Source organism: Janthinobacterium psychrotolerans (assembly GCF_001677885.1).
In the GTDB taxonomy this organism is placed as follows: domain Bacteria; phylum Pseudomonadota; class Gammaproteobacteria; order Burkholderiales; family Burkholderiaceae_D; genus Janthinobacterium; species Janthinobacterium psychrotolerans.
The window spans coordinates 1-57,671 of sequence record NZ_LOCQ01000041.1 but is presented as its reverse complement, the minus strand read 5'-3'; the positions used below and the strand labels follow the sequence as shown (position 1 = coordinate 57,671).

Sequence of the window (57,671 nt, the reverse complement as noted above, 5' to 3'; positions counted from 1 at the left end):
TGTGTGATGCCCGCAGTTTAGCGCAAATGCGCGGGGCGCTTACGATGGCCATGCAAAGACAAATGCACCACATGGCGCGGTTGCAACTGCTCGGCATCTGCTCATATTGCGTTTCCGCTGTTAAAATGCTTGTTTATCCATCCCAAAAGTGCATCAATCATGACTCGCAAGCTGTTCGTCACCACTGCCCTGCCTTACGCAAACGCCGCTTTTCACATTGGCCACATCATGGAATATATCCAGGCCGATATCTGGGTACGTTTTCAGCGAATGCAACGCGATGGCGACGCCGGCCGTGAAGTGCACTTCGTGGGCGCCGACGATACGCACGGCACGCCCATCATGATCGCCGCCGAAAAGGAAGGCATCACGCCGCAGCAGTTCGTCGCCAATATCGCCGCCGGCCGCGCCCAGTACCTGGACGGCTTTCATATCGCCTTTGACAACTGGTACTCAACCGATTCGCCCGAAAACGTCGACCTGTCGCAGTCGCTGTACCGCAAGCTGCGCGATACCGGCCTGATCGTCACCAAGACCGTCGACCGTTTCTTCGACCCGGTCAAGGGCATGTTCCTGGCCGACCGCAATATCAAGGGCGAATGCCCGAAATGCGGCGCCAAAAACCAGTACGGCGACAACTGCGAAGTGTGCGGCGCGGCCTACCAGCCGACCGACCTGGTCAACCCGTTCTCGGTATTTACCAACGCCACGCCGGTGATGAAGCCGTCGGAACAGTATTTCTTCAAATTGTCCGACCCGCGCTGCTTTGAATTTCTGAAAGACTGGCTCAACACGCCGGGACGCTTGCAGCCGGAAATGGTCAACAAGGTCAGCGAATGGCTGGGCGAAGCCGGTGAAAAGCTGGCCGACTGGGATATCTCGCGCGACGCGCCCTACTTCGGCATCCCGATTCCCGATGCACCGGGCAAGTTCTTCTATGTGTGGATGGACGCGCCGGTTGGCTACCTGGCCAGCCTGAAAAACTATTGCGACAAGCAGGGCATCGATTTCGAGGCCTTTTTGAATGACCCGGGCACCGAACAGATTCACTTTATCGGCAAGGACATCGTTTCCTTCCATCTGCTGTTCTGGCCCGCCATGCTGAAATTTGCCGATCACCCGGTGATCGACAAACTGAAAGTCAATGTGCACGGCTTCCTGACGGTCAACAACGAAAAAATGTCGAAGTCGCGCGGCACCGGCATCTCGCCGCTGCGCTACCTGGACCTGGGCATGAACCCGGAGTGGCTGCGCTACTACATAGCGTTCAAACTGAATTCGAAGGTCGAAGACCTGGACTTCAACGGCGAAGATTTCGTCGCCCGCGTCAATAGCGATTTGATCGGCAAATACGTCAATATCGCCAGCCGCTGCGCCGGCTTTATCGCCAAGCGTTTCGACGGCAAGCTGGCCCCCGCCCTGTCCGAAGGCGCACAGACCTGGATCAACCGCGCGCTGACGCAGGACGTCAACGGCGTCGTCATCGAGCGCCAGGACAGCATCGCCAGACACTTTGAAAACCGCGAATTCGGCAAGGCCCTGCGCGAGATCATGGAAATTGCCGACATCACCAACCAGTATGTCGACGAAAACAAGCCGTGGATACTGGCCAAGGACGCGGAAAAGACGGCCGAGCTGCACGATGTGTGCACCACCGCGCTGATCCTGTTCCGCCAGCTGACGATTTTGCTGTCGCCGGTATTGCCGGGCGTGGCGAAGAACGTGGCTGCTTTCCTCAACGACGCCGAATTCACCTGGGCCGACACGCAGGTGTTCGGCGACGCCGTCTCGCACAGCATGCTGGGCCGCACCATCGGCGCCTACAGCCACCTGATGACGCGCATGGACGCCAAGATGATCGAAGCGCTGTTCGATGCGCCACAGGCTGCCGCAATGGCTACTGCCGCTGACGCCGCCAACGATGCAGCTCCTGCGGCCCCGGCCCTGGTGGCCAGCACGCCAGCGTCCGCCATCGAGGAACTGGCGCCCGAGATCAAGATCGACGACTTCCTGAAGGTCGACCTGCGCATCGCCAAAATCGTCAACTGCGAACTGGTCGACGGCTCCGACAAGCTGCTGCGCCTGACCCTGGACGCCGGCGAAGGCCGTTTGCGCAATGTGTTCTCGGGCATCCGTTCGGCTTACAAGCCGGAAGAGCTGGTCGGCAAGCTGACGGTGCTGGTGGCCAACCTGGCGCCGCGCAAGATGAAGTTTGGCGTGTCCGAAGGCATGGTGATGGCCGCCTCCGCCGCCGATGAAAAGGCCAATCCGGGCATTTACATTTTGAACCCGTGGCCGGGCGCCGAACCTGGCATGCGCATCCGTTAAGGCCTCCTCATGAATATCGTGGTGCGTGAAGCGGGCGATGACGATGCGGCCCTGATTGCCGGGCTGACCCGCGCGGCCTGGGCCGGCAAGGTGGCCGCGTCGTCCAGCGGCCACCTTGAAACGCCCGAACAGGTGGCGCGCACCCTGCGCAGCGGTGGCGGCTTTATTTTGCTGATCGACGACATGCCGGCCGGTTCGCTGCGCTTCATGCCGCTCGACAGCGAACCGTCCATCTGGGAAATCTCGCGCATGGGCATCTTGCCGGCCTGGCGCGGCAACCATTGCTCGCAGCACTTGCTCGAAGCGGTGATCCACCATGCGCTGTCGTGCCAGGCCGAGGAACTGCGGCTGGCCGTGCGACTGGATCAAGGCAAGCTGATCGATTTTTATGCCGCCTTCGGTTTTGAACTGGCAGAAGAACTCGAATATTCGCATGCCAACCCGGCGGAACCACCGCCTTCGGTCATGCGGCGCATGCTGCGTTATTGATTTTTAGAAAACCCCTTCAAGCCGGCCGCCAGAATACCCCGCCACGCCGCCTGGCGCGGTAAAATGCGGCTTGCTGATTTAACTCGGAAGTGACCATGAAACTGCCTGCAAAACACATGAACTACGTCTCGGACCACACCCTGTTCATCGCCGAACTGAAAGCGAAGAACCCGGCCATGGAAGAAGGCCAGCGCGCCGGCCGCGCCTTGCTGTGGGACAAGCCGCCCGTCAGCCTTGACGAGCAGGACCGCCAGATGGCCTCGGCCGTCAAGCAGCAAGCTTACGTGTACCAGAACAAGAACTAACAGCCACCGCTGGAACCGGCACGATGTTGCCTGAAGAACCGGCGGACGCGCCAGGCACCACCGTGCCTGACGTGGCCGAGGTCATCGCGCCGCCCGCGCCCGATCCGCTGGCCATCGCCCGCCTGTATGGCGAGCCGATGCTGCGCATGCCGACGGATCTGTATATTCCGCCGGACGCGCTGGAAATCTTCCTCGAAGCGTTCGAAGGCCCGCTCGACTTGCTGCTCTACCTGATCCGCAAGCAGAACTTCAATATTCTCGATATTCCGATGGCGCAGGTCACCCTGCAATACCTGAAATACGTCGACCAGATCCGCGTGCGCAACCTGGAACTGGCGGCCGAGTATCTGCTGATGGCGGCCATGCTGATCGAGATCAAGTCGCGCATGCTGCTGCCCTCGCGCAAGAGCGACGTGGAAGAGGACGGCGGCGACCCGCGCGCCGAACTGGTGCGCCGCCTGCTCGAATACGAGCAGATCAAGCTGGCCGCGTACGACCTGAACACCATCCCGCAGTTCGAGCGCGACTTCGTGCGCACCCAGATCTTCATCGAGCAAAGCTTGAGCCCAAGCTGGCCCGAAGTCGAGCCGGTGGACCTGCAGCAAGCCTGGCTCGATGTGCTCAAACGCGCCAAGCTGACCCAGCATCACCGCATCAGCCGCCAGGAACTGTCGGTGCGCGAGCACATGACAGCCATCCTGCGCCGCTTGCAAAGCGCGCGTTTCGTCGAGTTTGGCGAGCTGTTCGATGTCAAAGGCGGCGTGCCGGTGGTGGTGGTCAACTTCGTGGCCCTGCTGGAACTGGCCAAGGAAACCCTGATCGAAATTACGCAAGCCGAACCGTTTGCGCCCATTTACGTCCGGCTGGCCTATTCGCCGGCCTGATATCATCACCCCTTGTCACTGACCACCGTACAACGGGGTTTTAGCGAAAGCATGCAATGAAAATTATTTCCGACATCGATGAATTGCGCGACCAGCTCAGCGGACAGCTGCGCACGGCCTTCGTGCCGACCATGGGCAATCTGCACGAAGGCCATCTGTCGCTGATGCGCCTGGCGCGCAAGCACGGCGACCCGGTGGTGGCCTCGATTTTCGTCAACCGCCTGCAGTTCGGCCCGAACGAAGACTTCGAAAAATATCCGCGCACCATGGCCGCCGATGTCGCCAAGCTGGAAAAGGAAGGCGTCTACGTGCTGTTTGCGCCGACCGAAAAGGAACTGTATCCGGAACCGCAGGAATACCGCGTGCGCCCGCCTGACGGCCTGGGCAACACCCTGGAAGGCGAATTCCGTCCCGGCTTCTTCGAAGGCGTGTGCACGGTGGTCACCAAACTGTTTTCCTGCGTGCAGCCACGCGCGGCCGTGTTCGGCAAAAAGGATTATCAGCAGCTGATGATCATCCGCAATATGGCGCGCCAGATGGCCATGCCGACCGAAATCATCGCCGCCGAAACCTACCGCGCCGACGACGGCCTGGCGCTGTCGTCGCGCAATATGTATCTGTCCGACAGCGAACGGGCCGAGGCGCCCGAGCTGTACAAGGGCCTGAACTTTGTGGCAGAGGAAGTGCGCAAGGGCAACCTGTCCGTGACGGAGCTGGAACAGGCCGCCATGCGCCTGCTCGACGGCCGTGGCTGGAAGTCCGACTATATCTCGGTGCGCAAGCGCGCCAACCTGCAGGCGCCCGATGCGGCCGAACTGGCGGCGGGCGAACCGCTGGTGGTGCTGGCGGCGGCCAGGCTGGGACAGACGCGCCTGATCGACAACCTGGAAATCTGAGCCGCAGCTCCACGCATCACCTCGACGGGGCCATTCGGCCCCGTTTCTTTTCTTTACTTCTCCATTCCCACCAGCCTGAGTTCCGCATACAGCGTGTTGCCCTTGCCGCGGGCCGCCTGCAGCATGTCATAGCTGGCCGTATCGAGCACGATTTCTTCTCCACCCCACAGCTTGCGCTGATGCGCGGGCAACCTCAGGCTGCGCAGCATGGCGCGTGCCTGCGCCGGGTCGGCGGCCAGCAGGCGGATGGCGCGCACGTGGCGCTGCGCCCCCGTCCGGATGGGCAAACCACCCTGCGGTCCGCTCCGGTTCAGGCTGACATAATCGTGGCCACCCACGCGGTGCAGATAGGCATGCCTGCCATCACCCTCGTCCTCGGTGGCCGGCTGCACGGCGGCCTCCTGGGTGTCGGACGGCGGCGCCTCCGTGATGACAGCGACAGGCGCAACCACGGCCTGCTCAACGCTCACGCCGCAAGCGGCCAGCAGGGCCGTGGCAAGGGCAAGGGCAAGGGCAAGGAATAATACGGGGGCTCGGCGCATGCTGCGCTCCTTCTTGTCGGGGTCGGGGACAAAGGGGAAATAGTGCATCGATCATGGGCCAAATTATTTGACGTGTAAAGTTAACTTTGGGAAATATTTAATTCCTTTGCGCAATGATTAGCAATCAGCGCAATCTCATGGATACAACATATGAAAATACCGGACCCAGGCGCTGAGGGCACAGCGGCTGACAGGTCAAAAGCAGGTGACGGGGCGATATGACAGATGAAAAAAAAGCTGCCAGTTCACACTGGCAGCTTTTTTATTGGAGCAAACAGACCTGATCAGGCGCCGGCTTTTTCCAGTTTTTCGAAAATCTTGTTCAGCTTTTCATCGAGCGTCGCGGCCGTGAATGGCTTGACGACATAGCCGCTGGCGCCCGCTTGCGCGGCCGCGATGATGTTTTCCTTCTTGGCTTCAGCGGTCACCATCAGCACCGGCAGCTTGGCCAGTGCCGGATCGGCGCGGATATGCTGGAGCATGGTCAGGCCGTCCATATTCGGCATGTTCCAGTCCGAGACGACGAAATCGAACGATTCCGCGCGCAGCTTGGCCAGGCCCATCACGCCGTCTTCCGCCTCGTCGACGTTGGCATAACCGAGTTCCTTCAACAGATTCCGCACAATGCGGCGCATCGTCGAAAAATCGTCGACGACTAAAAATTTCATCTTTGGATCAGCCATGAATAACTCCGTTGTTTCTGTAGCGGTTTGTTAATAATATCGACATGAATGCCGACATTATGGTCGACACTACGGCAGCAAGTTGTAGGATAGCATTTTCGTTGCTTTTAAGCGAAAAAACTTGCCATCCATTATAGGAAACGTGGCTTACACGCGCAAAGCGCGCATGCCATGGGCCGCCAGGTATCCGAGCACCATCCCGGGCAGCGCCGTCAGGGCGCCGACCTCATGCGTGGCGCCGACGGCGATCGCTTCGCGCGGCATGCCGAACACCACGCAACTGGCTTCGTCCTGAGCGAAATTATACGCTCCCGCGGCCTTCATCTCCAGCATCCCTTGCGCGCCATCCTTGCCCATGCCGGTCAGGATCACGCCGACCGCATTCTTGCCGGCGAACTGGGCGGCGGAGCGGAACAGCACGTCCACCGACGGACGGTGGCGGTTGACCGGTTCGCCCTGGTCGATCTTGGTCATGTAGTTCGCGCCGCTGCGGGTCAAGGTCAGGTGCGAGTGGCCGGGGGCGATATACGCGTGGCCAGGCAGCACCCGCTCGCCGCCGGCCGCTTCCTGCACCGAGATCTTGCACAGCGAATCGAGGCGGCGCGCAAACGAGCGCGTAAAGCCTTCCGGCATATGCTGGGTGATCAGGATGCCGGGGCAGTCCGACGGCATCTGCATCAGGAACTCGCGGATCGCTTCGGTGCCGCCGGTCGAGGCGCCGACGATGATCAGTTTTTCCGACGACAGCAGCGGATTGCGCAAGACCGGCAACGGCGCCGTGCCAGGCGCAGCCGGCGCGCCATGCGGTGCTATCGTGCGGGCGCGGATACGCGCCTTGGAGGCGGCGCGGATTTTATCGGCGATCATCTCGCTGTATTCGCGCATGCCGCTCTGGATCGAGATCTTCGGCTTGGTGACGAAATCGACCGCGCCCAGTTCCAGCGCGCGCATGGTGATTTCCGAACCGCGCTCGGTCAGCGACGACACCATCAGCACCGGCATCGGGCGCAGGCGCATCAGCTTTTCCAGGAAGTCCAGACCGTCCATCTTCGGCATCTCGACATCCAGCGTCAGCACGTCCGGGTTGGTCTGCTTGATCAGCTCGCGCGCCACCAGCGGATCCGGCGCCGTGCCCACCACTTCCATATCGGGCTGGCTGTTGACGATTTCCGACATCACGCTGCGGATCAGCGCCGAATCGTCCACGATCAGTACCTTGGTCTTCATTTATTCCCCTTCCAGGCCATACCGGCCTCTACTCATGATCTTTGTCAGAACAAATCTACCGATCCGCCCACGGGAGCGACCTTCAGGCGGCTGGCGTAATCGAGCTCGCGGCGCGCCAGGGTGTCGTTATGCGACTGCATCAGCTTTTTCACCAGCACCTTGCCGCTGCGCGGGAAGAAGTACACCTTGCGCGGGTGGATGTCGTTGAGGTCTTCGGCCACCACGCGCATCTTTTCGGCCTTCAGGTAGTTGATGACGAAGGCCGCATTGCGCTCGCCGACGTTAATCGCCGTAAAGCCGCGCAGCACGGCGCCGCCGCCGAACACTTTCGCTTCCATGTTCTCGCGCCTGGCGCCCGCTTTCAGCAGGTCGTTGATCAGGATCTCCATGGCGTAGGTGCCATAGCGCATCGAGGCCGAGATCGGGCTGCTGGTGTCGCTGCCGCCGTCGGGCAGCATGAAATGGTTCATGCCGCCCAGGCCCGTGACGCGGTCGCGGATGCAGGCCGACACGCAGGAGCCGAGCACTGTGACGATCAGCATGTCCTTGTTGGTAAAGTAGTACTCGCCAGGCAGGATCTTGGCGGCGTCGCAGTTGAACGTCCGGTCGAAATAGACGTTGGTGGCGAATTGTTCATTGGGTGCGAGGCTCATGGCTAATCTCAGGTACGTTGCGACGATGCTTTGGGTGCGGTGCTGCGCGACAGATCGAGTTCATACACTGTTTTGCCGCGCAGTTTCAAGGACTCCGAAACGTACAGGAAATTTTCCGAGTGGCCCGCGAACAGCAGCGCGTCGGGCTTCATCAGCGGCACGAAGCGCGACAGGATCTTGCGCTGGGTCGCCTTGTCGAAATAGATCATCACGTTGCGGCAGAAGATCACGTCGAACTGGCCGCTGACGGGCCAGCCGTCGGCCAGCAGGTTCAATGGCTTGAAGGTGATCAACTGGCGCAATTCCGGACGCACCCGCACCTGGCCTTCGCGGTCGCCTTTGCCACGCAAGAAAAAGCGGCGCGCGCGGTCGGCCTCCATCTTGTCGAGCCGGTCGAGGTTGTAGACGCCATTGGCGGCCGTGGCCAGCACATTGGTGTCGATGTCGGTGGCGATGATGGTCACCGGCGGCGTGAGCGTATTGAAGGCCTCGCACACCGTCATGGCGATCGAATACGGCTCCTCGCCAGTGGAGGCGGCCGAACACCAGATGGTGATCGGGCCCTTGAGCTTTTTCACATGCTCGGCCAGCAGCGGAAAATGATGGGCCTCGCGGAAGAACGACGTCAGGTTGGTCGTCAGCGCGTTGGTAAACGCCTCCCACTCGTCGGCCATGCGGCCCGCTTCCAGGTCGTCCAGGTAGCGCACGAACGACGAGATGCCGGTCGCGCGCAAGCGGCGCGCCAGGCGGCTGTAGACCATCTCCTGCTTGCTGTCGGCCAGCGCGATGCCGGCCCGCTTGTAGATCATGGCGCGGACGCGCTCGAAATCCTTGCCGGTAAAGTCAAATTCCTTGACCGAATCCGTTTTAGTTTGCGGCATTTTTTGATTACCTCTTCTATGACTGCTTTGAGCACAATGCCTTTGCAAGTATTACCAGCGGGACCGGGCGCCTGTCGGAACGATCAGAACTCTTCCCAATCATCGCCGCTGGCCGCCGCCAGCTTTTTCGCCGCCGGCGGCGTCACCGCCCTGGCCGCCGGCGCCTGCGCCACCACTTTCGTTTTTGCCGCCTGCACCTGGCGCGGCGGCGCCGCGGTCACGGCCACCGCTGGCGCCGGCGCCTTTGCCACCACCGCCGGCGCGTCGCCTTCGCCGCCCAGCTTGAAGATGCTGACCGCATCGGCCAGGCGCTGTGCCTGGTCCTGCATGCTTTCGGCCGCCGCAGCCGCTTCCTCGACCAGCGCCGCGTTCTGCTGCGTCATCTCGTCCATCTGCGCGATGGCCTGGTTCACTTCCTCGATGCCATGGCTCTGCTCCTGCGTCGCCGCCGTGATCTCGCCCATGATATCGGCCACCTGCCGGATCGAGGTGACGATCAGGCCCATGGTCTGCCCCGCTTCATCGACCAGCCGGCTGCCCGCATCGACCTTGTCGACCGAGTCGCCGATCAGGCCCTTGATCTCTTTCGCCGCGCCCGCCGAGCGCTGCGCCAGGTTGCGCACTTCCGACGCCACCACCGCAAAGCCGCGGCCCTGCTCGCCGGCCCGCGCCGCTTCGACCGCCGCGTTCAAGGCCAGAATATTGGTCTGGAACGCGATACCGTCGATGACACCGATGATGTCGACGATCTTGCGCGAGCTGTCCTTGATCGAGCCCATGGTGTCGACCACCTGCGCCACCACGCTGCCGCCCTGCTGCGCCACCGACGAGGCCGACACGGCCAGCTGGTTGGCCTGGCGCGCATTGTCGGCGTTCTGTTTCACCGTCGACGTCAGTTCCTCCATCGACGACGCCGTCTCTTCGAGCGAACTGGCCTGCGTTTCCGTGCGCGCCGACAGGTCGGCATTGCCGCTGGCGATCTCGCGCGAAGCGATCGTGATCGTCTGCGTGCCCTGGCGCACGTCGCTGACCGTGCGCACCAGGCTGTCGTTCATGTCCTTCAGGGCCTGCTGCAAGGCGCTGGTCTCATCGCGCCCTTCCACCACCACGCGCGAGGTCAGCTCACCGGACGCCACCTTCTGCGCCACCACCACCGCGCTCGACAAGGGCAGCGTGATCGAGCGCGTGATAAACACCGCGCACCATGCGCCCAGCGCCACGGCGGCGCCGCCCAGCACCAGCAGCACCAGCATCAGCTGCTTGTCATCGGCCAGCGAACCGGCCATGAAACGCTGCTGGCTCGCCTGCTGCAACTGCAGCAGCCGGTTGATATCGGCCAGCATCTTGCGGTTCAGCGGATCGATGCGGTTGGCGATCACCTTGGCGCCGCCCTCGCTGTTAAACGCCAGCACCTGCCCCATCGCCTCCTTGAAAGCGCTGTCGACTTCACGGTCCAGCGCCGAGATATTGGCCAGCAGCGCCTTTTCGGCGTCCGACAAGCCCGCTTTACCGAGCTTGTCGCGCGCGCCATCGTACTGCTTGCGCTGCTCGCGCACCTTGCCTTCTTCGGCCTGCATCATGCCGACGTCGCCCTGCAAGCCGATATTGCGCATGGCGATGCCCATTTCCAGCATCGCGCTCTTCATGGTCGACGCCTGCGTGTTCTTCTCGCTGGCCAGCTCCAGCCCCGACAGCAGCTGGGCCTTGTTGCGGTAATTGAGCGCCGTGGCCGCCATCACCACGATTACCAGGATCGCCAGGATGCTGCCAAAACCCAGTCCTAACCGCGTACCTATCTTGAAATTGCGCAAACCCATGACAGTCTCCCCCTATGTTTGATGACGGTACGCACGATAGTCGTGGCGCGCCGTGCCCTGGCCTGGTCTCTATGAACCTTGTGGCCGCCGGCGCGCCTCTGCCCGCGCCGGGTCATGCATTGCTGTAGTGATTCTGGTGCTGGTGCTAATACTGGTGCCAATTTTGTCGCGGGTGGTGTCGGGTTACGCTGCGCTAACCCGACCTGCCCCGACCTGCGGCCTTGCTTATGCTGCCAGTTTGTCGATCAGGCCCATCTCGCTGCTGGACATCAGCTTGTCGATGTCGACCAGGATCAGCATGCGCTCGTCGATGGTGCCCAGGCCGATCATGTAATCGGTGGAGAACGCGGTGCCCATTTCCGGCGCCGGTTTCACCTGTTCAGGCGTCAGGGTGGTCACGTCGGAGACGCTGTCGACCACCATGCCGACGATGCGGCCACCGATGTTCAGGATGATCACCACCGTGAACTGGTCGTACACGGGGGTGCCCAGCTTGAACTTGATGCGCATGTCGACCACCGGGATGATGATGCCGCGCAGGTTGATCACGCCCTTGATGAATTCGGGTGCGTTGGCGATGCGGGTGACCGCTTCGTAGCCGCGGATTTCCTGCACTTTCAGGATGTCGATGCCGTACTCTTCCGAGCCCAGGGTAAAAGCCAGGAATTCACGGCCGGCGATGTCCTTGCCGTCGCTGGTCTTGCTGGCGGATAGTTGTTGAGTATCTGACATGGTGGTTTTCCTATCTGTTATCGAGCGGTGTTACGAAAAAATATGGGACTCGTCGGCCAGCTGGCGCGACGAGCGGATCAGGGCGGCGACGTCGAGAATCAGCGAGACGCCGCCATCTCCCAGGATGGTGGCGCCGGAGATGCCCACCACTTTGCGGTAATTCGATTCGAGGTTTTTCACCACCACCTGCTGCTGGCCGACCAGGTCGTCGACGAACAGCGCCGCCTTGCGCCCTTCCGTTTCCAGGATCACGCAGATGCCTTCGGACGGACTGGTAAAGCGCGGCGCGATGTCGAACATCTGATACAAGGGAATCAGCGGCAGGTATTCACCGCGTACCTTGACCACCTGGCCCTTGCCACTGATATCCTTGATGTCCTCGACGGCCGGCTGCAGCGATTCGATCACGAAGCCCAGCGGCAGGATATACACTTCCTCGCCAACCCGGATCGACATGCCGTCGAGGATGGCCAGGGTCAGTGGCAGCGAAATCGAGATGGTGGTGCCGAAGCCCTTGGCCGAGCGGATGTCGACCACGCCGCCCATGGCGCTGATATTGCGCTTGACCACGTCCATGCCCACGCCGCGGCCCGACACGTCGGTGACCGCTTCGGCGGTGGAAAAGCCGGGCGCGAAAATCAGCTGCCACACTTCGGGGTCCGTCATCGTGTCGGACACGTCCATGCCCTGCTGCCGCGCCTTGGCCAGGATGCGTTCGCGATTGAGGCCGGCGCCATCATCGGATACTTCGATGATGATATTGCCGCCCTGGTGGCTGGCCGACAGGAACAAACGGCCCGCTTCGGACTTGCCGGCGGCCACGCGGGCGGCCGGCATTTCCACGCCATGGTCGATGCTGTTGCGCACCAGGTGCGTGAGCGGATCGACGATGCGCTCGATCAGGCCCTTGTCCAGTTCCGTCGCCGCGCCGTTGGTGATGAAATCGACCTTCTTGCCCAACTTGCCGGCCAGGTCGCGCACCATGCGCGGAAAGCGCGAGAACACGAAATCCATCGGCATCATGCGGATCGACATCACCGCTTCCTGCAGGTCGCGCGTATTGCGCGTCAGGTGGCCGACGCTGTCGAGCAGCTTTTCATGCAGCATCGGGTCGAGCGCGCCGGCGCGCTGTTCGATCATCGCCTGCGTGATCACCAGTTCGCCCACCAGGTTGATCAGCTGGTCGACCTTTTCGATCGACACGCGGATCGACGAGGACTCGGCGCCGGCCTTGTCGGCCTCTTTCTTGGCCGGTTTCTTCTCGACTTCGGCGTCGGCCGCCACCACCACCGGGGCGGTGGCGACGGTCGCCACGCTGGCAGCGTTGGCGCGGATCTGTTCGAGCGGCTGGAAGAAACCGTAGCCGCGCTCGGCATCGGTCTGCACACCGGCGGCGGCGCGGATCTCCTCGATCGGCTGGAAGAAGCCGTAGCCCTGCTCGGCCTCGGTCTTCAGCGCGCCGGGCGCGCCTGGCAGCGGGTCGAAAAAGCCGTAGCCCTGCGCCGCTTCCCGGGCCGCGCGCGCCGCTTCGGCGGTACTCGCCTCGCCCGGCGCCAGCGGCGGCGCCTGGGTGATCACCATGTCGTCCGGGTTCAGCACGAACGAGCAGATGGCCAGGATATCGTCCAGGCTTTCGTGGGTCGTCACTTCCAGCGCACTGCGTCCATCGGGCAGCACCGTCACGGCGACGTCGCCCAGCAGGCCCAGTTCGGCCGCCAGCGCATCGACTTCGCGCTGCTCCATCTGCGGCAACTCAAGCCGGAAGCGTTGGCCGCCGGCGTGGCTGACCGCGGCTTTTTCAGCCGTATGGAAGGCTGGCGCGACGGGCGTCAGGGCCGCCACCGGCACGTCCTGCGCGAACGACTGCAGCATCATGCGCACGTTGGCGACGGCGTCCTGGTCCACTTCCGAACCGAGACGATGGCCGTCGAGCTGCATCTTGAGAATGTCCTTGGCCGCCAGGAAGGCGTCGACGTGTTCGGCCGTCAGGGCCATCTGGCCCTGGCGGATACGGTCGAGCAGGGACTCGAGGATGTGCGTCACCTCGCTCATGTCAGACAGGCCGAACGTCGACGCGCCGCCCTTGACCGAGTGGGCGGTACGGAACACCGCATTGAGGTCCTCGGCGTCGGGCGCCGCAATATCGACGGCCAGCAGCAGCCGTTCCATTTCAGCCAGCAGTTCCTCGGCCTCATCGAAAAAGACCTGGAAAAACTGGCTAATATCGATGGTCATAGGGTGACTCCGTCAATTGCATCGTTGTGCTGCGCGGCTGGCATCAGCCGATCACCTTCTTGACCACTTCGATCAGGCGCTGCGGATCGAAGGGTTTGACCAGCCAGCCGTTGGCGCCGGCGGCGCGTCCTTTCGATTTCATTTCGTCGGACGACTCGGTCGTCAGCATCAGGATGGGCACCTTCTGGTAAGCCGGCAGCTCGCGCAGCAGCTTGATCAGCTCCAGGCCATCCATGCGCGGCATGTTCTGGTCCGTCAGTACCAGGTCCACGGTTTGCAGCTTGGCTTTTTCCAGTCCGTCCTGGCCGTCCACGGCCTCCACCACCTGATAGCCGGCGGCTTTCAGGCTGAACGCCACCATCTGGCGCAATGAGCTCGAATCGTCCACTGCAAGTATCGTCTTGGCCATCTTTGCTCCCACTAGTTCCGGGCGTCGTGCCCGGGTTATTTATTGAATTGATCCATGCAACCGCAAGTATTCCGCACTGGGCTAGAACAGCTCGATGTCGCCACTTTCCAGATGCTGCTGGCTGACAGCCTTGCGCAGCACGCTGCGCAGTTCCAGGCTCTGTATCGCCAGCGCCATGCTGACGCGCCCCAGCAAGGCCACGATTTCCTCGTTATCGCTCTCCGGCAGCATTTCGGCGCCGTGCTCGCCCAGGGTGCCGAGAAACTCGCGCAGGCCCGTCACCCGTTTCAGGGTGCGGTCGATCAGCTGGCTGGTCATGTCCTGGAACTGCATGCTGGTGATGGCGGCGTTGACATAGCCGCCCACCTCGTCCTGCAGCGCCAGCAGTTTTTCACGCTGTTCGGCCGGCGGCACGCCCCCGTCGAGCAGCAGGGCGATCGTGTCCTGCTGGGCGGACACGGCCGCATGGATGGCCATGAAGTTGAAGGAGAGGTTCTCGATCGCCTCTTCCAGCAAGATGCCCGTCTGCATCAGGTCGGTTTCCACCTCCGTCAGGTGCTTGCGGCCATGGTCCGACACACCGGACAACAGGCGCTTCACATGCGAGCCGAGTATTTTCTTTCTTGTCATAGAGATCTCATTGTTTTGCTTCGATGCGCACGCTGGCCATGCATGTCTATTTCTTTGCCGCCGCACCCGCCGCCAGCCCCGAGGAGATGGCGGCGGCCGCGTCGTTCACCGGCAGTTCGATCGCGGCGCCGTCGCGCAGCACGTTTTCTTCCGTGCGCTTGTTCATCACGATGATGCTGATGCGGCGGTTGATCGGATTGAAGGGGTCGAGCTTGTCAAGGTTGGCCGCCGAACCGAGGCCCACCACGCGCAGCACTTTTTCCTCCTTCATGCCGCCAATGACCAGTTCGCGCCGCGAAGCGTTGGCGCGGTCGGCCGACAATTCCCAGTTGCTGTAGCCGGCGTCGCTCATGTAGGGCGTCGAATCGGTGTGGCCCGACAGGCCGACCCGGTTCGGCACTTCGTTGAGCACGAAGCCGATGGCGTGCAGGATTTCCTTGGTATAGGGCTGCAGATTGGCGTTCGCCAGCGCAAACATCGGACGGTTCTGCTCGTCGACGATCTGGATGCGCAGGCCTTCACTGGTGATATCGAGCAGCAATTGGTTCTTGTATTTTTTCAGCAGCGGATTGGCGTCGATGGTGGCCTCGATGCGCGCCTTCAAGGCTTGCAGGCGCTTGCCCTCTTCGCGCTCGAGCGCGGCCTTGGCCGAATTGAGGTCGAACGACTTGCGCTGCTGTTCTTCCTGCGCCTTGCGCACCTGCCCGTCCTGGCGTGACAGATCCTGGCCGCCGCCCTGGATCACGGAATCGCTCTCGCCGCTACCCGAGCCGCCGGCCATCGCCACCTTCAGCGGCGTCTTGAAGAATTCGGAAATGCCGTTCAGGTCGCCCTTCGAGGTGGAGCCGAGCAGCCACATCAGCAGGAAGAAGGCCATCATGGCCGTCACGAAGTCGGCGTAGGCGATCTTCCACGCGCCGCCATGGTGGCCGCCGGCCACCTTCTTGATACGCTTGACGATAATCGGGCGCATGCCTTCATCGGCCATGGCGTCCCCCTTCTCTGTGCGGCGATAAACTCATGATGTGCAAACGTGACCTCACTGCTTACTTCGTTTTCGATTTCTTGATATGGTCTTCGAGTTCGTTGAAGGTCGGACGCTCGGTCGAGAACAGCACCTTGCGGCCAAATTCCACGGCCAGCGCCGGCGCATAGCCGTTCAGGCTGGCGAGCAGGGTCACTTTCACGCACTGGAACATCTTGCTCGACTCTTCCAGCTTCTGTTCGAGCAGGCTGGCCAGCGGCCCCACGAAGCCGTAGGCCAGCAGGATGCCGAGGAAGGTACCGACCAGCGCGTGCGCAATCAGCATGCCCAGTTCGGCCGGCGGCAGGCCCACCGATTCCATCGTGTGCACCACGCCCATCACGGCGGCGACGATACCGAAGGCCGGCAAGCCGTCGCCCACCTTGGCGATCACATGGGCCGGTACGGCGCCCTCGTGGTGGTGGGTTTCGATCTCGTTATCCATCAGGTTTTCGATCTGGAAGGCGTCCATATTGCCCGACACCATCAGGCGCAGGTAATCGGTCATGAATTCGACGATATGGTGGTCGGCCAGCACCGCCGGATACTTGGAAAACAGCGGGCTTTCCTGCGGGCTGTCGATATCGCCTTCGATCGACATCAGACCTTCCTTGCGCACCTTGCTGAGCACCTCGAACAGCAGCGACATCAGCTCCATGTACAGGTCCTTGGTGTAGCGCGAACCCTTGAACAGGCTGGGCAAGGCGGCGATGGTGGCCTTGATGGCCTTGTTGTTGTTGCCCACCAGGAAGGCGCCCGCCGCCGCACCGCCGATCATCAGCAGCTCCAGCGGCTGGAACAGGGCGGCAAGGTGACCGCCCGCCATCGCGAAGCCGCCAAATACCGAGGCGCAAACGATGATGTATCCGATTATGACTAACAAGTGCTGTGACTCCCAATGGTAGTATTCTGGCAAGCTTGCATGAAGACTAGCTACCATGGCACGCTGCGGCGGCGGTAACCGGAAGTAGATAGAAACGGCCACCATTTCAAGTCACATCCAGCAAAGTGCCGTGTGGAACTACAATAACGTGAGATTGTGCTGTCGGCAAGCAAATAACGCAGACAATTGCCTAAAAGCACCATACGTAAAGTAAAGGGCCACACTCTGTGGCGGCAATGGTCTTGTCGGGCGCGCGCGCGGCGATCCTGAATTCGTAACTAAGAAGCATACTCCCCGGCAACATTTGCTTTTCTGCCTGCAACCACAGCGCCGTCATCACGGCCGGCGACAGATAGGCGAACACCACATCGTAGCTTGCAAAGTCCAGCGCCACGTAGTCGCCGCGCACGAACCGCGCGCCGCTGGCGGACAGGCGCGCGCGCAGCCTGCTTGCCAGCCACGGCAGCGGCGCCAGTTCGATGCCCGTGAAGTGGCCATCGGGCCGGCGCCGCGCCAGGTCCAGCACCAGCCCGCCCAAACCGCTGCCGATATCGACCAGCCGCACGCCGGGGCGATCCACGATCAACTGCGCCACTTCGCGCCAGACGGCCGGCCCCGAAGGATAAAACGGCACCTGGGTGCGGAAGGTGGACCAGTACAGGCCCAGCAAAAAAACGAACACCAGCAGGAACAGCACCGGCGGCAAGTCCAGCGCGCCGGCCGCCAGCAGCGCCGGCGCGAACAACAGGGCGATCGCCCACCACCAGCGCGCCAGTCCGGCGCGCCAGCTGAGCAGCGCGGCAAGCACGCCCTGCAGCACGGCCACCGCCAGCCAGCTCATGCCGACGCCCGCGCGCGCCAGCAAATACACCAGGCCCAGCATCAGGGGAAAGGCCAGCGCCTGGATCAGGACGGCCTTGAGCGCGGGTGCGCGCAGGATTTGTTGCAGCATGGCGCCAGCGTTATTGGAAACAATGGTGGAAACGGCAGTATTGGCGGCGCAACACTATCCCGACTTTGCCTGACACGGCGGCCTCAGCCGGCATTGCCTGTCGGCGCCGCAATCGCTTCGTCGCGCGCTTTCCTGGTCTTGCCGGCACGCGAAGGCATGTGGCACAGGCCGCAGACATAATCGGCGTTCAGGTCGAGACAGTTGACGACAAACTTGCCGCCGCATTTGCCGCAGGTGGCCATGGCCAGCATCTTGCTGCTGAAAAAGCGTACGAGTGTCCAGGCGCGCGTCAGGGACAGCAGCGGTTCTTCGCCCGGTTCGGGAGGCATTTGTTCGAGATAGAGCTTGTAAGCCTTCATGACGGCTTCGATGCCGGTGGCGCCGGCGTGTTCCACGAGGAAGTGGTGGATATTGATGAACAGCGAGGAGTGGATGTTCGGTTGCCAGGTGATAAACCAGTCGGTGGAGAACGGCAGCATGCCTTTCGGTGGCGACACTCCTTTCAATTCCTTGTACAGGTTGAGCAGGCGTTCGCGCGACAGCGATACTTCGGTTTCCAGCAACTGCAGGCGGGCGCCCAGCTGTATCAACTCGATCGCAAGCTGTATTTCCTGTGCTTCCGAGACGACACTTTTCTTGGCCATGCGACTGCTCCCGTCTGATTGACTACGGGGTACAGTTTACACGATTTCTTCAACGCCCTGTCCGGCCATCAGGATGGCGGCGTGCGACTGCGCCAGCGAGCGGTCCTTGTTGTAGTTCGTCAGCATGCCCAGGATGGCGCTGTCATCGAAGCGGAAACGGGCCAGCATCATGTTGCCGCCAGCCAGTTTCAGGATCTGGGCATTGCTCATGCCCTCGATCAGTTCAGCGATTTCCGCCGATACGCCAAGACGGAAGATGGCCGTTACCTTGTCCGCGCGGATCATCTGCTGGGCCAGCATCAAGTAGCTCAGGTTAGCGTCGCGAATCTCGGCCATCATGTCGTTAGCAGTCATTTCCATCTCCTCAAACCGTTAAATTCTTCAACTGGAGCACTTCGTGTTTCCAGTGAGATACATTTTGCAGGAGCAACACGAAACAGCATAGAGGTGGGGCGCTGTATTTTTGGCCGGACAATAGAGGATGAGACCGTAGGTGTTTGTCTTACAAACACGGTACGATCATGGTCGCACGCCTGTAAAAGCGTGGAAGAGAGAGCGCTGAACAATCAAGTGTGATGACCTTCTGCAAGGAGGTGGCTATCGCTTTTTTACAACGGCTTGACTTGTATCAAAATACCTACACTGACTATTACGGCAGCGGCGGCGAGAACTTGAGGACTTTTTTAGAAATTTTCTGAAAAAGCCTTTATCTCTTCTTATGTAGTCTTTAACGACGCTTGCCATGGAAACTTTAGGGACTTTTGAACATTTTTTGAAAAAAGATGAAATTTCTGCGCCACGCCCGGCAAACCCCCTCTTTTGCTACTCCCGTGCGGCAGGAAAAAAGTCCAGGCCCGCCAGGACTTGCTACACTGCCGTTCCCGTTTGGCCTGCACGGCCAAGCCGATATCATGCAACGGAGACCAGTATCGACATGAAAGCCACCATGATTTCCCGACAAGATTGCCTTGCACGCGACCAAGACGACGCACTGGCGCCGCTGCGCGCCCAGTTCGACCTGCCGGCCGGCGTGATCTACCTCGACGGCAACTCGCTGGGCGCCCGTCCGAAAGCTGCCATGGCCCGCGCGCAGCAGGTGATCGCAGCCGAATGGGGCACGGACCTGATCCGCAGCTGGAACAGCAACGGCTGGTTTGACCTGCCCAAGCGGTTGGGCAACCTTTTGTCTCCGCTGCTCGGCGCGCTTGACGGCGAAGTCGTCATTACCGACACCACCTCCGTCAACCTGTTCAAGGCGCTGGCCGCCGCGCTGCGGATGCAGGCGGCGCACGCGGACCCGGCACGCGCGGCGCGGCGCATCATCGTCAGCGAGCGCAGCAACTTCCCGACCGACCTGTACATGGCGCAAGGCCTGGCGCAGTGGCTCGACCGCGGCTACCAGCTGCGCCTGGTCGAGGACCCCGCCGACCTGGCGCAGGCGATCGATGGCGACTGCGCCGTGGCCATGCTGACCCACGTGAACTACCGCAGCGGCTACCAGCACGACATGGCCGCCGTCAGCGCCCGCTGCCACGCGCAGGGCGCGCTGGCGCTGTGGGACCTGGCCCATTCGGCCGGCGCCGTGCCGCTGGACCTGAACGGCGATGGCGCCGACCTGGCTGTCGGCTGCACCTACAAATACCTGAACGGCGGCCCCGGCGCGCCGGCCTTTATCTGGGTGCCGAAACAGCACCAGGCGGCCTTCCGCCAGCCACTGTCGGGCTGGTGGGGCCATGGCGCGCCATTCGCCATGGAGCCGTCGTTCGTGCCGGCCGACGGCATCGCGCGCGCCCTGTGCGGCACCCAGCCCATCGTTTCGCTGGCGCTGGTCGAATGCGGCCTCGATATTTTTGCGCAGACCTCGATGGCCGCCATCCGCGCCAAGTCGCTGGCCCTGACCGACCTGTTCATCGCGCTGGTCGAGCAGCGCTGCGCCAGCCATCCACTCGGGCTGGTCACGCCACGCGAACATGCGCGGCGCGGCAGCCAGGCCAGCTTCACGCATCCGCATGGCTATGCCGTGATGCAGGCGCTGATCGCGCGCGGCGTGATCGGCGACTACCGCGAGCCGGCCATCATGCGCTTCGGCTTCACGCCGCTGTACACCAGCTTTGCCGATGTATGGGACGCGGTCGAGATCCTGCGCGAGATTCTCGACACGCAAGCCTACGATGTCGACGCCCGCCGCGACGCGGTGACCTGATTTTTGCAAAACGAGACCAGCACATGAACGATCAACCAATCACCAGCGGCTGCCCCATGCACGCTGGCGCCCGGGACGCGCAGTGGCACGGCGCGCAGATGGACTTCAGCGAGTCGATGAGCTATGGCGACTACCTGGCGCTGGACCGCATCCTGACGGCCCAGCATCCGCTGTCGCCGAACCACAATGAAATGCTGTTCATCGTGCAGCACCAGACCAGCGAACTGTGGATGAAGCTGATGCTGCACGAAATGCACGCCGTGCGCGCCAACCTGCAAAGCGGCGATTTGCCGCCGGCCTTCAAGATGCTGGCCAGGGTCGCACGCATCATGGACCAGCTGGTGCATGCCTGGGACGTGCTGGCCACCATGACGCCGCCCGAGTACACGGCGATCCGGCCGTATCTGGGCGCCTCGTCGGGCTTCCAGTCCTACCAGTACCGCGAGATCGAATTCATTTTGGGGAACAAGAACGCGGCCCTGCTGAATGTCCACACCACCGCGCCCGAACCGTACGCCGTGCTCGACGCGGCCCTGCGCGCGCCCTCGGTCTACGACGAATCGGTGCTGCTGCTGGCGCGCAGCGGCCTGCCGATTGCGGCCAGCCGCCTGAACGCCGACTGGACCTTGCCCACAGTCAGCGACGACTCGGTGAAGGCGGCCTGGCTGGCCGTGTACCGCGACCCGTCGAAATACTGGGCGCTGTACGAGCTGGCCGAAAAGCTGGTCGACCTGGAAACGGCCTTCCGCTTCTGGCGCTTCCGCCATGTCACCACGGTCGAGCGCATCATCGGCTTCAAGACCGGCACCGGCGGCACGGCCGGCGTGAGCTACCTGCGCAAGATGCTTGACGTGGTGCTGTTCCCGGAATTGTTCGCGCTGCGCACCGAACTGTGATCGGCACAGGGGCGCGCACGATAGGCGCGCATTTGCCCTATGGGAAGAAGTTAGGCAGTATCGATGCCTTTCCACCGTGTCAAACGCGCCTGTCATGCCGATCAACCACCTGCTATTGCCCTTGCTGCTCTGCTCCGCCCTCGCCCACGCACACTCCTCCGCCGCCTTCTACGCCGGCAAGGCCCTGGCCCACCCGGCCATCGCCGCTTCGCAGGACAGCGGCGCCGATCTCGCCTTTTTGAAAGAGAAGGACGGCGTCAACGGCTACTACTGCGAATGCGCGGGCCCGCGTCCGAAAACCTGGTTGCTCGACCAGTTCGGCCATGCCGTGATCCGCTCCGTGTTCTATGCGCCGCTGGACCGCGACGCCAGCCGGCAGACCATGCTGGTGCTGTTCCGCCGCTACGGCAAGAACGGCCTGCGCGCCTACCGCTACGACAAAAGCTCGGGCAAATACGAACGCCTGGGCGAACTGCAGCCGGCGCTCGACCGCATCGCCGCCAGCGGCTCGCCCAATGCCGGCACGGTCAAGGCGGCGCTGGGCCAGCTGGCGCCGCGCGACTACAGCGTCAAGCGGGGAAAAAGCGGCAATGCCGACTTCGACGCCGTCGACCACACGCAAGGCACGCTCGTCGGCTACTACAGCGGGGATGGCAGGCCGGTGGCGGCCGGCGACAAGGACGCCATCAGCTACAAGAAAACCTTCCGGCAAAAAGGCACGCTGTTCCTCACCGCCAGCTATACCCTGTACAGCGACGCCGGCGCCGGCGAGCTGCCCAATTACAGGCTGTGGCGCATGGCGTGGGAAAGCGCGCCGCAGCAGTTCACGGGCAGCGAGGACGGCGCCGCCATCGTCTACAGCCTGGCCTGGGACGACGGCTCGGTGGTCGAGCGCGGCCAGTATCTGCAAGGCCGGCGCGAGGGCTTGTGGGTGCGCGAAGGCATGCATGAAGGCATGGAGAAAGGCCGCTATGCGAACGGCTTGCGCGAGGGCGTCTGGCACCTGGAAAGCCCGAAACAGGTCGCGGACGGCCAGTACCGCGCCGGCCAGCGCGAAGGCCGCTGGACGATCATCAATTATGCCGATGCAGAGGAAGTGACGGGCTTTGATACCTATGCGGGGGACCGGCTTGAGGGCCCGTCCGAACGCCTGATCGGTGGCAAAGGCGGCACGGTGCAGGCGCGCGGCAATTACGTCAACGACATGCGCCAGGGGCCATGGATACTGGCGGACGAGGAAGGCAGTTTCGTCGATGGCCTGCGCGACGGGCCGTGGATCTTGAAGCGCAAGGCGGGCGCCACCCTGCGCGTCAGTTTCGTGAAGGGCAAGAAGCATGGCGAAGCCAGGGAGACCGACGCCAACGGCGCGCTGCGCCTGCGCGAACACTATGCGATGGATGTGCTCGAAGGCGAACGCACGCGCTACCTGCCGGACGGCGCGATGGTCTACCAGGCGGCATTTCGCGCCGGACAGCTCGACGGGCGTGAACGCGCCTGGGACGACAACCAGGTGCTGCGCCTCGACACCCAGTGGGACAACGGCAGGAAACACGGCATGGATGCGCGCTACTACCCCAGCGGCAAGCCGGAACGCCTGACCGTGGTCGAAGGCGGCCGGCTGGCGGCGCACCTGCGCGAGTACGCCGAAGACGGCACCCTGATCAACGATATCCACCGCTGCAGCTTTAGCGAATACGGCCAGCAGCGCGATGATGTGTGCGACTACCACCGCCTGAACTTCGCCAGCGGCAAGCCGCAATACGATTACCAGTTCCAGTTCGGCCAGCGCCAGGAGGGCCGCTCCTGGTATGCCAGCGGCCAGGTGATGGACGAACTGCTGGTCGACCGCGCCAAGGACACCTCGGTGTACAACACGTATTTTGAAAGCGGCCAGCTCAAGTGCACGGAGCCGCGCCGTGGCCACAGCAAGCGCACCGTCAACGGCAAGGTGGTGCTCAGCTACGCCTCGGCCGACCGCGACGGCGACGCCATCTGCTATCACCCGAACGGCAAGATGGCCAGCATCCGCAGCTATCGCCAGCGCATCGCCGTCGATTGCGGCAAACAGTTCGACGATACGGGCAAGCAGATTTCGCCGGGGCCGGAAGGCTGCCCGGCGCCCAGAAAAGTCCCTTTCGTATTTGGAGCATAACGATGGAACAGACCAGCTTGACGATACACAATCCGGACCGGATCGACGCGTCCACCATCAATGCGGCCGTCGCCGCCGGCCGGCAGGTGCTGGTGCAGTTCGACACCCTGGGCGAGCCGGAACCGCTGCTGCCGGCGCTCGACCGTCTCGCCGCCACCCATGGCACGGCCCTGACGATCCGCATCTACGGCTACGATCCCCGGGTTTTTGACGCCCGCATGCTGCGCGCGCTGCCGCATGTGGCCAGCCTGGCCATCGACTGCCACCGCAATGCGCTGCACCTGGAAACGCTGGGCGAGCTGCGCCACCTGAGGCGTTTGGACCTGGGCGTGTACGAGCTGGCGCAAACCGACATCCTGCAGCTGGACAAGCTGCATGACCTGGAATACCTGCACCTGGGCGAGAGCGCCAAAAACAATGTCGACCTGGCGCCGCTGCGTCATTACACGCAGCTCTCCGCCCTGGCGATCGAGGGCCATGCCACGCGGATCGACACGCTGGCCAGCCTGCCGGCGCTGACGCGATTGTCGCTGTACCGGATGAAAAACAAGGTGGCGCTCGATTTCGTGTCCGGCATCGCGCAGCTGGAACACCTGCTGCTGCAACTGGGCGGGCGCGTATCGATCAGCGAAGTCGATGCGCCACAGCTGACGAAACTGGAAGTGCTGCGCGTGCGCGGGCTGGAAGACCTGGGCGACCTGGCCCGCTTTCCGCTGCTGCGCCAGCTGTGGGTGGAAGACCAGGTCAAGCTGACGCAGCTTGACCTGCGTGGCAACGGGCGGCTGGAACGGCTGCATCTGCTGACCTGCAAGGCATTGGCGCAGCTGACCGGCCTGGCGTCGCTGGCGGCGCTGCGGCAGTTGTCGGTGTCCGAAACCGGACTCGATATCGAGGCGCTGCTGGCGCAGGGGCTGCCGGCGGCGCTGACCGAGGTGCGCCTGCGAACCGGCAAGGTCAAGCGCGATGCGGAGATTGCGGCGCTGCTGGCACTGGCTGGCCATGGTGGCGTCGGGTTACGCGCGCAGCGCTAACCCGACCTACCGGCGGTCGGCTACCAGTTTTTTTTCCCACAGCGCGACGTCGATCATCACGCCGTCAAACCCGGTATTGCGGATATACACGCGGTAGCTGCCTTGCCCCAGGTCGCCGTGCAGGTAGGCGGTGCGCTCGTTGCGCTGCAAACGGGCGCCCTTGATGGTCTTGCGGTACAGCTCGACCACGCTGTCGAAACTGGCATAGCTGCGCAGCGCCACTTCCAGGTCGCGCGGCGGGCGGCCTTCCGCTTCGTCCAGCAGATTGTGCTGCTTCTTGCCCCTCAATGCCGGCGGGAAGGCGAACACGCCGGCGCCCGACGAGGTGAGCACGGTCGATTTATCGAGCAGCAAGGGCAGCAGCGCGGACGGAAAGCCCGACGGCAATTGCGCGCGGTTCCAGCCCGGCAGCACCGGCTGCGACAGCACATATTCGACGCTGGCGATCTTTTGCCCGTCGCTGCCCGCTTCGTCGTCGGCGGCGATCAGCGCCAGCATCGGCGGCAATTTCCTGGCCCAGGCCAGCAGTGGCGCGGCCTCGCCTACCAGCATGCCCTTGCGGTGAAACACCGTCAGCACGGCTTGCGGATCGGGCTTGCAGACTTTGGCCAGGGGCTGGCCCTGCAGGCGGCAATGGCCATTGACCAGGCCAAAGGCAATGATGACGCCGCGTTTGTCGAGCAGCATGGCGCCCCGTTCACGGCCCTGCTTGCGGTCGTTCATGGAGGCGAGCAGCACGCGCCCGTCGGCCAGCACGGTGCGCGTCACCTCGCGCCGTTCGCTGAGCGCTTCGATGGCCTGCTCGAGCAGCAGGCCATCGTCGTCGGTATAGCTGCCGCGCGCATAGCCGAAGAAATCGAACAGCGCGGCGCGCACCTGCGGCTCGTCGCTCAGGCGCGGCAAGGGACCGGCCGGCAGCACAATGGCCGGCGCCGCAGGCACCCTGCTTGCCGGCGCCGTGTTCTTCGCCAGCGAGATGGCCGGCATGGCCGCGCAGGCGGTCCATAACAGCAGGCCGCCAAGGCGGCGATAAGTCGATAAAGTGTTCATGATTCTGTTTGCCCAGGGTCTACCCGTGAATGCGGCCACGCTTGGCACGTCGGCGATTCTAGCATGGTGGCGTCAACCGGCCCGGCGCGCGCCGCTGCGCCGCTCCAGCACACGCCCGCCCAGCACGCCCAGCCAGCTGGCGCCGGCCGCCGCCGCGCTGTAATACAGTGCCCGCCACGGATGCTCGGGCAGGAAGCACGCCAGTATCGCCAGCGCCAGCGCCACGCACAGCAGCGGCTTGATGCGCCCGTGCGGCAGCAGCACCAGCAACAGGTTGGCGCCCGCCACCGCATAAAACAGCAGCGCCAGGGTCAAGGCGCCCACCACGCCGCTGGCCGGCAGCGCACCCCACCAGTGTTCACGCACGGCAAAGCCCAGCCACAGCAGCAGCAGGAACAGCACGCAGGCCAGGGCGTGAGCGGCCAGGCTGGCCAGCAGGCGCTGTTTCATTGCGGCCCCGGCACCGGCTGCAGCACTGCCCGCACGGCGCGCAACAGGCGCGGCAACAGCGCCGCCGCATCGGTTTCGCCACGCAGCGCCGCCGCGTCGATCATGCCGCGGCACAGCGCGACCAGGTCGGCGGCAAGCGTGGCGCTGCCGGCCACGCCATGGCGCGCCAGCACGGCCGCCAGTTGCCGGTCCAACGCCTGGCGCAGCACCGTATCTTCCTGGTGCATGGCCAGCGACGCTGGCACGTATTCGAGCGCCAGCGCCAGCGCGGGCCGGCCGAACTGGTGCCGCAATCCTGCGGCGATGCACTGCTCGATCGCCGGCGCCAGGCTGGCTGCCGTCTCGGTGGCCTGCCGCACCTCGCGCAGCAGCTGCGCGCGCTCGCGGCGCAGCAGTTCGGCCAGCAATGCTTCTTTCGACGGAAAATACTGGTACAGCGAGCCGATGCTGAAGCCGGCCCGCTCGGCCACATGGTTGGTGGTCAGCGCGGCCCAGCCGCGCGTTTCGATAATGCGAGCAGCCGCCTCGACCATCGCCGCCACGGCGGCAATCGATCGGGCCTGCGACGGGCGCTTGCGCGGTTCTGCGTGGCTTGCGGCGGCGATGGAAGGGACCATGAATGCGAGTAGTGGGCAAGTGAGCTTGCCCGTATTCTAAACGCTTCCGGGGCCTGCCTCCCCGCCACCACGAGAACACCATGACCAGCTACCAGTTGCTGTTGATAATCCACGTCGCCGCCGCCATCGCCTTTGTCGGCCCCCTGCTGCTGGCGCCACGCCTGCTGCACCTGCTGCGCAATGACGCCGGCCGCGCCACCTTGCACATCCTGCACCGGCAGATCGGCATTGCGGGCTGGATCTTGCTGCTGGGCGGCGTGGTGCTGCTGCACCAGCTGCACTGGGCCTGGCTGCAGACCGGCTGGATGCGGCTGTCGCTGGCGCTGTTCGTCGGCGTGCAGGCCATCGATCACCTGTGGGCCGACCGCGAAGAAAAACAACTTGAAAATGAGCTCGCGCGCTCGCCCACGCGGCTGAAGAGCTGGCTGGTGATCAAGGTGACGGTGTTCCTGATCATCTGCGCGCTGATGGTGAGCAAGCCAGCCTTCGTTGCCTGAACGGCGAGAACGCCTGCCTGAAAAAAAAGCCGGCCCTTTCATCACAAAAGGACCGGCTTGGCCACATGCACCGCGGCGTGGCGGCGCGTGCTTATTTCGCTGAATTGAGCAGCAATTCGTTCAGGCGCTTGACGAAACTGGCCGGGTCGGCCAGCGAACCGCCTTCGGCCAGCAAGGCCTGGTCGAACAGGATATTGGCCCAGTCGCCGAACTTGCCGCCTTCGGCATCTTCATATTTCAGACGCGTTACCAGCGGGTGGTTCGGGTTGATCTCCAGAATCGGCTTCGATTCCGGCGCGCTCTGGCCGGCCGCTTTCAGCATGCGCAGCAGGTTGCCCGACAGTTCATTCTCGTCGGCCACCAGGCAGGCTGGCGAATCGGTCAGGCGGAACGTCACGCGCACATCCTTGGCCTTGTCAGCGAGCGCCGTCTTCATCTTGCCAACCAGCTCGGCGTACGAGGTTTCGGTTTCTTCGTGCTCTTTCTTTTCCGCTTCGTCTTCCAGCGCGCCCAGGTCCAGGCCGCCCTTGGCCACCGACACCAGTTCCTTGCCTTCGAAGTCCTGGATAAACGACAGCATCCATTCATCGACGCGGTCGGTCAGCAGCAGCACTTCGACGCCTTTTTTACGGAAGATTTCCAGGTGCGGGCTGTTTTTCGCGGCGGCGTAGTTGTCGGCCGTGACGTAATAAATCTTGTCCTGGCCTTCCTTCATGCGCGCCACGTAGTCGGCGAACGAGGTGACCTGCTCGTCGCTGTCGTTGGCGGTCGAAGCAAAGCGCAGCAGCTTGGCCAGGCGTTCCTTGTTGGCCGCGTCTTCGCCGATGCCCTCTTTCAGGACCTGGCCAAATTCCTTCCAGAACGTGACGTACTTGTCCTTCTTTTCCTGCTCGTCGGCGTTGGCCAGTTCTTCCAGCATGCCCAGCACGCGCTTGGTCGAGCCTTCGCGGATCACCTTCACGTCGCGCGACTCCTGCAGGATTTCACGCGACACGTTCAGCGGCAGGTCGGACGAATCGATCACGCCTTTGACGAAGCGCAAATAGGTCGGCATCAGCTGCTCGGCGTCGTCCATGATGAAGACGCGCTTGACGTACAGCTTGATGCCGCCGCGCTTGTTGCGGTCCCACATGTCGAACGGCGCCTTGGCCGGGATGTACAGCAGCTGCGTGTATTCGCTGCGCCCTTCGACGCGGTTGTGCGTGTGCGTCAGTGGCGCCTGGAAGTCGTGCGAGACGTGCTTGTAGAATTCCTCGTACTGTTCCGGCGTGATCTCGGACTTGCTGCGAGCCCACAGCGCGCTGGCCTGGTTGACCGTTTCCAGGTCGTCCTTGACCACGGTTTCCTTCTTCTCGTCGTCCCATTCCTCTTTCCGCATCACGATCGGCAGCGAGATATGGTCCGAGTATTTGCGGATGATGGACTTGATCTTCCAGCTCGACAGCAGTTCGTCTTCGCCTTCGCGCAGGTGCAGGATGATGTCGGTGCCGCGACCGTTTTTTTCGATCGTCTCGATGCTGTAGTCGCCTTCGCCGGCCGACTCCCAGCGCACGCCTTCGGACGCATCGGCGCCGGCGCGGCGGGTGTCGACGGTGATCTTGTCGGCCACGATAAAGCCCGAATAGAAGCCCACGCCGAACTGGCCGATCAGGGCCGCGTCCTGCTGCTGGTCGCCCGACAATTTGCCGAAGAATTCCTTGGTACCCGACTTGGCGATGGTGCCCAGGTGCGAGATCGCCTCGTCACGGGTCATGCCGATGCCGTTGTCGGAAATGGTGATGGTGCGCGCTTCCTTGTCGAAGCTGACCTTGATTTTCAGTTCATGATCGTTGCCATACAGCGCGTCATTGTCGATCGCTTCGAAGCGCAATTTATCAGCCGCGTCGGAGGCGTTCGAGATCAGTTCGCGCAGGAAGATTTCCTTGTTCGAGTACAGCGAATGGATCATCAGATGCAGCATCTGCTTGACTTCGGTCTGGAAACCCAGTGTTTGCTTTTCGGAGACAGCCATGTTTACCTCATAGTCTTGTGAATGGGACGAGTGTCAGAGAATTGGGGATGGCGGCGGCGATTTCAAGATGCCAACATGCAAATATTCTCGGTACCCAGCTGTCAGGGCCTGAATTTGAAACAGCTCTGACCGGCATGCCTGATTCATCTGGATCGGCGTTGATGCCGGAATGTGGCCCAATACACAGGCGACCCTAATGCCGTTCGGTTAGTGTCAATAGGCTCCCGGTAAAGCTGCAAAACGGATTAAAACCCCAGTCGCCCGCACAGGAACCCCGGGCCAAGCGAGCCTGAAAAATGTCGAGGGCAAGGCGCAGCGACGAAGACAGTACGCATCTACGGCGAGGAGCTGCAACGCCGCCATCGGCATTTTCTCAGGCTCGCGTTTCCGGCCCGCCATTTTTACGTTGGTAAGCCTTCGCATTTACATGCGTCAGACAGCTTAACTGAACGAGAGTACATATTTATTCATTTCCAGCAGCTGCTCGAAGGTAAAGGTCGCATCCGAGATGCCAACGGTAGAAAAACCCAGGTTGCCCATCGAAACGCTGGCCGACACGAAGCTGCTATGCCTCGGCACCCAGCGCGCGATCGAAAAAATCCCACACCCGCTCTTCCTGCACCGTTGCCAGGTTCAGCCGCATATGGGTCGACGGCAGCTGGCGCGGCGAAAACAGGCTGCCGGGGCCCAATACCAGCCCTTCGGCCAGCGCCTGTTCGGCCAGCACACTGGTGTCGCGGCCCGTATCGGCCCAGACAAACATACCCGCCTGGGCCGGTTCGAAGCGCAGGCCGGCGCGTTCCATGCGCCGATACGTCGGCTCGCGCACCTGGTCGAGGCGCGCGCGCAGGCGTTCGGCATGCTTGCGGTACAGGCCCTGCGACAGAATCTTGTAGACCACGCGCTCGCCGATATCGCTGCTGGTGAGCGTGGCCAGCATCTTGCGGTCGGCCAGGCGCTGCGCCCGTTCCGGCGAGGTCGCGATAAAACCCACGCGCAGGTTGGCCGCCAGGCTTTTTGAAAAACCGCCGAGGTAGATCACGCGGCGCAGCTGGTCCAGCGCGGCCAGGCGCGTGGCCGGCTGCGTCGTGCTGGCGGCGCCGGGGTGCATGTCGCAATAAATATCGTCTTCGACCACCAGGAAGTCATGCTGTTCGGCCAGGCGCAGCACCTGGTAAGCCTTGGCGGCCGACAAGGAGGTCGAGCTGGGATTATGCAGCACCGAATTGATCACATACAGCTTCGGGCGGTGCACGGCCGCCAGCCGTTCCAGCACGGCGATATCGGGACCGTCCTTCAAGCGCGGGATGCCGATCACCTGCATGCCCATGGCGGCAAAGGCGCCGAACATCAGCCAGTAGGCGGGATCGTCGACAAAGATGGTATCGCCGGGACGGGCGAACTCGCGCGCCACCAGGTCCAGCGCCTGCATCACGCCCACGGTGGTGACGATCTGCTCGGGCGGGCAGGCGATTTCCAGGCCGGCCAGCTTGATCTGCAGTTGCTGGCGCAGCGGCAGGAAGCCCTGCGGCAGGCCATAGCTGATCATCGATGCGCCGCTCTGGCGGCTGACATCGCGCAGCGCGCGCGCCACCAGATCGCCATCGAGCCATTCGGGCGGCAGCATGCCCGAGCCGGGCGCGGCCTGGCCGGGCGCCTGGCGGAACATATTGCGGATCAGCCAGACCACGTCCATCGGCTGCGGCGCGCCGGGCGCCGCGGTGGCTGGCGGCAGCGGCGTGTGCAGCGCCGCGCGTTCGCGCACGTAAAAGCCGGCGCCGCGCCGCGATTCGAGGTAGTCGCGCGCCACCAGCTTGTCGTAGCTGGCGACGATGGTGGCGCAGGAGACCTGCAGGCTGGCCGCGCACTGGCGGATCGACGGCATGCGCGCGCCGCCGCGCAGCAGCTTGTCGTCGATCCGCGCGGCCAGCGAGCGCACGATCTGGTCGATCAGGGTTTCGCCCGCGCCGCGCGCGAGCAAATGGAGCAAGGCAGCCGGTGTATTGTTCATGCGACCATTACAGTATTAAAAAGTATGCAGCAAAGTGTATTTGTACTGTACTGCTACCACGCCTAGCATAGCACTGACTTCCACTTCATGAGCAGGAAAACCCATGCCGACCACCACCTCCCTCGCCACCACCCTGCCCCGCCTCGGCGACGACCGCAAGGGCCTGCTGCTGGGCTTGATCGCCGTGACAATGTTCAGCCTGACCCTGCCGTTCACGCGGCTGGCGGTGGCGGAACTGCCGGCCATCTTCGTGGCGCTGGGCCGCGCACTGGTGGCGGCCGGCCTGGCGGCGCTGTGGCTGTGGCATCAGCGGGCCGCACCGCCCCATCGCGGCCAGTGGCTGCCGCTGGCGCTGGTGGCGGCCGGCTGCGTGATCGGTTTTCCACTGCTGACTTCGCTCGCCATGCGCAGCCTGCCGGCCGCGCACGGCGCCGTGCTGGTCGGCATCCTGCCACTGGCCACGGCCGTCTTTGCCGTCTTGCGCGGCAAGGAGCGCCCCTCGCCGGCCTTCTGGCTGATGGCCGTGACGGGTACGGCGCTGGTGGTGGCCTTCGCGCTGCGCCAGGGTGGCGGCAGCTTTCATGCGGCCGACTGGCTGATGTTCGCCGCCGTGCTGCTGGGTGCGCTTGGCTATGCCGAAGGCGGGCGCCTGGCGCAAGCCATGCCAGGCCAGCAGGTGATCTGCTGGGCGCTGGTGCTGGCCGCGCCGTTCGTGCTGCCGGTGGTGCTATGGCATGCCTGGCCGCAGCGCACGCTGCTGGCCCAGGCCAGCGTGCAGGCCTGGGGCGGCTTTGCCTATATCTCGGTGTTTTCCATGCTGATCGGCTTTTTCTTCTGGTACCGCGGCATGGCCCTCGGTGGCGTGGCGCGGGTGGGCCAGACGCAGCTGCTGCAGCCGTTTCTGACCCTGCTGGGCGCGGCCGTGCTGCTCGGCGAGCCGCTGGCGAGCGACAGCCTGCTGTTTGCCGGCGCCGTGATCGCGGTGGTGGCGGCCGGGCGCAAGCTGAAATAAGGCGAGGCTGGGCAGCGGCCCGCAGCAACCGCGCTGGCTGGAGCGGGGTGAAACATCTGATCAGGCGACCAGGGCTGCCTTGAAGATCTCCACCACCTGCTCCTGCGTGGCGGTGCGCGGGTTGGTGGCCTGGCAGGCGTCCTTCCTGGCATTGACGGCCATGGCTTCAAGATCCTTTTCCAGCACGCCCAAGGCGGTGAGATTTTGGGGGATGCCCACATCGCGCGCCAGCCGCCGGATGGCGTCGATGGCTTTCTCGGCGGCGGCAATGGTGGACAAGCCGCTGGTGTTTTCCCCCAGAGCTTGCGCAATGTCGGCATAGCGCTGTGGGCAGGCAATCAGATTGAAGGCGCACACCTCGGGCAGAAGCACGGCATTACAAACACCATGGGGCAGGTTGTAGAAGCCGCCCAGCTGGTGCGCCATGGCGTGCACGTAGCCCAGGCTGGCGCTGTTGAAGGCCATTCCCGCCAGGTACTCGGCGTAGGCCATCTTGTCGCGCGCTTGCACATTGGTGCCGCGGGCCACGGCCGGTCGCAGCCACTCGGCGATCAGGACGATGGCTTGCAGGGCGCAGGCGTCGGTGATGGGCGTGGCAATCGTGGACACATATGCTTCGATGGCATGCGTCAGGGCGTCCATGCCGGTTGCGGCGGTCAGGCTGGCCGGCATGTCGACCATCAGCAGCGGATCGTTGATGGCGATATCGGGCGTGCAGCGCCAGTCCACCAGCGCCATCTTCACATGCGTATCGGTGTTGGTAATGATGCAAAAGCGCGTCATCTCCGCGGCGGTGCCTGCCGTGGTGTTGACGGCCAGGAACGGCGGCATGGGTTTGGTCGTCTTGTCCAGGCCTTCGTAGTCGCGGATGTGGCCGCCATTGCCGATCACCATGCCGATGCCCTTGCCGCAGTCGTGCGCACTGCCGCCGCCCAGCGTCACGATGGCGTCGCAGGCGTGGGCCTGGTATAGCGCCACGCCGTCGTGCACGTTGCGGTCGGTGGGGTTGGGCTCGGCCCCGCCAAATACCGTCACCTTGATGCCTGCCGCTTCCAGCATGTGCGTAACTTTTTCCGCCAGGCCCAGGCGCACCATGCCTGCGTCGGTGCACAGGAAGGCGTGACGGGCCCCCAGCGACCTGGCTTGCGGGCCGATTTCCTTGGCGCAGCCCACCCCCATCAACGCCACGGTCGGCGTAAAGAATCCAAATGTTTGTTCAACAACTGACATAGTCGTCTCCAGTGCGATAGTTTTAAATCCCGTGAGGGGCGGTTGCACTTTAGGATCGCTCCCCGTTTGTTTCAATGACCTGGATCAATAAACGACGGCTCTGTCGTGATAAGGCGGCGCCCGGGCGCAAGCTGAGACAAGACGCGCCAGCGGCCACCATGGGCATGCGGGCAAGTCCGTCGTACAATAGCCGGGCAGTTTGGGCGGTGCCTATCCGGTGGCGCCCGTACAAGGCCGCCACAAGCGGACCATACAACCAGCCGGCGCAGCTCGGCATCTTCCGTGAGACACGCATGAAAATTGAGAACCCGAATCCGATCCAGTGGCGCTTTGCCGAACGCGCGGAACAGCTGCAAAGCTCGTTCATCCGCGAAATCCTGAAAATCACGCAGCGCCCCGAGATCATCTCCTTTGCCGGCGGCCTGCCGTCGCCCGCCACCTTCCCGGTCGGCGAAATGAAGGCGGCCTTCGACAAGGTGCTGTCGAACAACGGCAAGGTGGCGCTGCAATACGGCCCGACCGACGGCTACCTGCCGCTGCGCCAGTGGATCGCCGATTCCCTGTCGACCGCCAGCAGCGTGATCGCGCCGGAACAGGTCTTGATGACGTCGGGTTCGCAGCAGGCGCTGGACTTGCTGGGCAAGGTGCTGATCGACGAAGGCAGCCGCGTGCTGGTCGAAACCCCGAGCTACCTGGGCGCGCTGCAGGCGTTTTCCGTGTACCGTCCGCAGTTCATGTCGGTCGACACCGATGACGAAGGCCTGGTGCCGTCGTCGGTCGATCCGGTCGCCGACGGCGCGCGCCTGCTGTATGCGCTGCCGAACTTCCAGAACCCGACCGGCCGCAGCCTGTCGGTGGCGCGCCGCATGGAACTGGTGGAAACCTGCGCCCGCCACGGCCTGCCGCTGATCGAAGACGATCCTTACGGGGCCCTGAGCTACAGCGGCGAGCCGTATCCGAAGATGCTGAACATGAATCCGGACGGCGTGATCTACATGGGCTCGTTCTCGAAAGTGCTCACGCCCGGCATCCGCCTGGGCTACGTGGTGGCGCCGCCGCCACTGGTGCGCCGCCTGGAACTGGCCAAGCAGGCGGCCGACCTGCACACCTCGCAACTGACACAGATGGTGGTGCATGAGGTGATCAAGGACGGCTTTCTGGAGCAGCATATTCCGAAAATCCGCACCCTGTACGGCGACCAGTGCCAGGCCATGCTGCAGGCGCTGCAAGAACACTTCCCGGCCGGCGTGACGTGGACCCGGCCCGAAGGCGGCATGTTTATCTGGGTCACCCTGCCCGGGCATATCGACGCCATGGCCCTGCTCGACGAAGCAATCGCCCAGCAGGTCGCCTTCGTTCCCGGCGCGCCGTTCTACGCCAACGCGCCCGAAACCAATACCCTGCGCCTGTCGTTCGTGACGGTGCCGCCAGAGCGTATCCGTGAGGGCATCGCCATCCTGGGCAAACTCATCGCCGCCAAGCTGTAAGCGACTTGCAACATGCCCGCCGCCCTGTCCGGGCTGCGGGCATAGCATTATTACAATGATTTCCGCAACACAAAGCTTAGATTTTTCACCAAACAAATTGCCGAAGCGGTATGATCTGTATCAAAGTGTAACTTTAATATCAGGTCAGATTCCTGTGGCATCGCTGGCCTGTGCTACCCATCAGATAGAGGCCGGCAGCAATGAGTCCAGGCAGCATGGCATATGCGCAACGTCGCGTAGCCGCGATATTGATCGTTGATGATGCGCCGGCCAACCTGGAGCTGCTGCGCAAATTGATGAGCGAACAAGGCTACCAGGTCTACGTGGCCCTATCTGGAGAGCGAGCGCTCGCTATTGCCGAGCGCGCCCAGCCCGACCTGATCCTGCTCGATGTGGTGATGCCCGACATGGACGGTTTCGAAACCTGCCACCAGCTCAAGCAAAATCCGCTGACGCGGCGCATCCCCGTCATCTTCATGAGCGCCAGGACCGGCACCGACGACGTGGTGGCCGGCTTCGACATCGGCGCCGTCGACTATATCGGCAAGCCGCTGCGCATGCCCGAAGTGTGCGCCCGCGTGCGCGCGCAGCTGCAAATGCGCAGCAACAGCAACACCCAGGAAGAACAGGCCGAACGCCTGCGCACCATCGTCAACCACATGGCCGAAGGCTTGCTGATCATCGAGGCCGACGGCCGCATCCAGTACACCAATCCCGCCTGCGACCACTATCTGGGCTACCGCGAAAACGAGCTGGCCGGCCGCTCGATCGCCGAGCTGCTCAGCCCCATCGTGGCGCAGGAATATCTCGATTATTTCACCATGCATGCGGCCAACCCCGATACCGCGCACCAGCACGGCACGCGCGAAGTGGCGATCCGCCACCGCGACGGCAAGATGCTGAGCATGGACCTGGCGCTGACGCCCATGTATTTGCGCCAGCCGCTGTTTATCGGCCTGCTGCACGATATCACCCACCACAAGCAGTCCGAAGACGCGCTGCAGCGCGCCGCCTACCTGGACCCGCTGACAAAAATCGCCAACCGCCGCCATTTCGACAATTTCCTGGACAAAGAATGGCAGCGCGCCGTGCGCAATGGCGGCGTGCTGTCGCTGGTGGTGCTCGACGTCGACCATTTCAAGCTGTACAACGACAGCCTGGGCCACCCTGCCGGCGACACTTGCCTGCAGCAAGTGGCGCAAGCAATCGACAGCCACGCCTGCCGCGCCGGCGACCTGGCGGCCCGCTACGGCGGCGAGGAATTCGTGATGCTTTTTTCGGAAACCGAAGCGGCAAGCGCGATGCTGCTCGCCGAAACCATCCGCACCCATATCGAAGCGCTGCACCTGCCCCACCCGCGCTCCAGCACCTCCCCCTGGATCACCGTCAGCATCGGCGTCGCCACCATCCGCCCCCACCAGCTCGACAGCCGCGAAACCCTGTTCGTCGCCGCCGACCGGGCGCTGTATGTCGCCAAGGAAGAAGGCCGCAACCGGGTCCGCGCGACCCATTCGGGCAGTACGGCGTGGGAGACGGTCAAGGCGCTGGTGCTGCGCTAGAAGAAGAAGAAGAAGAAGAAGAAGAAGAAGAGCACAAACACAGGACGCGCACCCAAGACCCATGAAAAAGGCCAAGGCCGCCAGCAAAGGCTCTCCGGTCCGCTGTTCTTAAAACTTCCGCGACACGCTCAATTTCGCATTGCGTCCAACGCCAGTGACCGCCTCGCTCAGATACGGCATGTAATTGTGGTTAAACACATTATCCACCGTCAGCCTCACCTCCGTCCCCCGCCAGAATCCACCCGTCCCATTCCACGACGCAAACAAGGTATGCAGCGCATACCCCTTCGACGGCGGCAAGCGATAGACATTCCCCACCGGCAGCACCCGGTCCTGTTTGGCGACAAACCGCCCCTGCCACCCGACCGTCGCGCCAAGATCAGCAAACCGCCAGCCCAGCCCCGCCATCAGCTTGTCCGGCGCCACCGTCGATACCGGTTCATTGCGTCCCCAGGGATCACGCTGCGAGCCCCGCCGCGAGCCGAACTGCGACGACAGCGACGCACTGGCAAACAGGCGCGGCGAGTTGTAATACGATTCGATCTCGACCCCCTCGGTACGCAAGCCGGCCAGATTGCGGTAGGAAGACAGGCCCGCCGGTAGCCCGGCGCCACTGCCCGGCACATAGCCTTCGACCAGTATCCCCAGGCGCGGACCGATATTGTCGTCCACCCGGTTCCGGTAGGCCGTCACGCGCAATTGCGCATCGTCGCGCTCCTGGAACACGCCCTGGCGGTGCAGCATCACGCCGATGCGGGCCGCCGTCACGCGCTCAACAAGCAAATCACGGCTGGTGCCCGGCGTATTCGAACCCAGGCGGGCCGAGACATAATATTCATTCGAATACATCTCGTCGATGGTCGGCGCACGCCAGCTGCGGCTCAAGTCGCCAAACAGCGCCAGCGCGCTGCTGGCCTTCCAGAACAGGCCCAGGCGCGGCGACCAGTCGGCATGGGTTTTTTCGCTGAAATCGTGGCCGGCGGCCGGCAAGGCGCTGTTGTAGCGCGACGCCACGTTCGGCACGCCAGCGGACACCACGCGGTCGTGGCGCAGCGCCGCCGTCAGGGTCACGTCGCCATAGGTGATCGCGTCCTGCACATACAGGCCGCGCGTTTCCTGGCGTCCGGACGGCATATAGTAGGGCTGGAAATAGCCGTAGTTGTAGCCGGGGTCCTTCAGCGCCGTCGACGACGGGTAGTACATCAGCGTGTCGCGCACGTTCTTGTGCCACTGCAGGCCCGTCATCAGCACGTGCGACAAGGCGCCGGTAGCAAACACGCTTTCATTGCGGATTTCGGCGATGCGGTCCACATACGAGGCCCAGCTTTCATTGCCGAGCGAACCCAGGTAGGAGCCCAGCGAAGCCGACGGCAGGCGCTTGTCGTGCTGGTCGGTGTGCGAATAGCCGGCGGTGGCCGTCAGCTTGACCCAGGGATTGCTGGCCGGTGCGTACTGCCATTTGACGGAATAGGTGTCGTCGTCCTGGTCGCGGTAGACGGCCTTGCGCTGCCATGCTTCTTCCAGGCCATAGCGCTTGATTTCCGCTTCGGTCGGCGTCGGCACATCCTCGCCCATGGCGGCGAACGGGCCCCAGCCGGTGCTGCCGCTTTGCATGGCGGTCAGAGTCAGCAATTGTTCCGGCGTCAAACGCACATTGAGCTTGACCAGCTTCGACGGCGCATCGATGGCGGAAAAGCGGAATGGCTTGCCGTCCGGTTTGCGCAGGTCGTCCGATGTGCGCTGCGTGGAAAACGCCATCACGTCGAAGCGGCCGTCTTCCGTGCGGCCATAGGCGGCGACCGTCACGTCGTCTTCCGCATTGTTGCTGTGGCGCGAATACTTGACGAAAGCGCCCAGCCTGGCGTCGCCTTCGAGCATGTCTTGCGCATCCTTGGTCTCGACCGTGATCACGCCGCCAAAGCCGCCATTGCCGTACAAGCTGGTATGGGCGCCCTTGTTCACTTCGATCTGTTTGATCAGTTCCGGCTCGATGAAGATCGAACCCTGGCGGTATTTTTCAAAACCCTTGGGTACGCCATCGAGGATGACTTTCACATCCTGCACCTTGTTGAAGCCCCAGATATTGAGGCTTTGGCCGCTCGGGCGCGCCGTGCCGGCCAGGTCGACGCCAGGCAAGGTGTCGAGCAGGGAGGCCACGTTGTCGGCCTGCTGGCGTTCGATATCTTCGCTGTTGATATACGAGCGCCCGGCTGTGCCGGCGCTGATGGCGTCGCCAAACACGCTGATGGCGGGCAGTTGGCTGTCGTTCGAGGTGTCGACCGCACCTGCCGCCCAGGCGCTGCCACAGGCGCCCAGCGCCAGGGCCAGCGCGGCCGCCATCGGAGTCGGCGCGCCTGCGCGCGCGGTATGCTTGGTGCTCAGTGTCATTGCGATCCTTGCCTGATGTTGCCTAAATGAAATTCGAGGCAGATCATACAATGGATGCGAATGATTCGCAATATCATTCATGGCGCAGTCAAGCGGGGTTGCCCATCAGCTCGGCACCAGCTTTCATGGCATGGGCGCACGTATGCACATCGTACGACGCAGCTGCTGGCGGCCCTCCCGTGTCACTGGCTACCAGGCAGCGCCAGCGCGACGCGCAAGGCTGCACGCAAGGCGGCCAGCAGCGCCTGCGGCTTTTGCGCCGGCTGCGCGCTGAAGATGGGCGCCTCCCAGTCCTGGCCGCGCACCGTCACCACGCGCAGGCGGCCCTGTTCACTCCAGGCCGGATACCAGCCGACATCGACGATATCGCCATTGGCGCAGACGATCTGCAGCAAGTCCTCGCCGAGGTCATCGACGAGGGCTGCCACCGGCTGCGCCAGGTCCAGCGGCGACAAGCTGTCGTAGGTGATGCGGGCTTCGCCCAGTTCCAGCACTTCGCCAAACAGCATGGTATTGATATTGTTCTCCTTTTGTTTCATGGCGCAGGCACGCTGTGATGGCGATGCCCAGCGTGTAGCCATGTGCGCGCAGTTGGGCTTCCAGGTCGGGGCCGAACACGCCGGCGCCAAAAGTGGCCAGCTGCGCCTCGCGGTCCAGGCGGCGCAGCGTCGCATCGCCTGCCTCCCAAGATATACTGTCTGACCGCCAGCGCAGGCCGCCACCATCACGAGGTATTGGTTTTTCATGATAATCGCATTGTTCCATCATGCCAGGCACTGACACCGTCGCCGCAGCCTATGTGCAGCCGCTGCTGGAAGCGGCCGGTGCGCACGGCATCGACAATGCCACGCTGGCCAGCGCGGCGGGCTTGCCCGAGAACGGCCTGACGCCGCTGCCGGCCGCCCTGCCCGCTGCCGCCTATGTGCGATTGCTCGACGCCGGCGCCATGCTGGCTGGCGACGCGCATTTCGGCCTGCACGTGGGCGAGCGCGTGCGCATGGGCACCTGCAGCGCCTACGGCCTGGTGCTGCTCAATTGCGCCAGCGTCGGCCAGGCGCTCGAGCAGACGGCGCGCTACGAAGTGCTGGCGCACGACCTGGGCCGCTGGTCGCTGCGGCGCGATGGCGAGCGCTTTCAATACCGCTGGGTCAGCCACTACCAGCACGCCAGCCGGCACCTGGTCGACAGCGTGTTTGCCGGCATCCGCGTCTGTGGCGACTGGCTGGCCGGCATGGCCTTGCCGCCGGCCGAACTGGCGTTTGCCCACGATGGCGGCGGCCAGGCCCTGCTGCGCCATGCCAGCCACCGCGACGAATATGTACGCGTGCTGGGCAGCCTGCCGCGCTTCGGCAGCGACGCCAACATCGCCACCATGGATGCGCAGGTGCTGGACTGGCCGGTGCCGAATGCCGACACCAGCCGGTACCCCTTGCTGCGCCAGCACGCCGAGCAGTTGCTGGCGCAGCGCTGCAGAGCCGCTGGCGCCGGAAACGGCATCGAAGAGCAGGTGCAACAGACGATTGCCGCCGGCCTGCGCCAGGGCACGGTGCGCCTGGCCACGGTGGCCGGCGAACTGGCGATGACGCCGCGCACCCTGCAGCGCAAACTGAGCGACGCCGGCACCAGCTTCCAGCGACTGCTCGACCAGGTGCGCTATCGCCAGGCCTGCGACTACCTGCGCCAGCCGGAGCTGTCGCTGGCCGATATCGCTTTTTTGCTCGGCTACCGGGAGCAAAGCGCCTTCAACCACGCATTTCGCGCCTGGGCCGGCACCAATCCCGGCGCCTGGCGCTTGCAGGAGCGCCTTGATGCGCGTGAATGATCTCTGTTTCGGTTTCTGGCTATACTGGCAGTGGCAAGTTAATTTGTATCCTCCAACCTGCAATGCAAAGGAAGAATAATGCAACTCAAGGACAAAGTCGCACTGATTACCGGCGCCGCCAGCGGCATCGGCAAGGAAATGGCCATTGAATACGCCAAACAAGGCGCCAAGATCGTGATCGCCGACCTGGCGCTCGACGCCGCCAGCAAGACGGCCGATGAAATCAGGCAGGCCGGCGGCGAGGCCTTTGCCGTCGCCATGGACGTATCGAGCGAAGAGCAGGTAGACAAGGGCGTGGCCGACGCCGTGGCCCACTTCGGCGGCATCGACATCCTGATCAGCAACGCCGGCATCCAGATCATCAGCCCGGTAGTCGACTATGCTTTCGACCAGTGGAAGAAAATGCTGGCAATTCACATGGACGGCGCCTTTCTCACCACCCGCGCCTGCATGCGCGCCATGATTGAGAAAGGCCGCGGCGGCGCCATCATCTACATGGGTTCGGTGCACTCGCATGAAGGTTCGCCCTTCAAGAGCGCTTACGTGGCGGCCAAGCACGGCCTGGTGGGCCTGGCCAAGGTGGTGGCCAAGGAAGGCGCGAAAGACGGCATCCGCGCCAACGTGATCTGCCCCGGCTTCGTGCGCACCCCGCTGGTCGACAAGCAGATCCCCGAACAGGCGGCGCAGCTGAACATCAGCGAAGAAGACGTGATCAAGAAAGTCATGCTGAAAGACACCATCGACGGCGAATTCACCACTACCCAGGACGTGGCGCAAACGGCCGTGTTCCTGGCGGCGTTTCCGTCGAATGCGCTGAGCGGCCAGTCGATCGTGGTCAGCCACGGCTGGCACATGCAATAAGTCGCCTCCGGAGCCAGGCAGGCGGCATCCGCCTGCCTGGCGATTTTTTGCGAAAGTCCTGTCTTGCATCTCAATACCTATCTGCATCCGCATCCTGGCCGCGCCGGCAGGCTGCTCGCCCGCGTGGCCAACAGCGGGCGCTGGGCCAACTGGCGCCACGCCGTCATGTCGCGCCTGCCGTTTGTCACCCTGGCCAGCGACGTGGTCGATGTCATTTACGTCAGCTGGCTGGTCGACGCCGGCGCCGCGCAGGCGCTGCTGCCGCCCGGCCTGGCTCTGCTGCAGCGCGATGGCCTGACGCCATTCACGGTGCTCACTTACCGCCACGGCCATTTCGGGCCCCGCATGGCCGGCCCCTTGCGCCGCCTGATGCCGTCTCCGCTGCAAAGCAACTGGCGGCTGTACCTGGATCAGGCACCAGCCGGCGCGCCCCAGGTGCCGACCGTGTTTTTCCTGAAAAACGTGATGGACAGCCTGCCGCATGCGCTGGCCACGCGATTGTTCAGCGATATCCTGCCGACCCACCTGGCAGCGAGCATGACGCATGGCGCCGATGAAAAAGCGGCCCATTGCGCCATCCTTGCTGGCGCCGGCAGCGCGCCAGCCTTCAAGGTTCAGGCGCAGGTGGCCGGCACCAAAGACCTGGACGACACGTGGCGCGCCATGTTCGGCAGCTGGGATAACGCCGTCGCCAGTCTGGCCTGCCAGGACGCGGCCGTCGCCCACGTGCCGCGCAACGGCAGGCTGGCGCTCGGTGAAATCAGCCTGCCGGTCGACCTGGCGCGGGTGCTGCCGCTTACCCCGCAATCTGCCGACTGCGCGCTGCTGGCGCAACTGCCGCCTTCGTCCCCGCCATTTGCCTTCCTGGTGCCTGCCGTGCCGTTCCTGGCGCTGTCCGAACAGCTGTTGTAGCGCTGCGCCGTTCGAGCCGGAACAGCGCCATCGCCTGTTCCAGCTGCAAGGTCTGGTCCTGCAGCGAGGCGGAGGCAGCAGCCGATTCCTCCACCAGCGCCGCGTTCTGCTGCGTCACTTCATCCATTTGCGTGACCGCCTGGTTGACCTGGCCGATGCCATGGCTTTGCTCGCGCGAAGCGGCGGCGATTTCGCCCATGATGCCATTGACGCCCTGCACCGCGCCCAGCATGTCCTGGCTGCTGGCACCGGCCTGTGCGGCCAGCCGCGTGCCCTCCTCCACCTGCTGCAAGGAAGCGGTAATGAGCTGCTTGATTTCGGTGGCGGCGGCGGCCGAACGCTGCGCCAGGCTGCGCACTTCGCCAGCCACCACGGCAAAGCCGCGTCCCTGGTCGCCGGCGCGCGCCGCTTCCACGGCCGCATTCAAGGCCAGGATATTGGTCTGGAACGCGATGCCTTCGATAATGCCGGTGATGTCGCCGATCTTTTTCGACGAGGCGTTGATCTCGTCCATCATCACCACCACCTGATCGACGATTTCGCCGCCGCGCCCGGCCAGGCCATGCGCCTTGCCCACCATCTCGCTGGCCTGGCCCGCGTTGCCGCTGTTCTGCTGGACCGTGGCGGCCAGCTGCTCCATGCTCGACGCGGTCTGCTGCAGGGCAGACGCCTGCGCCTCGGTGCGGCGCGACAGATCCATATTGCCGGCGGCGATATCGGCGCTGGCCGCGCTGATGCGCAAAAAATTGCCGCGCACGTCGCCGACGATGGAATGCAGGTTGACGCGCAACTGGCGCAAGGAGCGCAGCAACTGCCCCATTTCATCGCGCCGCGTGGTGTCGATCTCGCCCGTCAGGTCGCCGCCGGCCATGATGTCGCAGGCCTGGCGCGCCTGCTGCAAAGGCAGCAGCACGGTGCGGTGCAACACGCTCCAGAAATACAGGGTCGCCACCAGTGCGGCCACCGACAAGGCCGTCAGCCACGGCCCGGCAGATGCGGGCAACACATCGGCATTCCAGGCCAGCTGCAGCAGCAAGGCCAGGCTGATCAAGCCCAGGTTCCAGCCGATGCGCTTGCCCAGCGCCATGTCGCGCAAACCGGCGGCTTTCGCCAGCCAGCCGGTACGCACGGCCGCGCCCTGGCTGATCGCCATGCCGCCGGCCTGGCCGGCCTTGATACGCGCATACAAGGCAGCAGCATCGGCCACTTGCTGGCGCGTGGGCTTGGTACGCACCGACATGTAGCCGATCGCCGCACCATCTGCCACCACCGGCGTCACGTTGGCCAGCACCCAGTAGCAATCGCCATTCTTGCAGCGGTTCTTGACCATGCCGCTCCAGGAGCGGCCCGAACGGATGGTGGACCAGAAGTCGGCAAACGCTTCGACCGGCATGTCCGGGTGGCGCAGGATGTTTTGCGGCGCGCCGATCAGTTCCTCGGCCGTATAACCACTGATGGCGATGAAGTACGGATTGGCGTAGGTGATATTGCCTTGCAAGTCGGTAGTCGAAACAATGGTCTCGGTATCGCTCAGGTTGATTTCGGTATCGGTGACAGGAAGGTTGAGTCGCATGGTCACATCCTCAAGAGTGGCCCGTACAGCACGGGTAAGCGGATAACGGACTGGCAGCAGACAATTTCGGCTGGCCTGGTCTCCATATCTTAATATTTTATTGCCAATAAAATAGAAAAAATTTCATTCCTGCCGACAACTCGCATTGGCGGTGGCGGCAGTGCCACTATTGATTTACTTGGCGTTCATCACATATTAACGCAAATAAATCGATTATCTTAAATATATTGTTTTTTTAATTTTGAAATATTTATTTTGTGGCCATTGAATTTTATATAGATAAATATTATTATATTGATAATATTTATGGCCTTGCGCGATACGCGCAGCACGTGCGGCATGCGCGTTGCCTCGACGTCATGGGGGATAGTCATGGCGTAGCGGGACACCGCCCGCATGACTTCAGCGGGGGAGCGGCCAGCGCTACCGGCGCTGGGAATGGGCGGCAACATGGCCGCACTAGCGTTGCTTCAACGCAACACGTAACGCCATTTGCCGTTCTCGAACGCATAGCTCATCTTGGCGGAGATCTTGATGGCCTGGCCCGGCACGGTGAGCACCACGTCGCAGCGAACCAGACCCGTCTTGCGCATCACCTGGCAGTCATCGATGGAGGTGATGTCCATGGTGGTGGCCGCTTCATTCATCTGCTTGTCCTGCGCCGCTTCCGGATCTTTCGCCATTTCCGCCTTGGCCCAGGTGCGCAGCAAGGCGACCGCTTCGGCCGGCTGCGGACCAGGAAAGCGCGCGTCGCGGCGCTCGACGCCGGCCCACAAGCCATTTTCCTGGCGCAGCGGCAGCACCGTGTAGCCTTCGTTCATGCCGGCGCTCATGCCGACCAGGCAGACGGTTTCCCCCTGCACTTCCGGCGAAGGCTGGCAGCCCGACAGGCTGTTGACCTTGACGGCGATCGGCACACTGGACTTTGTTTTCGCCACGCCCGCAGCGACGGCGGCGTGTATCTGTTCCAGGGTCGGCGTCGCGGCCGCCTGCGCGGCGCTGAAGGAAAACACGGTGGCAAGGGTCAGGGCAAAAGTCGTCAGGCGCATGGTTCAATACTCATATGAAAAAAGAAACGTAGTCTAACAGCCATGGTTTTCAATCCCGTTCCGATTGGAAACAATTGTAGATAACCAACTGGCCAGGACCGTTCGGCCACCGCTGGTCAACACCGGCGGCAAGCTCGTCTTTGTTGCTATCATGTCGGGCTGCCGGCGGGACTGCCGGCCAGATCGATCTTGAACATGACAGGAGTTTGAATGAGTTTACGTCTGCTGCTCTTGGGAGCATTCAGTGCCGCCATGGCCACCACCGCCGCCACCCCGGCGCTGGCCGCGCCGCGCGGTTTTACCGTCGAAGACATGGTTGCCATGGAACGTGTCGGCAGCCCGGCGCTGTCGCCGGACGCCACGCGCGTGGTCTACACCGTGCGCAGCACCAACCTCGACAAAAACCGCGGCAACACGCAGCTGTGGATGATCGACCTGCGCGCGCCGAACGCCGCGCCGCGCCAGCTCACGCGCGGCGAGGCCAGCGCCAGCGATCCGCAATGGTCGCCCAAGGGCGACACGATCTACTTCCTGTCCGGCCGCTCGGGCTCGTCGCAGGTGTGGCAGCTGCCGATGAACGGTGGCGAAGCGTCGAAGGTGACCGACCTGGCGCTCGACATCGACACCTACCGCCTGTCGCCGCAGGGCGACCGCCTGGCCTTCAGCATGGGCGTGTTCCTCGATTGCGCCGACATCGCCTGCAGCAAGAAGCGCCTCGACGAAAAAGCGAAAAACAAGGCCACCGGCATGGTCTATGACCAGCTGTTCGTGCGCCATTGGGACACCTGGGCCGATGGCCGCCGCAACGTGCTCTATTCCGCGCCGATCGACGCCAGCGGCAAGGTCAGCGCCACGCCGGTCAGCCTGAGCGGCACGCTGGACGGCGACGCGCCATCGAAACCGTTCGGCGACAACGGCGAATACCACTTCAGCCCGGACGGCAAGACGGTGGCGTTTTCGGTGCGCGTGGCCGGCCGCACGGAGTCGTGGTCGACCAACTTCGACGTCTACACCATAGCCGCCAGCGGCGGCGAAGCGCCGCGCAACCTGACCTCGGACAATCCGGCCTGGGATGCGAAAGCGACATACTCGCCGGACGGGCGCACGCTGGCCTACGTCGCCATGACCAAGCCAGGCTTCGAGGCGGACCGCTTTCATCTGGTGCTGATGGATGTGGCCACCGGCAAGAAGCGCACCGTGGCCGACGACTGGGACCGCTCGATCGCCGACTTCCGCTGGACCCCGGATGGCAAGGCCATCCTGGCCACCGCCGATGACGTCGGCCAGCACCGCTTGTTCCAGATCGACGCCGCCAACGGCAAAGTGTCGGCCCTGACCGGCAAGGGCGCGGTCGGCGAATTCGACGTGCGCGGCAATACCATCGTGCTGACACAGGCCAACCTGGCCTCTGGCGCGCAGCTGTACCAGCGCAAACTCGATGCGAAGTCCGAGTCGGCGCCGATGACGCAGCTGACCAAACAGAATGCGCAAGCGCTGGCCGACGTGCGTTTTGGCGAATACGAGCAGTTTTCGTTTGCCGGCGCCAATGGCGAAACTGTCTACGGCCATGTGATGAAGCCATGGAACGCCAGGGCCGGCGAAAAGTATCCGATCGCCTTTCTGGTCCACGGCGGCCCGCAAGGCAGCTTCGGCAACAGCTGGAGCTACCGCTGGAATCCGCAAGTGTATGCGGGCGCCGGCTACGCCACCGTCTTTATCGACTTCCACGGTTCCACCGGCTACGGCCAGAAGTTCACCGACTCCATCAGCGGCGACTGGGGCGGCAAGCCCCTGGTCGACCTGCAAAAAGGATTGGAAGCGGCGACACAGAAATTCGCCTGGCTGGACCGCGAACGCAGCTGCGCCCTCGGTGCGTCGTACGGCGGCTACATGATGAACTGGATCGCCGGTAACTGGCCGGACGGTTTCAAATGCCTGGTCAACCACGACGGCGTGTTCGACAACCGCGCCATGTACTACTCGACCGAAGAGCTGTGGTTCAACGAGTGGGAAAACGGCGGTACCTACTATGACGCGGCAGCCAGGCACGAACAGTTCAACCCGGTCAACTACGTGAAGAACTGGAAAACGCCGATGCTGGTGGTCCAGGGCGACCTGGACTTCCGCATCCCGACCACCCAGGGCCTGGGCACCTTCACCGCGCTGCAGCGCCAGAACGTGCCAAGCAAATTGCTGGTGTTCCCGGACGAGAATCACTGGGTATTGAAACCGGCGAACTCGCTGCTGTGGCATCACACGGTGCTGGATTGGTTGAATACTTATACGAAAAAGTAAGTGGCATGTGTCGGATTACGCGCTGCGCGCTAATCCGACCTACGCTACCTGCCATCGATCGTAGGTCGGATTAGGCGGGGCCGCCGAGGCCGCAGGCCGTAATCCGACACCACCACTCAATACGTATTGAGCGCCTTGGCAAACTTCACGATCCACAGCCGTGCCGGACGCTCGCGGTCGTCGCCACGGGCCACGCGGATGGTGTTGGCGGCGTTGCAGCCCACCGCGCTGCTGGTGACGATCACGCCATTGGCGTCCACCACGCATTTGGTGACGTCGGCGCCCTGCACTTCCACGCCGGCCGCGTCAAATACCTTGGTCTTCATGCCGAAGTCGTTGTCGTTGGCCAGCGCAATGGTCGAACCGTCGATCAGTGTCAACCCTTCGGCTTTTTCCGCCGCCCAGCCAATCGCGTTCAAGTCCAGCAGCAGGGTTTTCTTCATCGCTTTCACCTGCGCCCAGTCGGCGCCGTTCACCGCCGCGCCGGCCATGCTGCTCTTTTCCAGGTCCGAGGTGGCCGCGTTAAAGCCGGCTGCCGAAATATCGGTGGCCGCGTTCAGGTCGACCAGCATCAATTTATTGAACACCTTGCCCGAGGGCGCGGCGCCCTGCTCGATGACGAGGAACTTGCCGCCGCCGAGCGCCACCATGTCACCCAGCTTGGCGTTGCCGGTACGGCCATCCTGGTAGTCTTGCGCGTCGAGCGGATAGGCGAACATCTTGCCGCTGGTGCCAGTGGCGGGGTCGAATTCGATCCAGCGCGTAAAGCGCGCATAGCGCTCGATCAGCTCCGACTTTTTGGTCACCGCATAGGTGGCGCTGCCGTCCGTCAGCGGGCTTTGCAAAAAGGCGTACAGCTTGTCGTTCGAGGCGTCGAGCGTCATGCCTTCCATGCCGCGGTTGGCGCGGCGTTTGGCGAACAGCGCCGGCAAGCCCTTGCCCGGTTCGTACTTGGCCTGGATCAAGCCGGTGGCCGCATCGAGCTTGATGATGAAGGGGCCGTATTCGTCCGAGACCCACAGCGCATTGCGCTTCTTGTCGACCACGATGGCTTCCGAATCGAGGCCGCCCGCATTGAAGACCGCCTTGCTGGCGGCGTCATACTTCATGACGTCCATCACGGGAATCTCGGCCGAATTGCCGACCGCGCCCACCGGCACCGGCAGGCCCGAGGTGTTGACGCTGGCGCTGACCTTGATCGGCGTGGACGACGCCAGCACGGCGCCGTTCTTGCCCACCGTGATGACGCCAAACGCCGGGGCGAAGCTCGGCGACGGGAAGATCTTGCTGCCGATGGTGGCGCCCTTGACGTTCGGGTCCGGCACCAACGGACCATCGCCGTTCGGGCCGCGGTCGGTCAGGCCATAGAATTCGAGGTCGCCATTGGCGTTTGTCCCCTTGAAGGCCAGGCCGGAGCCGTACGACGGCAGGAAACCGTTCGGGAACTCGCTCTTGACCTTGGCATTGGCGCCTTCGTACGGCACATAAAAACTGTTGGCGGCCTGGATCTGGTAGCGCGTGACCGTCACTTTCACCTCGCCCAGCGGCGTGGTTTGCGTGAGCGACTCGTTGACGGGCGCGCCCACTTTCGAGGCCAGGGTGTCTTCAAAGTGCTCGCGCACCAGCGCGCGGCGTTCGCTGTCGACCGTGCGCGCCGCAAATTTGGCGCCCAGGGTGGCCAGCTGCGCGGCCAGCGCGGTATTGAACGTTGCCGGCGCGGCGGCAAAATCGAGCGTCTTGCCGGCCAGCGCCGTCTTCACATCACTGGTGATCTTGATGCCGTTCGACGGGTCGCTGTCATCGTCCAGCAGTTGCAGCGCCAGCAGGCGGTTGACAACCTTGTCGTCGGCCACGCTGGTGCTGGCGGCCAGGGTCAACGGCGTGACGACGGGGCTGCACAAGGTGGCGCCCAGCACCACGCCGCCGGCGCTGAAGGTGACGTTGTCGCCGGCGTTGCACGTGAATTCGCCCTTGGCGCTGGTGCTGGCCCTGGCGGCGGCGCCAGCCACGTAGTCCAGGCCTTCGACGGCGCCGTCGAGGAACACCCCGGTCATGGCGACTGGCGCAGCTGGTGCGTCATGACTGTCGCTGCCGCCGCAGGCGCTCAGGCCAACGCTGGCGGCAAGCGCCAGCAGGCGCAGTTTCGGAATGGTGTTGACGGCGTGCTTCATCGGTTTCCTCAAGGTAGGTGAGATCAGAACCGGGAAGCCTACCGTGTCGAAATGACAAGCGTATGACAGCGTTGTCACGATGGAGGCGCCGCTGCGACAGCTGGGCCGGGCGGCCCGCCGATACCGCCAAAACGGCCATCGGCCTGGCGCCGGAACTCTTTCGGCGTCACCCCCTTGACCTGCAGGAAGCGGCGGTTGAAATTGGCCACGTTCTGGAAGCCCACGTCATAGCAGACGTTCGATACATAGTGGTCGGTGTCCATCAGCAGCTGGCAGGCCTTGTTGATGCGCAGCCGGCTGATAAAGTCGGTAAAGCTGTTGCCGGTCGCCTTGCGAAAAAAGCGCGAGAACTTGCTGAGCGACATGCCCACCTGCTCGGCCAGCATCTCGGCCGAAATCGGCTCGCGGTAGTTTTCCGTGATGTAGTTGAGCACCGAGTTCACCTTGGCCAGGGTGGCGTCGTCGTCATACGAACGCAGGGAAGCGGTCGACAGCAGCCGGTAGTTGGCGGTGCGCGCCAGGGTCACCATCAGCTGCACGAAGTGGCCGAAACGCTCGGCGCCATGGGTGGCGCGGATGCGCGCCAGGTGTTGTTCGGCGTCACGCCCCATGTCGAAGAACTCCACGCCATAGCTGGAGCGCTCCAGCAGCGGCAGCAGTTCGCGCAATTCGGGAATCACGCGCGCGGCGCCGGCAATCGGCGCATGCGAAAACTGCACGATCATGTCGCGCAGCGGTACGCCGCCTTCAGGCACCATGGTCGAAATCCAGTTGTGCGGCAGGCGCGGCCCGGTCAGCACCAGGTGGCCGGGCGAAAATTCGCCGATATAGTCGCCGACGAACAGCCGCCCGCTGGTGGCGACGATCAGGTGCAGCTCGTATTCTTCATGGCAATGCCAGCGCACGCGCGAGCTGGGATAGCCGTGTTCCAGGTAATTGATGATGCCGTCGTAGCTTTCGCGTTCGAGCTCGGGCGGCTTGCGCTCGATCTCGCGCTGCGCATCCTTCAGCCAGGTCTGTTCCATGCGGGTCTCGTTTGCCGGTGTCGTTTATTGTCATGCGGTCTGCCGCTATCGTCCAATGTACCGCAAAATGAACTGAAAGTCCCTACTCCTGTACACCGAAGCGCCCCAGCGCCTGCTGTCGAAATTCCTTCGGCGTCATGCCTTTCAGTTCCAGGAAGCGGCGATTGAAATTGGCGACGTTGTTGAAGCCTGCCTCGTAGCAGATATTGCTGACGTAATGCTCGGTCTCCATCAGCAGCTGGCAGGCCCGGTTGATGCGCAGGCGATTGACGAAATCGGTAAAGCTGTTGCCGGTGGCGCTGCGAAAAAAGCGCGAAAAGGTGCGCTCCGGCATGTCCACCTGTTCCGCCAGTTCCCTGAGCGAAAACTGGCTGCTGTAATTGTGGACAATATAATTGATGGCCGAACTGATGCGCGCCAGTGCGGCGTCGTCGTCGCTCGACTGCATCGGAATGGTCGACAGCAGCTGGTAGTCGCTGGTCTGCGCCAGTTCGCTCAACAAGGTCAAAAACTCGATCAGGCGCGGCAGGCCGCTGCTGTCGCGGATGCGCCGGAAGCGCCGCAGCGACAGCTCGCTGACATTGAAAAACTCGACCCCGTGCAGGGCGCGCTGCAGCAGCGGAAACAGGTCCTTCAGTTCGGGCATCACGGCCGCCATGGCCGCCAGCGGCGGATGGGCAAACTGGATCACCATGTCGCGCAGCAGCACCCCTTCGGGCGGCGTGCCCAGCGAGACCCAGTTGTGCGGCACGCGCGGCCCCGTCAGCACCAGGTGGCCCGGCGCAAACTGGCCGATATAGTCGCCGACAAAGACCTTGCCCGAGCTTTCCACGATCAGGTGCAGCTCGTACTCGTCATGGTAATGCCAGCGCACCAGCGAGTTCGGAAAGCCGTGTTCCAGGTAGCGGATAAAACCGTAGCTGCCCTTCGGTTCGAAACCGGGCGTGGCATCGCGCTGCCGCTCGTGCTCCACCTGCGGCAGCGCATAGTCGACTTTTTTGGGCGTGGCGCACATGGCCCCTCCTTCAGGCGACGGCCTGGTCGAGCGCGCGCCGTGCACCCAGGTTGTACAGCCCCTCCAGCGACAGGCTGACCGCCCCGGCGAACGCCGGCGTGTCGGACAGTTCGCCGAACAGCTCGCGTAGTGACAGCAGCGCGGTGGCGTTCGCGCCGCCATGCAGGGCCAGTTCGCGCAGGCGCACGCCATGCGGATCGTTGAGCGGCATGTCAAGACCGTTGTCGTCATGGCCTTCCAGGTAGCGGAACCAGCAGGCCACCGTAAAGGCCAGCAGTTCGATGGCGCCGCCCTGCGCCAGCGCTTCGCGCACCGCCGGCAGCACGAATTTCGGTATCCGCGCCGAGCCTTCGGTGCCGATGCGCGCCAGCTGGTCGCGCACCGCCGGATTCGAAAAGCGCTCGATCAGCGTGTCCTTGTAGCTGGCCAGATCGATGCCCTCGACTTCTTCCAGCAGCGGCGTGACCTCGTCATCCATCATGCGCCGCACCAGTTGCCGGATGCCGGCATCGGCCATCGCTTCATGGGCGTAGGTGTAGCCGAGCAGCATGCCGATATAGCACAGCGCCTGGTGGCTGGCGTTCAAGAGGCGCAGCTTCATTTTTTCATACGGCAGCACGTCGTGCGTCATCTGCGCGCCGACCAGCTCCCAGGCCGGACGGCCATGCGGGAAGGCGTCTTCGATCACCCACTGGCGAAACGGCTCGCATACCACCGGCCAGGCGTCGATGATGCCGAAAGTATCACGCACCAGCGCGCGGTGCTCGTCGGTGGTGGCCGGCGTGATGCGGTCGACCATGCTGTTCGGGAAAGCACAGCCGGCCTCGATCCAGCCGGCCAGTTCGCCATCGACCAGGCGCGCAAACGCCAGCAGCATGGTGCGCGTGACGTCGCCATTGTTTTGCAGGTTATCGCAGGACATGACGGTAAACGGCGCCAAGCCGCGCGCGCGGCGCATGGCGAGCGCGGCCAGCAGGTAGCCGAACGAGCAGCGCGGCGCTTGCGGCTTGGACAGCTCATAGACGATATCGGGGTGGCTGGCGTCGAATTCGCCGGTGCCCTGGTTGACGTAGTAGCCGCCTTCGGTAATCGTCAGCGAAACGATGCGGGTATTGGGCGCGGCCAGCTTTTCCAGCACCGCCCGCGGGTCTGCCGGTGCATGCAGATACTCGCCGATGCAGCCGATCACGCGCGCCGTGTCGCCCTGCGCGCTGCGCTCGACGACCGTGTACAGGCAGTCCTGCGACTGCATCGCGTCGCGCATGGCCGCGTCGTGCGGCAACAGGCCCACGCCGCAATAGCCCCACTCGGCATGGCCCGGCAGGGCCAGCAGCTCGTCCAGGTACACGGCCTGGTGGGCGCGGTAAAAGCCGCCCACGCCGATATGCACGATGCTGGGCGTGAGCGTGTCGCGCGCATAGGCGGGCCTCTGGATATTTGCCGGCAGCTGGGCCAGCGTGGCTTGATTCAAGGCGATGGCGTTCATTTCACACTCCCTTCGCGCCGGCATAGGTCTTGCCGTCGCGGTCAAAATAATGGACAAATCCCGGTTCGAACGTCAGTTGCGTCTGCTGGCCCGGTTCCAGGCTGCTGCGCTCGGCGCCGCGCGACACCACTTGCACGTTGTTGGCCATGCGCACATAGGTCAGGGTTTCCACACCCAGCGATTCCACCAGCTCGACGGTGACCGGCACGCTGCCCGGCTGCGCCGCGCCCAGGTGCACATGCTCGGGGCGGATGCCAACAAAACCGTCGGTCTGGCCAGCGCTGCCCGCCTGCGCCAGCAATTGCGGCGCGGCGGCGGCCGGCACCACATTCATGCTCGGCGTGCCGATAAACTGCGCCACAAAGCGGTTGGCGGGCCGGTCGTACAGCTCCAGGGGCGAGCCATGCTGCTCGATCTGGCCGTCGCGCAGCACCACCACGCGGTCGGCCAGGGTCATCGCCTCGACCTGGTCGTGCGTGACATAGATGGTGGTGGCGCCCAGTTCGCGATGCAGCTTGGCGATCTCGATGCGGGTCTGCACGCGCAGCGCCGCATCGAGGTTCGACAGCGGTTCGTCAAACAAAAACACTTTCGGGTCGCGCACGATGGCGCGGCCGATCGCCACGCGCTGGCGCTGGCCGCCGGACAGCTCCTTCGGCGTGCGCTCGAGGTAGCGGCCCAGGTCGAGGATGGCGGCCGCCTTGTCGACTTTTTCGCGGATAATCTTCGGGTCGACGCCAGCCAGTTTCAGCGCGAACGACATGTTCTGGAACACCGTCATGTGCGGGTACAGCGCATACGACTGGAACACCATCGCCAGGTCGCGCTTGGACGAAGGCAGGCCGGTGATATCGCGCCCGTCGAGCGACAGCTTGCCGCCGTCGATCGGCTCCAGGCCGGCGATCAGGCGCAGCAGGGTCGACTTGCCGCAGCCCGACGGCCCCACAAACACGACGAACTCGCCCTGCTTGATTTCCAGGTCGATGCCCTTGATGGCGCGGTGCTCGCCGAAGAATTTTTCGATATTGCTCAGTTGAAGATAAGCCATGATGTCATCCTAAATTTACTTAACAGCGCCGAAGGTCATGCCTTGGACCAATTGTTTTTGACAGAACCAGCCCAGCGCCATGATCGGCGCGATCGCCATCAATGAGGCGGCCGACAATTTGGCCCAGAACAGGCCTTCCGGGCTGGAATACGAGGCGATCAGCCAGGCCAAGGTGCCGGCGTTCGAGGCGCCCAGGTTCAGCGACCAGAACGATTCGTTCCACGACCACACCATGCACACCAGCGCGGTCGAGGCGATGCCGCCCACCGACAGCGGCAGCACCACGTGGCGGAACTCGTCCCAGACGGTGGCGCCGTCCATGCGCGACGCTTCGAGGATTTCACGCGGCAGCTCCTTCATGCTGGTGTACAGCAGCCAGATCATGATGGGAAGATTCATCAGCATGAACATGATGGTCAGGCCGATGCGGGTATCTAACAGGCCGAAGTACTGGTAGCAGATATAGATCGGCATCAGGGCACCCACGCCGGGCATATAGCGCGAGCTGAGCATGAATTTGAGCAGGCCGATGGTGCCGCCGGTGGGGAAGAACGCCATCGAGTAGGCGGCCGGTATCGCGATCAACAAGCCGATGGCGGTCGAGACCACGCTGGTAAACAGCGAGTTCCAGGCGTAGCCGAAGTAATTGTCGCGCGCCAGCACTTCGCGAAAGCTGTCGAGGGTGGGCGTGAAAAACAGCAGCGGCGGCGTGGAAATGGCCTGGCCTTCCGTCTTGAAGGCCATCAGTCCCAGCCAGAAGATGGGAAAGAACAGCAGCAGCGCGAACAGCCAGGCGGCCACCGTGCGGCCATACAAAGCAACTTTATCGTGCATGGTGGTCTCCTTATTTCGACAGGTTCTTGCCGATGACGCGCATCAGGAAGAAGGCGGCAATATTAGCGATCAGCACGGCGAACAGCGCACCGGCGGACGCGGCGCCCACGTCGTACGACAGCAGTGCCTGCTGGTAGATCATGAAGGTGATGGTGGTGGTGTCGAAGCCGGGACCGCCGCCGGTGGTGGTAAAGATTTCGGCAAATACCGACAGCAAAAAGATCATCTCGATCATCAGCACCACCGACACCGCGCGGCCCAGATGCGGGATGTAGAGGTAGCGCAGCTGCTGCAGATAGTTGGCGCCATCCATGCGCGCCGCTTCCAGCTGTTCGCGGTCCATCGATTGCAGCGCCGTCATGAAGATCAGGCAGGCAAACGGCAGCCATTGCCACGACACCATCATGATGATGGACACCAGGGGATGGGCCGACAGCCAGTCGATCGGCGTGGCGCCAAAGAAGATGCTGATCTGCGCGAACAGGCCGTAGATGGGGTTGAGCAGCATGTTCTTCCACATCAGGGCATTTACGGCCGGCATCACCAGGAACGGTGAAATCAGCAGCACGCGCACGATGGCGCGTCCGGGGAACGCTTCATTGATCAGCAGGCCCAGCGCGGCGCCCAGCACCACCGTGATCAGCATCACGGAAAACAGCAGGGTAAAAGTATTCTGCAATGCCGGCAAAAAGGCGGCATCGGTAAAGAAAAAGTGGAAATTGTCGAGGCCATGGAAAGGATGGCCGCTCGGATCGAGCATGGAATAACGCACGAAGGCGTAGTACAGCGTGATCAGCAGGGGGATGACGGAAATGACGGAGACGGCAACGACTGCCGGCGTCAGCAAGGTCCGGGGGATAATGCGTTTCATAGTGTTCTCTTGGGGCGTGGGAGGTGATCGCCCAGGCTTGCGCCAGAGCTATCACCTCACCTGTTTTACAAAGCAAACTACACGACCAGGACGGTCTTATTTGTAGTAGCCGCCCTTGCGCATCTCGCGTTCAGCCGTCTGCTGCGACAGTTCCAGCGCCTGGTCCACGGTCACCTTGCCCAGCAAGGCAGCCGCCATCTGCTGGCCGGCGGCCACGCCGATCACCTGGAATTCGGGAATCGAGGCGAACTGCACACCGACGTAAGGCGATGGCAGCAAGGTGCTTTGCACGTTGCGGGTGGTGGTCAATGCCTTGCCCTCGGCGGCGGCGAATTTCGCCACTTTCTGGAATTCCGGGTTGGCGTAGGTCGACTTGCGCGTGCCGGTCGGCACGTTGGCCCAGCTGGTTTCCCTGGCGACCAGCTTGATGTAGTCGGGCGAGGTAGCCCAGTTGATAAAGCGTTGCGCTTCGTTCGGATGCTTGGAACTCGATGGAATGGCCAGCGACCAGATCCACAGCCAGTTGGCGCCGCGCTCGGTGGTGCCGACCGGCGACTGGGCAAACGCGACCTTGTCGGCCACCTTGCTCTGTTTAGGATCGGTAATGAAGGAGGCGGCGATGGTGGCGTCGATCCAGATGCCGCACTTGCCCTGGTTGAACAGCGCCAGGTTTTCATTGAAGCTGTTGGCGGCCGCGCCCGGCGGGCCGTATTTTTTCATCAGATCGACATACATGTTGACCGCGTCTTTCCACGGCTTGCTGGTAAATTGCGGCTTCCATTTCATGTCGAACAGCTGGCCGCCAAACGAGTTGGCCATGGTGGTAATGAGCGCCATATTGTCGCCCCAGCCCGGCTTGCCGCGCAGGCAGATGCCGTATACGCCATTGGCCGGATCGTGGATCCTGGCCGCCACGTCGCGCAGCTGGTTCCAGCTGGGGCGGTCTTCGATCGTCATGCCGGCTTTTTTCACCAGGTCGCTGCGGTACATGATCATCGAGCTTTCGCCGTAGAACGGCGAGGCGTACAGCTTGCCGTCGCCGGACAGGCCTTCGCGGATCGACGGCAGCAGGTCGTCGATGTCATATTTGGCGTCCGGCTGGATCGGGATCAGCCAGTTTTTCTTGCCCCAGATCGGCGTTTCATACAGGCCGATCGTCATCACGTCGAACTGGCCGCCCTTGGTGGCAATATCAGTGGTCATGCGCTGGCGCAAGATGCCCTCCTCCAGGGTCACCCACTTGAGTTTGATATCGGGATTGGCCTGCTCGAAGAACTTGCTGAGCTTTTGCATTTCGATCATGTGACCGTTGTTGACGGTGGCAATCACGAGGTCGGTGGCGGCGGCAGCGGACGTGCTGATGGCGAAGGCGCCGGCGCACAGCGCGGCAATGGCGATACGTTTCATTGATGTCTCCAGTGTTTTTTGTCGTTGGTGGTGCCAGAAACAGGTCTGCGTTGGCACCACGACCACAATGTATCACCGGAGTTTGATACTTTCTGATACTTCAAAACCGCAATTCAATACTCTTTTGCAGCTTGTCAATGCGCAAGAGTATCGACATTCTCAAAAAACAACACTCTGCAAGAAAGTATCAACACTTGTAGCTTTTGTATCAGGGTCGGAAAAAAAGCGCTGCTAGACTTTGTTCTGCGGCATGAGACCGCGCAACGCACCAGGGCTTCCCTGCGTCGTTCAACATAGTGACCTTGGAGACAGCATGAATCGCACTGCACTGAAATCCCTGCCGGCCGCCCTTACTCTCGCCTTGCTGGCCATCGCCAGCGGCTCGGCCATGGCAGACCCGATGTACCCGACCGATTCCGAAGGCTTCCACGGCTACCTGCGCGCTGGCGCCGGCAGCAACACCTCCAGTGACGGCGGCTCACAAGGCTGCTTCG

At 63.1% G+C, this 57,671-nt stretch carries 50 protein-coding genes and 1 pseudogene; 18 read left to right on the top strand and 33 right to left on the bottom strand.

The features are described 5' to 3' along the window. Positions 1 to 159 precede the first annotated feature (159 nt). From metG to panC, 5 genes are all read left to right on the top strand, one after another. Positions 160 to 2,328 carry a methionine--tRNA ligase gene (gene metG / locus ASR47_RS03750; RefSeq protein ID WP_065306428.1) on the top strand — a complete coding sequence of 723 codons (2,169 nt, stop codon included), beginning with the start codon at positions 160 to 162 and terminating at the stop codon, positions 2,326 to 2,328. 9 nt (positions 2,329 to 2,337) lie between these two features. Continuing rightward, entirely contained in the window at positions 2,338 to 2,817 is a 480-nt protein-coding gene (locus tag ASR47_RS03745) for a GNAT family N-acetyltransferase (RefSeq protein ID WP_065306427.1), read from the top strand. A gap of 95 nt (positions 2,818 to 2,912) precedes the next feature. Further along, on the top strand, positions 2,913 to 3,122 hold the full coding sequence (locus tag ASR47_RS03740) for a DUF3460 family protein (RefSeq protein WP_065306426.1): 210 nt from the start codon (positions 2,913 to 2,915) through the stop codon (positions 3,120 to 3,122). Positions 3,123 to 3,145: 23 nt separating this feature from the next. Then, positions 3,146 to 4,006 carry a segregation and condensation protein A gene (locus ASR47_RS03735; protein WP_065306425.1) on the top strand — a complete coding sequence of 287 codons (861 nt, stop codon included), beginning with the start codon at positions 3,146 to 3,148 and terminating at the stop codon, positions 4,004 to 4,006. A gap of 56 nt (positions 4,007 to 4,062) precedes the next feature. Then, on the top strand, positions 4,063 to 4,902 hold the full coding sequence (gene panC / locus ASR47_RS03730) for a pantoate--beta-alanine ligase (protein ID WP_065306424.1): 840 nt from the start codon (positions 4,063 to 4,065) through the stop codon (positions 4,900 to 4,902). Positions 4,903 to 4,955: 53 nt separating this feature from the next. Here the strand turns inward: panC and ASR47_RS03725 are convergent, their stop codons facing one another. The 15 genes from ASR47_RS03725 to flhD all read right to left on the bottom strand — a co-directional run bounded on the left by ASR47_RS03725 (position 4,956) and on the right by flhD (position 18,568). Continuing rightward, positions 4,956 to 5,444 (bottom strand): hypothetical protein, encoded by a 489-nt coding sequence (locus ASR47_RS03725; protein ID WP_150127681.1) that lies wholly within the window; start codon positions 5,442 to 5,444, stop codon positions 4,956 to 4,958. A gap of 284 nt (positions 5,445 to 5,728) precedes the next feature. Further along, on the bottom strand, positions 5,729 to 6,127 hold the full coding sequence (gene cheY, locus ASR47_RS03720) for a chemotaxis response regulator CheY (RefSeq protein WP_026132837.1): 399 nt from the start codon (positions 6,125 to 6,127) through the stop codon (positions 5,729 to 5,731). Between the two features lie 147 nt (positions 6,128 to 6,274). Further along, positions 6,275 to 7,354: a protein-glutamate methylesterase/protein-glutamine glutaminase gene (locus tag ASR47_RS03715; RefSeq protein ID WP_065306422.1), complete on the bottom strand. Its 1,080-nt coding sequence runs from the start codon at positions 7,352 to 7,354 to the stop codon at positions 6,275 to 6,277. A 44-nt stretch (positions 7,355 to 7,398) separates the two neighbouring features. Further along, positions 7,399 to 8,007 (bottom strand): chemoreceptor glutamine deamidase CheD, encoded by a 609-nt coding sequence (gene cheD, locus ASR47_RS03710; RefSeq protein WP_065306421.1) that lies wholly within the window; start codon positions 8,005 to 8,007, stop codon positions 7,399 to 7,401. Between the two features lie 8 nt (positions 8,008 to 8,015). Further along, positions 8,016 to 8,888: a CheR family methyltransferase gene (locus ASR47_RS03705; protein ID WP_065306420.1), complete on the bottom strand. Its 873-nt coding sequence runs from the start codon at positions 8,886 to 8,888 to the stop codon at positions 8,016 to 8,018. An 83-nt stretch (positions 8,889 to 8,971) separates the two neighbouring features. Further along, complete coding sequence (locus ASR47_RS03700) at positions 8,972 to 10,705, bottom strand: methyl-accepting chemotaxis protein (protein WP_065306419.1); 1,734 nt, start codon at positions 10,703 to 10,705, stop codon at positions 8,972 to 8,974. 225 nt (positions 10,706 to 10,930) lie between these two features. Next, a complete protein-coding gene (locus ASR47_RS03695) occupies positions 10,931 to 11,437 on the bottom strand; it encodes a chemotaxis protein CheW (protein WP_065306418.1) in 507 nt (168 codons plus the stop codon). A 30-nt stretch (positions 11,438 to 11,467) separates the two neighbouring features. Next, positions 11,468 to 13,672, bottom strand: a complete 2,205-nt coding sequence (cheA, locus tag ASR47_RS03690; protein ID WP_065306417.1) for a chemotaxis protein CheA — start codon at positions 13,670 to 13,672, stop codon at positions 11,468 to 11,470. 43 nt (positions 13,673 to 13,715) lie between these two features. Continuing rightward, positions 13,716 to 14,081, bottom strand: a complete 366-nt coding sequence (locus tag ASR47_RS03685) for a response regulator (protein WP_065306416.1) — start codon at positions 14,079 to 14,081, stop codon at positions 13,716 to 13,718. Positions 14,082 to 14,162: 81 nt separating this feature from the next. After that, positions 14,163 to 14,711: a chemotaxis protein gene (locus ASR47_RS03680; protein WP_065306415.1), complete on the bottom strand. Its 549-nt coding sequence runs from the start codon at positions 14,709 to 14,711 to the stop codon at positions 14,163 to 14,165. Positions 14,712 to 14,757: 46 nt separating this feature from the next. Further along, on the bottom strand, positions 14,758 to 15,699 hold the full coding sequence (gene motB / locus ASR47_RS03675) for a flagellar motor protein MotB (RefSeq protein WP_065306414.1): 942 nt from the start codon (positions 15,697 to 15,699) through the stop codon (positions 14,758 to 14,760). 58 nt (positions 15,700 to 15,757) lie between these two features. Beyond that, positions 15,758 to 16,618, bottom strand: coding sequence for a flagellar motor stator protein MotA (gene motA, locus ASR47_RS03670; protein WP_065306413.1), 861 nt, complete (start codon positions 16,616 to 16,618; stop codon positions 15,758 to 15,760). Positions 16,619 to 16,808: 190 nt separating this feature from the next. Beyond that, the gene (locus ASR47_RS03665) at positions 16,809 to 17,570 is read right to left on the bottom strand and encodes a class I SAM-dependent methyltransferase (RefSeq protein ID WP_065306412.1); all 762 of its coding nucleotides are present in this window, start codon (positions 17,568 to 17,570) and stop codon (positions 16,809 to 16,811) included. An 83-nt stretch (positions 17,571 to 17,653) separates the two neighbouring features. Next, positions 17,654 to 18,214: a flagellar transcriptional regulator FlhC gene (gene flhC / locus ASR47_RS03660; RefSeq protein ID WP_065306411.1), complete on the bottom strand. Its 561-nt coding sequence runs from the start codon at positions 18,212 to 18,214 to the stop codon at positions 17,654 to 17,656. 36 nt (positions 18,215 to 18,250) lie between these two features. Next, the gene (flhD, locus tag ASR47_RS03655) at positions 18,251 to 18,568 is read right to left on the bottom strand and encodes a flagellar transcriptional regulator FlhD (protein ID WP_065306444.1); all 318 of its coding nucleotides are present in this window, start codon (positions 18,566 to 18,568) and stop codon (positions 18,251 to 18,253) included. 592 nt (positions 18,569 to 19,160) lie between these two features. Between flhD and kynU the strand changes: the two genes are divergently transcribed. The 4 genes from kynU to ASR47_RS03635 all read left to right on the top strand — a co-directional run bounded on the left by kynU (position 19,161) and on the right by ASR47_RS03635 (position 24,496). Next, a complete protein-coding gene (gene kynU, locus ASR47_RS03650; protein ID WP_065306443.1) occupies positions 19,161 to 20,417 on the top strand; it encodes a kynureninase in 1,257 nt (418 codons plus the stop codon). Positions 20,418 to 20,440: 23 nt separating this feature from the next. Then, positions 20,441 to 21,313: a tryptophan 2,3-dioxygenase gene (gene kynA, locus ASR47_RS03645; RefSeq protein WP_082988725.1), complete on the top strand. Its 873-nt coding sequence runs from the start codon at positions 20,441 to 20,443 to the stop codon at positions 21,311 to 21,313. 94 nt (positions 21,314 to 21,407) lie between these two features. Then, a complete protein-coding gene (locus ASR47_RS03640; RefSeq protein ID WP_065306409.1) occupies positions 21,408 to 23,465 on the top strand; it encodes a toxin-antitoxin system YwqK family antitoxin in 2,058 nt (685 codons plus the stop codon). 2 nt (positions 23,466 to 23,467) lie between these two features. Then, entirely contained in the window at positions 23,468 to 24,496 is a 1,029-nt protein-coding gene (locus ASR47_RS03635; protein ID WP_065306408.1) for a leucine-rich repeat domain-containing protein, read from the top strand. Positions 24,497 to 24,502: 6 nt separating this feature from the next. On the opposite strand, the gene ASR47_RS03630 is transcribed toward ASR47_RS03635, so the two are convergent. From ASR47_RS03630 to ASR47_RS03620, 3 genes are all read right to left on the bottom strand, one after another. Continuing rightward, entirely contained in the window at positions 24,503 to 25,546 is a 1,044-nt protein-coding gene (locus tag ASR47_RS03630) for a hypothetical protein (protein ID WP_150127680.1), read from the bottom strand. Positions 25,547 to 25,618: 72 nt separating this feature from the next. Then, positions 25,619 to 25,996 (bottom strand): hypothetical protein, encoded by a 378-nt coding sequence (locus tag ASR47_RS03625; protein ID WP_065306406.1) that lies wholly within the window; start codon positions 25,994 to 25,996, stop codon positions 25,619 to 25,621. After that, the gene (locus ASR47_RS03620) at positions 25,993 to 26,613 is read right to left on the bottom strand and encodes a TetR/AcrR family transcriptional regulator (protein WP_065306405.1); all 621 of its coding nucleotides are present in this window, start codon (positions 26,611 to 26,613) and stop codon (positions 25,993 to 25,995) included. The genes ASR47_RS03625 and ASR47_RS03620 overlap by 4 nt, the downstream gene beginning before the upstream one ends. Before the next feature lie 80 nt (positions 26,614 to 26,693). Here ASR47_RS03620 and ASR47_RS03615 point away from each other — a divergent pair, with 80 nt between their 5' ends. After that, the gene (locus ASR47_RS03615; RefSeq protein WP_065306404.1) at positions 26,694 to 27,110 is read left to right on the top strand and encodes a hypothetical protein; all 417 of its coding nucleotides are present in this window, start codon (positions 26,694 to 26,696) and stop codon (positions 27,108 to 27,110) included. 91 nt (positions 27,111 to 27,201) lie between these two features. Here the strand turns inward: ASR47_RS03615 and htpG are convergent, their stop codons facing one another. Continuing rightward, positions 27,202 to 29,121 (bottom strand): molecular chaperone HtpG, encoded by a 1,920-nt coding sequence (gene htpG / locus ASR47_RS03610; RefSeq protein ID WP_065306403.1) that lies wholly within the window; start codon positions 29,119 to 29,121, stop codon positions 27,202 to 27,204. Between the two features lie 565 nt (positions 29,122 to 29,686). Next, positions 29,687 to 31,132, bottom strand: coding sequence for an aminotransferase-like domain-containing protein (locus ASR47_RS03605; RefSeq protein ID WP_065306402.1), 1,446 nt, complete (start codon positions 31,130 to 31,132; stop codon positions 29,687 to 29,689). A 103-nt stretch (positions 31,133 to 31,235) separates the two neighbouring features. Between ASR47_RS03605 and ASR47_RS03600 the strand changes: the two genes are divergently transcribed. Continuing rightward, positions 31,236 to 32,144, top strand: coding sequence for a DMT family transporter (locus ASR47_RS03600; protein WP_065306401.1), 909 nt, complete (start codon positions 31,236 to 31,238; stop codon positions 32,142 to 32,144). Positions 32,145 to 32,204: 60 nt separating this feature from the next. On the opposite strand, the gene ASR47_RS03595 is transcribed toward ASR47_RS03600, so the two are convergent. Beyond that, a complete protein-coding gene (locus ASR47_RS03595) occupies positions 32,205 to 33,374 on the bottom strand; it encodes an iron-containing alcohol dehydrogenase (RefSeq protein WP_065306400.1) in 1,170 nt (389 codons plus the stop codon). Between the two features lie 293 nt (positions 33,375 to 33,667). On the opposite strand from ASR47_RS03595, the gene ASR47_RS03590 reads away from it, so the two are divergent. After that, positions 33,668 to 34,861 (top strand): aminotransferase-like domain-containing protein, encoded by a 1,194-nt coding sequence (locus ASR47_RS03590; protein WP_065306399.1) that lies wholly within the window; start codon positions 33,668 to 33,670, stop codon positions 34,859 to 34,861. 215 nt (positions 34,862 to 35,076) lie between these two features. Next, entirely contained in the window at positions 35,077 to 36,420 is a 1,344-nt protein-coding gene (locus tag ASR47_RS03585; RefSeq protein ID WP_150127679.1) for a diguanylate cyclase, read from the top strand. Between the two features lie 108 nt (positions 36,421 to 36,528). Here ASR47_RS03585 and ASR47_RS03580 read toward each other — a convergent pair whose 3' ends face one another. Next, a complete protein-coding gene (locus ASR47_RS03580) occupies positions 36,529 to 38,808 on the bottom strand; it encodes a TonB-dependent receptor domain-containing protein (protein WP_065306397.1) in 2,280 nt (759 codons plus the stop codon). A 182-nt stretch (positions 38,809 to 38,990) separates the two neighbouring features. Next, positions 38,991 to 39,347: a hypothetical protein gene (locus tag ASR47_RS03575; RefSeq protein ID WP_065306396.1), complete on the bottom strand. Its 357-nt coding sequence runs from the start codon at positions 39,345 to 39,347 to the stop codon at positions 38,991 to 38,993. 227 nt (positions 39,348 to 39,574) lie between these two features. Here ASR47_RS03575 and ASR47_RS03570 point away from each other — a divergent pair, with 227 nt between their 5' ends. The 3 genes from ASR47_RS03570 (at position 39,575) to ASR47_RS26880 (ending at position 42,403) form a co-directional block, all read left to right on the top strand. After that, on the top strand, positions 39,575 to 40,630 hold the full coding sequence (locus ASR47_RS03570) for a helix-turn-helix domain-containing protein (RefSeq protein WP_065306395.1): 1,056 nt from the start codon (positions 39,575 to 39,577) through the stop codon (positions 40,628 to 40,630). Positions 40,631 to 40,708: 78 nt separating this feature from the next. Beyond that, positions 40,709 to 41,491, top strand: a complete 783-nt coding sequence (locus ASR47_RS03565) for a 3-hydroxybutyrate dehydrogenase (protein WP_065306394.1) — start codon at positions 40,709 to 40,711, stop codon at positions 41,489 to 41,491. 63 nt (positions 41,492 to 41,554) lie between these two features. Then, positions 41,555 to 42,403, top strand: a complete 849-nt coding sequence (locus ASR47_RS26880) for a DUF2071 domain-containing protein (protein WP_065306393.1) — start codon at positions 41,555 to 41,557, stop codon at positions 42,401 to 42,403. On the opposite strand, the gene ASR47_RS28120 is transcribed toward ASR47_RS26880, so the two are convergent. Together ASR47_RS28120 and ASR47_RS03555 are read right to left on the bottom strand one after the other, a co-directional pair. Beyond that, the gene (locus ASR47_RS28120; protein WP_082988721.1) at positions 42,288 to 43,976 is read right to left on the bottom strand and encodes a methyl-accepting chemotaxis protein; all 1,689 of its coding nucleotides are present in this window, start codon (positions 43,974 to 43,976) and stop codon (positions 42,288 to 42,290) included. The two genes, ASR47_RS26880 and ASR47_RS28120, sit on opposite strands and share 116 nt — an antisense overlap. 470 nt (positions 43,977 to 44,446) lie before the next feature. Further along, entirely contained in the window at positions 44,447 to 45,025 is a 579-nt protein-coding gene (locus ASR47_RS03555) for a hypothetical protein (RefSeq protein WP_065306392.1), read from the bottom strand. Positions 45,026 to 45,235: 210 nt separating this feature from the next. On the opposite strand from ASR47_RS03555, the gene ASR47_RS03550 reads away from it, so the two are divergent. Further along, the gene (locus ASR47_RS03550; protein WP_065306391.1) at positions 45,236 to 47,320 is read left to right on the top strand and encodes a S9 family peptidase; all 2,085 of its coding nucleotides are present in this window, start codon (positions 45,236 to 45,238) and stop codon (positions 47,318 to 47,320) included. Between the two features lie 116 nt (positions 47,321 to 47,436). Here ASR47_RS03550 and ASR47_RS03545 read toward each other — a convergent pair whose 3' ends face one another. From ASR47_RS03545 to ASR47_RS03510, 8 genes are all read right to left on the bottom strand, one after another. Continuing rightward, positions 47,437 to 49,491, bottom strand: a complete 2,055-nt coding sequence (locus ASR47_RS03545) for an esterase-like activity of phytase family protein (RefSeq protein ID WP_065306390.1) — start codon at positions 49,489 to 49,491, stop codon at positions 47,437 to 47,439. A 74-nt stretch (positions 49,492 to 49,565) separates the two neighbouring features. Further along, positions 49,566 to 50,516, bottom strand: a complete 951-nt coding sequence (locus tag ASR47_RS03540; protein WP_065306389.1) for a helix-turn-helix domain-containing protein — start codon at positions 50,514 to 50,516, stop codon at positions 49,566 to 49,568. An 82-nt stretch (positions 50,517 to 50,598) separates the two neighbouring features. Then, entirely contained in the window at positions 50,599 to 51,531 is a 933-nt protein-coding gene (locus tag ASR47_RS03535) for a helix-turn-helix domain-containing protein (RefSeq protein ID WP_065306388.1), read from the bottom strand. A gap of 10 nt (positions 51,532 to 51,541) precedes the next feature. Beyond that, positions 51,542 to 53,017, bottom strand: coding sequence for a mannitol dehydrogenase family protein (locus tag ASR47_RS03530; protein ID WP_150127677.1), 1,476 nt, complete (start codon positions 53,015 to 53,017; stop codon positions 51,542 to 51,544). A 1-nt stretch (position 53,018) separates the two neighbouring features. Continuing rightward, a complete protein-coding gene (locus ASR47_RS03525; protein WP_065306386.1) occupies positions 53,019 to 54,065 on the bottom strand; it encodes an ABC transporter ATP-binding protein in 1,047 nt (348 codons plus the stop codon). 15 nt (positions 54,066 to 54,080) lie between these two features. After that, a complete protein-coding gene (locus ASR47_RS03520) occupies positions 54,081 to 54,899 on the bottom strand; it encodes a carbohydrate ABC transporter permease (protein WP_065306385.1) in 819 nt (272 codons plus the stop codon). A 10-nt stretch (positions 54,900 to 54,909) separates the two neighbouring features. Next, positions 54,910 to 55,770 carry a carbohydrate ABC transporter permease gene (locus ASR47_RS03515; protein WP_065306384.1) on the bottom strand — a complete coding sequence of 287 codons (861 nt, stop codon included), beginning with the start codon at positions 55,768 to 55,770 and terminating at the stop codon, positions 54,910 to 54,912. Between the two features lie 96 nt (positions 55,771 to 55,866). Then, entirely contained in the window at positions 55,867 to 57,177 is a 1,311-nt protein-coding gene (locus tag ASR47_RS03510) for an ABC transporter substrate-binding protein (RefSeq protein WP_065306383.1), read from the bottom strand. Positions 57,178 to 57,490: 313 nt separating this feature from the next. On the opposite strand from ASR47_RS03510, the pseudogene ASR47_RS26400 reads away from it, so the two are divergent. Beyond that, positions 57,491 to 57,671, top strand: a pseudogene (locus ASR47_RS26400) (carbohydrate porin); the annotation flags it as partial.

Coding starts and splice junctions, on each gene's coding strand:
- metG (WP_065306428.1), top strand. CDS start 160: ATGACTCGCAAGCTGTTCGTCACCACTGCCCTGCCTTACGCAAACGCC.
- ASR47_RS03745 (WP_065306427.1), top strand. CDS start 2,338: ATGAATATCGTGGTGCGTGAAGCGGGCGATGACGATGCGGCCCTGATT.
- ASR47_RS03740 (WP_065306426.1), top strand. CDS start 2,913: ATGAAACTGCCTGCAAAACACATGAACTACGTCTCGGACCACACCCTG.
- ASR47_RS03735 (WP_065306425.1), top strand. CDS start 3,146: ATGTTGCCTGAAGAACCGGCGGACGCGCCAGGCACCACCGTGCCTGAC.
- panC (WP_065306424.1), top strand. CDS start 4,063: ATGAAAATTATTTCCGACATCGATGAATTGCGCGACCAGCTCAGCGGA.
- ASR47_RS03725 (WP_150127681.1), bottom strand. CDS start 5,444: ATGCGCCGAGCCCCCGTATTATTCCTTGCCCTTGCCCTTGCCCTTGCC.
- cheY (WP_026132837.1), bottom strand. CDS start 6,127: ATGGCTGATCCAAAGATGAAATTTTTAGTCGTCGACGATTTTTCGACG.
- ASR47_RS03715 (WP_065306422.1), bottom strand. CDS start 7,354: ATGAAGACCAAGGTACTGATCGTGGACGATTCGGCGCTGATCCGCAGC.
- cheD (WP_065306421.1), bottom strand. CDS start 8,007: ATGAGCCTCGCACCCAATGAACAATTCGCCACCAACGTCTATTTCGAC.
- ASR47_RS03705 (WP_065306420.1), bottom strand. CDS start 8,888: ATGCCGCAAACTAAAACGGATTCGGTCAAGGAATTTGACTTTACCGGC.
- ASR47_RS03700 (WP_065306419.1), bottom strand. CDS start 10,705: ATGGGTTTGCGCAATTTCAAGATAGGTACGCGGTTAGGACTGGGTTTT.
- ASR47_RS03695 (WP_065306418.1), bottom strand. CDS start 11,437: ATGTCAGATACTCAACAACTATCCGCCAGCAAGACCAGCGACGGCAAG.
- cheA (WP_065306417.1), bottom strand. CDS start 13,672: ATGACCATCGATATTAGCCAGTTTTTCCAGGTCTTTTTCGATGAGGCC.
- ASR47_RS03685 (WP_065306416.1), bottom strand. CDS start 14,081: ATGGCCAAGACGATACTTGCAGTGGACGATTCGAGCTCATTGCGCCAG.
- ASR47_RS03680 (WP_065306415.1), bottom strand. CDS start 14,711: ATGACAAGAAAGAAAATACTCGGCTCGCATGTGAAGCGCCTGTTGTCC.
- motB (WP_065306414.1), bottom strand. CDS start 15,699: ATGGCCGATGAAGGCATGCGCCCGATTATCGTCAAGCGTATCAAGAAG.
- ASR47_RS03665 (WP_065306412.1), bottom strand. CDS start 17,570: ATGCTGCAACAAATCCTGCGCGCACCCGCGCTCAAGGCCGTCCTGATC.
- flhC (WP_065306411.1), bottom strand. CDS start 18,214: ATGGCCAAGAAAAGTGTCGTCTCGGAAGCACAGGAAATACAGCTTGCG.
- flhD (WP_065306444.1), bottom strand. CDS start 18,568: ATGACTGCTAACGACATGATGGCCGAGATTCGCGACGCTAACCTGAGC.
- kynU (WP_065306443.1), top strand. CDS start 19,161: ATGATTTCCCGACAAGATTGCCTTGCACGCGACCAAGACGACGCACTG.
- kynA (WP_082988725.1), top strand. CDS start 20,441: ATGAACGATCAACCAATCACCAGCGGCTGCCCCATGCACGCTGGCGCC.
- ASR47_RS03640 (WP_065306409.1), top strand. CDS start 21,408: ATGCCGATCAACCACCTGCTATTGCCCTTGCTGCTCTGCTCCGCCCTC.
- ASR47_RS03635 (WP_065306408.1), top strand. CDS start 23,468: ATGGAACAGACCAGCTTGACGATACACAATCCGGACCGGATCGACGCG.
- ASR47_RS03630 (WP_150127680.1), bottom strand. CDS start 25,546: ATGAACACTTTATCGACTTATCGCCGCCTTGGCGGCCTGCTGTTATGG.
- ASR47_RS03625 (WP_065306406.1), bottom strand. CDS start 25,996: ATGAAACAGCGCCTGCTGGCCAGCCTGGCCGCTCACGCCCTGGCCTGC.
- ASR47_RS03620 (WP_065306405.1), bottom strand. CDS start 26,613: ATGGTCCCTTCCATCGCCGCCGCAAGCCACGCAGAACCGCGCAAGCGC.
- ASR47_RS03615 (WP_065306404.1), top strand. CDS start 26,694: ATGACCAGCTACCAGTTGCTGTTGATAATCCACGTCGCCGCCGCCATC.
- htpG (WP_065306403.1), bottom strand. CDS start 29,121: ATGGCTGTCTCCGAAAAGCAAACACTGGGTTTCCAGACCGAAGTCAAG.
- ASR47_RS03605 (WP_065306402.1), bottom strand. CDS start 31,132: ATGAACAATACACCGGCTGCCTTGCTCCATTTGCTCGCGCGCGGCGCG.
- ASR47_RS03600 (WP_065306401.1), top strand. CDS start 31,236: ATGCCGACCACCACCTCCCTCGCCACCACCCTGCCCCGCCTCGGCGAC.
- ASR47_RS03595 (WP_065306400.1), bottom strand. CDS start 33,374: ATGTCAGTTGTTGAACAAACATTTGGATTCTTTACGCCGACCGTGGCG.
- ASR47_RS03590 (WP_065306399.1), top strand. CDS start 33,668: ATGAAAATTGAGAACCCGAATCCGATCCAGTGGCGCTTTGCCGAACGC.
- ASR47_RS03585 (WP_150127679.1), top strand. CDS start 35,077: ATGGCATATGCGCAACGTCGCGTAGCCGCGATATTGATCGTTGATGAT.
- ASR47_RS03580 (WP_065306397.1), bottom strand. CDS start 38,808: ATGACACTGAGCACCAAGCATACCGCGCGCGCAGGCGCGCCGACTCCG.
- ASR47_RS03575 (WP_065306396.1), bottom strand. CDS start 39,347: ATGAAACAAAAGGAGAACAATATCAATACCATGCTGTTTGGCGAAGTG.
- ASR47_RS03570 (WP_065306395.1), top strand. CDS start 39,575: ATGCCAGGCACTGACACCGTCGCCGCAGCCTATGTGCAGCCGCTGCTG.
- ASR47_RS03565 (WP_065306394.1), top strand. CDS start 40,709: ATGCAACTCAAGGACAAAGTCGCACTGATTACCGGCGCCGCCAGCGGC.
- ASR47_RS28120 (WP_082988721.1), bottom strand. CDS start 43,976: ATGCGACTCAACCTTCCTGTCACCGATACCGAAATCAACCTGAGCGAT.
- ASR47_RS03555 (WP_065306392.1), bottom strand. CDS start 45,025: ATGCGCCTGACGACTTTTGCCCTGACCCTTGCCACCGTGTTTTCCTTC.
- ASR47_RS03550 (WP_065306391.1), top strand. CDS start 45,236: ATGAGTTTACGTCTGCTGCTCTTGGGAGCATTCAGTGCCGCCATGGCC.
- ASR47_RS03545 (WP_065306390.1), bottom strand. CDS start 49,491: ATGAAGCACGCCGTCAACACCATTCCGAAACTGCGCCTGCTGGCGCTT.
- ASR47_RS03540 (WP_065306389.1), bottom strand. CDS start 50,516: ATGGAACAGACCTGGCTGAAGGATGCGCAGCGCGAGATCGAGCGCAAG.
- ASR47_RS03535 (WP_065306388.1), bottom strand. CDS start 51,531: ATGTGCGCCACGCCCAAAAAAGTCGACTATGCGCTGCCGCAGGTGGAG.
- ASR47_RS03530 (WP_150127677.1), bottom strand. CDS start 53,017: ATGAACGCCATCGCCTTGAATCAAGCCACGCTGGCCCAGCTGCCGGCA.
- ASR47_RS03525 (WP_065306386.1), bottom strand. CDS start 54,065: ATGGCTTATCTTCAACTGAGCAATATCGAAAAATTCTTCGGCGAGCAC.
- ASR47_RS03520 (WP_065306385.1), bottom strand. CDS start 54,899: ATGCACGATAAAGTTGCTTTGTATGGCCGCACGGTGGCCGCCTGGCTG.
- ASR47_RS03515 (WP_065306384.1), bottom strand. CDS start 55,770: ATGAAACGCATTATCCCCCGGACCTTGCTGACGCCGGCAGTCGTTGCC.
- ASR47_RS03510 (WP_065306383.1), bottom strand. CDS start 57,177: ATGAAACGTATCGCCATTGCCGCGCTGTGCGCCGGCGCCTTCGCCATC.